The organism is Erythrobacter cryptus DSM 12079 (assembly GCF_000422985.1).
GTDB lineage: Bacteria > Pseudomonadota > Alphaproteobacteria > Sphingomonadales > Sphingomonadaceae > Erythrobacter > Erythrobacter cryptus.
The window spans coordinates 2,493-60,163 of record NZ_KE383967.1 but is presented as its reverse complement, the minus strand read 5'-3'; the positions used below and the strand labels follow the sequence as shown (position 1 = coordinate 60,163).

Below are 57,671 nucleotides of genomic sequence, written 5' to 3'. Positions count from 1 at the left end.
GCGTGGTGGCGATGCTCGCCTGCGCCCGGCTTGGCGCGATCCACTCGGTGGTGTTCGGCGGCTTTTCGCCCGAGGCGCTGGCCGGGCGGATCGGCGATTGCGCCAGCCGCTTCGTCATCACCGCCGATGAGGGCCTGCGCGGGGGCAAGCGGGTGCCGCTCAAGGCCAATGTCGATGCCGCGCTCGCGCATGAGGGGATCGCGGTCGATGGGGTTTTGGTGGTGCGCCACACCGGGGGCGCGATCACCATGGTCGAAGGGCGCGATCACTGGCTCGAGGCCCTTATCAGCGATGCGGATTGCCCCTGCGAAGTGATGGATGCGGAAGACCCGCTGTTCATCCTCTACACCAGCGGCTCCACCGGCAAGCCCAAGGGCGTGCTTCACACCACCGGCGGCTATGGCGTGTGGACGGCGACGACCTTCCACTACATCTTCGATTACCAGCCGGGCGAAGTGTTCTGGTGCACCGCCGATATCGGTTGGGTGACGGGCCATTCCTATGTCGTCTATGGCCCGCTGATGAATGGCGCCACGGTGGTGGTGTTCGAAGGCGTGCCCAATTATCCCGATCACGGGCGCTTCTGGGATGTGGTTGACCGGCACCAGGTCAATATCCTCTACACCGCCCCCACCGCGATCCGCGCGCTGATGCGCGAGGGCGATCATCACGTCACCAGCCGCAGCCGCGCCTCGCTGCGCCTGCTGGGGAGCGTGGGCGAGCCGATCAACCCCGAAGCCTGGCGCTGGTATTTCGACGTGGTGGGCGAGGGCCGTTGCCCGGTGATCGACACCTGGTGGCAGACCGAAACCGGCGGCTGCATGATCACCACGCTGCCCGGCGCGCACGACATGAAGCCGGGGAGCGCCGGCCTGCCCTTCTTTGGCGTGCGCCCGCAGTTGGTCGATAATGAAGGCGGGGTGCTTGAGGGTGCGGCCTCGGGCAACCTGTGCATCACCCACTCATGGCCGGGCCAGGCGCGCACCGTCTATGGCGATCACGCGCGCTTCGAGCAGACCTATTTCAGCACCTACCGCGGCAAATATTTCACCGGGGATGGCTGCCGCCGCGACGAGGATGGCTATTACTGGATCACCGGGCGGGTGGATGACGTGATCAATGTCTCGGGCCACCGCATGGGCACCGCCGAGGTGGAAAGCGCGCTGGTGCTACACCCCAAGGTGGCCGAGGCCGCGGTGGTGGGCTATCCCCACGAGATCAAGGGGCAGGGCATCTATTGCTATGTCACCCTCAACGCGGGCGAGGAGGGGAGCGAGGCGCTGCAAGCCGAGCTCAAGGCACACGTGCGCAAGGAGATCGGCCCGATCGCCACGCCCGATCTCATCCACTTCACCGATGGCCTGCCCAAGACCCGATCGGGCAAGATCATGCGCCGCATCCTGCGCAAGATCGCCGAGAATGATTTCGGCGCGCTTGGTGATACCTCGACGCTGGCCGATCCGGGCCTCGTCGATCGGCTGATCGAAGGGCGATTGAACCGCTAGGCTGCTGGCGCGCCGGGCCGAGGCGCCCGGCGCCACCAGCGCATCAGGCGTCGATCCTGCGGCGGAAGGTTTCGGGCAGGAACACGAGGCCCACGGTCACGGTGATAAGGCAGATCGCCACCGGATACCACAGCCCGGCATAGATGTTGCCGGTGGCCGCCACGATGGCAAAGGCGGTGGTGGGCAGGAACCCGCCGAACCAGCCATTGCCAAGGTGATAGGGCAGGCTCATCGCGGTGTAGCGGATGCGGGCGGGGAACAGCTCCACCAGCAGCGCCGCGATCGGGCCATAGACCATCGTCACCAGCAGCACGAGGAAGGTGAGAACGGCGATCACCTGCCCGGTCCTGATCGCGGCGGGATCGGCGCGCTGGGGATAGCCTGCCGCGGTGAGCGCCGCCTTGACCTCGGCCTCATAGGCGCTGATCGCCTGGCGGCGCGCCTCGGCCGCAAGCCCGGCGGGATCGGGCGCGTCAAGGCGGGTCTTGCCGATCGTGATCGTCGCGCGCGTGCCGGGCGGCGCGGTTACCACCTCGTAGCTGATCCCGCTGCGGGCGAGGAAGGCCCGGGCGATGTCGCAGCTGGTGGCATCAAAGCGGTTGCGGCCGAGCGGATCGAACTGCACCGAACATGCGCCCGCATCGGCGATCACCCGCACCGGGGCGCTGGCCTGCGCGCGGGCAAGCGCCGGGTTGGCCGCCTCGGTCAGCAGGTTGAAGGCGGGAAAATAGCTCGCCGCGGCAAGCGCGCAACCGGCAAGAATGATCGGTTTGCGCCCGGTCCGGTCGGAAAGCCAGCCGAACAGCACGAAGAAGGGGGTGCCGATGGCAAGCGCGATCGCAACGAGGATATTGGCGCTGGCGCTATCGACCATCAGCATTTTTTCGAGGAAGAACAGCGCGTAGAACTGGCCCGTGTACCACACCACTGCCTGACCGGCGACCGCGCCCATCAGCGCCACCACGGCCCAGCGGGCATTGGCCCAACGGCCGAAGGCCTCCGTGATCGGCGCCCTGGAGGCGCTGCCTTCGGCCTTCATCCGCCGGAACACCGGGCTTTCCTCAAGCTGGAGGCGGATCCATAGCGACACCCCGAGCAGCACCGCCGAAAGCAGGAAGGGCAGGCGCCAGCCCCAATCGCGAAAGGCCTCTTCCCCGATCGCCGTGCGCACCGCGATCACCACCAGCAGGGCGGCGAACAGGCCAAGCGTGGCCGTGGTCTGGATGAAACTGGTGTAAAGCCCGCGCCTGCCATCGGGCGCGTGTTCGGCGACATAGGTGGCCGCGCCGCCATATTCGCCCCCCAGCGCCAGCCCCTGCACCAGCCGCAGGGCCACCAGCACCACCGGTGCGGCAATACCGATGCTGGCATAGGAGGGCAGCAGGCCCACGGCAAAGGTGGCAAGGCCCATCAGCCCCATGGTGACGAGGAAGGTGTATTTGCGCCCGACGAGGTCGCCCAGCCGCCCGAACACCAGCGCGCCAAAGGGTCGCACCGCAAAGCCCGCGGCAAAGGCGGCAAGCGCGAAGATGAAGCCGGTGGTCTCGTTCACCCCGGAGAAGAACTGGGCCGAAATGATCGTGGCAAGCAGGCCGTAGAGATAGAAATCATACCATTCGAACACCGTGCCGAGCGAGGAGGCGATGATCACCCGCCTCTCGGTGGCGCGCACCGGCTGTTCTGCGCTCCCGGTCCCGAGCGCCTCTCGTGTCATGGTCTCTCGCTCTCCCGCTGGTGCCCGGCATGATGGCTTGGCTATAGCGCTAACATGCTGCAACGGAAGCGCAATGCGCAAGGCGTTGGGCTAGTCGGCGGGCAGGAACGTGAATCGCCGGCCTGGAGCCTCGAGCACCAGCCGGCCCGCCCCTTGCGTGGTGATGCGGGCCTGCGATCCGCCGAGCGCGGCAAGATCGGCGAAGTTCGGCCCCGGGCAGGCCATGCGGGTGCTCGCCACCGGGCCACTCGTGAGGATCGCGGCGCCGGGCGCGCCTGCATCGAGGCTCCAGCGCGCCTGGCCGCGGTTGCAGTCAAGCTGCAGGATAAGCGCCCCGCCCTCGCGAAAGGCAAGGCTGTGGCGCCGGGCCTGCGCCGGATCGAGCCGGGTGGTGCGGCCCTCGGCCTCTATCATTGCAAGCTGCCAGCGCGTGCCGGCAAGCGGGCTCGCCTCGGGCAGGCTCATGCATCCTGCGAGGAGCGCGGTGAGGGCAAGAAGGATGGCGGCTGGCTTCAGCGCGCGGTTCTCCGGCCCTGTGGCCTCTTCCTGCCATAGGCCGCCGGGCCTGAATGGCAGCCGACTGTCCGTCCTGCCGCTTGCGAAAAAGCCGCCGGAGCGCAAACCCCGGCGGCCTTTCCCGATCTGCGCAAGTGCGATCAGGCTTCGCGCGTGCCGGTCAGCGGCATGGCGCCGAAGGCCCCGGCATTGACCGAACCGGTCAGCGTGTCGCCCTCAATTGTGGCTTCGCATTCGAGCTTCATCGGCATCGGCACGGTCATGTTCATCGTCCACTTGATGGTGTTGCCCGCAATCGTGCCATCGGTGATGTCCATCGAGCCAAGGCTGCCCACCATCGATCCGGTGAAGGTGTCACCATCGGGCACCACGGTAAGCGTGCCGTTCTGGTCGCCCATCGGGCTCTTGACGGTGGTCTTGTAGGTACCTGCAACAGACATGATCCATCTCCTTGGGCTGGGTGCAGGCCATTGGCGACCCGGCACCTTGTCGGCTGCTGTTTACACTCATGTCAGCGCGCTTCAACCGGATTTGGCTGGGCGCGCAGCGATTTTGCCGGGACCTATTCCTGCTCCATCTCGCGCTGCTCGATCGGCAGGCCCAGGCCTTCAAGCTGCGGGCGCACCTTGGCAGCATCGCCCACCACCACCCAGACGAAGCGATCGGCATCGAGATTGGCGCGCGCGGCGGCATCGAGGCTCGCGGCGGTCTGGGCGCGGTAGAGATCGGCGAGCATCTCCTGGTAATTGTCGGGCCGGCCGAACAGCGCATTGCTCTGCAGCGCGCCGAGCACTGCGGCCGAGGTCTCGAAGCGGCCCGGCAGCGCACCCACCTCCGAGGCGATGCTGCGCGCCAGTTCCTCCGCGGTCACGCCCTTCACGGTCAGGAACTCGCGGGTCTCGCGTAGCATCTCGGCCAGGGATTCGCCGGTGCGGTCGGCCTGCACCCCGCCGGCAATGCCATAGACCACCGCCTGCTCGCGCGCCTGAGCGGTGCCGCGCACCCCATAGCTCCAGCCCTTGGTCTCGCGCAGGTTCATGTTGAGCCGCGCGAGGAAATTGCCGCCGAGCGAATTGTTGGCGCTGTTGAAGGCGACGAATTGCGGATCGCCCGCATCGAGCGGCATGATCTGGGTGCCGAGGATGAAGCTCTGCGGCGAATTCGGTCGGTTGACGAGGATGATGCGGCTGCCTTGCGCGGCGGGAAGCGCATCGAAGCGCTTGGTGCCCTTGGGCGTCTTGGGGGCCTTCCAGTCGCCGAAAGCACCCTCCAGCGCGGCGCGGATCTCGGCGAGCGGCCGGTCGGAGACGACGAAGATCTCGGCATTGTCGGGGCGGATCCAGCTGTCCTTGAAGGCGATGAGGTCATCGCGGGTGATGCTGCTCACGCTCGCGACGCTGGGCACGCCGCCATAGGGCGAGGCGCCGAAGATCGCCGGGCTGGCGGTGCGCCGGGCGATCCCTTCGGGCGATCTCATCGCCGCGCGGATCGAGGTGAGGGTCTGGGCGCGCACGCGTTCGATGTCGGCGGGGTTGAAGGCCGGCTCGCGGACGATCTGGCGCAACAGATCGAGGCTGGGGCCGAGATTGGCGCTGAGCGCGGAGAGGGTGAAGGTCGAACGGTCATCCCCGCCGCCCACGCTGATGTTTGCGCCCAGCCGCTCGCTCGCCTCGGCGATCTCCTGGGCGGTGAGGCGCGCGGTGCCCTCGTCGAAAAGGTCGAGCGCCACGCCTTCGAGCCCAGCCTTGCCCGCCGGATCGGCGGCGCTGCCAACGTTAAAGCTCAGTGCCACATAGGTCGCCGGCACCGCGCTGCGGCGGGCATAGGTGATCTTCATCCCGTTTGTGAGCGTGGCGCGCTCGATTTCGGGAAAGTCGAGCGATGCGGTGCCGGCGATCGGCGGCTGGGGCCGCTCAAGCGAGACGGTGATCGTCTCGGCCGCCCGATCGCGCGCGCTGGCCGCGGCGCTGCCCGCTGCGACCGAGGCAGCTTCCTCGTAGTTGCCTTCGCGGGCACCCGGCTCGAGCACCAGGGTGAAGGCCGGGCGCGACAGCCAGCGCGCCATCGCCTGCTTGATCTCCTCGGGGGTCAGCCGGGCGAGCCGATCGAATTGCGTGGCATAGAAGGCGGCATCGCCAGTCAGCACTTCGCCGGTGGCAAGCGTCACCGCCTTGCCGGAAAAGCCGCCGACCTGTTCCAGCCCGCGGATGGTGCGGGCCAACTCGCTGGTCGCCGCGCGGCGCACCTCATCTTCGCTCGGCCCCTCGGCGATGAATTGGGCGACGAGCTCGTTCAGCCGGGCCTCGAGCTGTTCCAGCGGCACGCCAGGCTTGAGGGTCGCTGACACGGTGAACACGCCGACGCGCTGGAACTCGTAATTGCCCGCCGAGACCCTCACGGCCAGCTGCTCGTCGCGCACCAGCACCTTGTCGAGCCGGCTCGAGGCGAGCCCGCCGAGAATGTCACCGCCCGCGCCGAGCGCGACGAGATCGGGGCTGGTGATCCCCGGCACCGGCCAATAGAGGCTGATGCTGGTGGCGGCGACCTGATCCTTCATCACCTTGCGCACCGGGGTATCGAGCACCGGCACATCGGCCGCGGCCGGGACATTCACCGGGCCGCGCCTGATCGGGCCGAAATATTTTTCCGCCAGCACCCGTGCTTCCTCCACCGTGACATCGCCGGCGAGCACCAGGGTGGCGTTGTTGGGGCCATATTTGTCGATGAACCACTGGCGCACATCCGCCATGGTGGCGGCATCGAGATCGGCCATCGAGCCGATGGTCGAGTGCCGATAGGGGTGGCCTTCGGGAAACAGGGTCTCGAGGATTTCGTAAAACACTAGGCCGCCGGGCTGGTTATCGCCCTGACGCTTCTCGTTCTGCACCACGCCGCGCTGGTTATCGAGCTTCTCCTGCGTGACCGCGCCGAGCAGGTAGCCCATCCGGTCGCTCTCCAGCCACAGCGCCCGTTCGAGCGCGGGCTTGGGCACGGTCTGGAAGTAATTGGTGCGATCGAAATTGGTGGTGCCGTTGTAATCGGTCGCCCCCATCTGCGCGAGATATTCGAAATAGTCCTCGGGCGCGTTTTCCGAGCCGTTGAACATCAGGTGTTCAAACAGGTGGGCAAAGCCGGTCTTGCCCTCAGGCTCGTCCTTCGAGCCGACATTGTACCACACCGCCACGCCCACCACCGGGGCCTTATGATCCTCGTGCACGATCACGGTCAGGCCGTTGTCGAGCTGGAAGCGCGCGAAGGGGATCTTTACCTGCGCCACCAGCGAGGGCAGATCGGCGCTCGCCTGGGGCGGGCTCTCGGCGGCGGCGCGGGCCTGGGCCAGCGCCGGCGCAGAGGCAGTGCAAAGGGCAAGGGCAAGCGCCGAGATGCCGGCGGACAGGAAGCGAGAGGTCATCAGGCAGGGCTCCGATCAGCGTGAGCGGGAAGGCGTGGAATCGGGAACGCGCAAGACCGTGCGGCGGTCCCGCGCATGTTGCAAAATATCATCGCGCCAGAAATGCACCGGCTTCAGCCGGTGATCGACAAACAGCTGCATCTGGTCGGTGTAATGCGGGCTTGCTGGCCGGGTGCTGGCCGCGCCAAAGGGCTGGACCGAGCGCGAGGCCACGCGCGCGCCCGGCGCCCATTCCACCCACATGATGAAGCTGTCTCCATGCTTGAGGCGCAGGCGCCCATCCGCATCGACATCCCAGGTGGTGGCGGCGCGCAGCGTGTCCGATCCCCCGTCAAGCGGCAGGTCGCGCCCGCCTAGCCGCAGGCGCAGCACCTCGCCCATAGGCGGATCGAGCCGGCCGAAATGGGCAAGGAGATGGTCGCTTGCCGCCTCCAGCTTTGCGCGCACATCGGGAAAGGGCTTCTGGTTGTAATCGGCCGACATGAAGTCGCGGATCAGGAGCAGCGCCAGGGCATCGCCGCGGCCCTTGCCATCGGCGCTGAAATCCCAATCGAGCAGCAGCTGGCGCGCCTCGGCAAGCCGCCCGCTCACCTTGAGCTGGGCAAGCCCATCCCACAGCCGCGCGACATAGCCTTCGCGCGCATAGCCGGTGTCATACTTGATCGCCTCGAGCGCAGGCCGGTCGAGCACGCTTGCGGCGGAGAGCAGCTGGTAGGCGCGGCGCGAGCGGTTGGTCTGCTTGAGCTCGATGCCGAGCAGCGGCGAGAAGGCCCCGGGGTCAAGATCGCTGCCCGGCCCGGCGGCGGTGAAGGGGGTGTTGTTGGCATTGTAGAGCCAGCCGCTCGCCGGGTTCACGATCCGCGGCAGGGCGGCATAGGGAACCGCGGCCTGCCAGATGAGATCCGAGCGATTGCCCGGCAGCACGCTGCGCCAATCGGCCTTCACCCCCGCGGGCCGGGCGGGGATCGCGGCGTTATAGACATAGGCGATGGTGCCGGTGCGGTCGGCATAGATGAAGTTGGTCGAGGGGATGGCAAGGCGGGCAAGCTGCGCTTCCCATTCGGCAAAGCTCTTCGCCTTGTTGAGCCGGTAATAGGCATCGAGCTGTTCGAGCCGCCCGATCCCGCCATAGCGGATGGCAAAGGCGCCCTTGGCGTTGCGGATCACCGGCCCATGGACCGAGCGCAGCACCTCGCGCCGGATCGGTAGCACCAGCGGGCCGAGCCGCACCGGCAGCGTCACCCACCGGCTTTCGAGCGCGCGCCACTTCCCATCGAGCCGGTAGCGCGTGCCGCTCGCGTCGAGTTCGAGCCGGTAGATGTCGATCATGTCGGGGGTGTTGACCGTGTTGGTCCAGCCCAGATGCTCGTTGTGGCCGAGGAAGGGGAAGGGCGATCCGGGGAAATTGGCGCCCGCAAAATGCCAGCCCTCGCCGCTTTCGACGACGAGTTCATACCAAGCCACCCCGCCGCGCAGCGGCTGGTGCGAATTGGAGATAAGCGTGGTGACCCCGCCGCCCTTTTGCGGCGCCACGGCAAAGGCGTTGGAGCCGAGCAGCGCAGCCTCGTCGCCCAGCGGCAGCGCCGCGGCCCTGGCCGCGCCTTGCGGGGCGGGCGTGGCGGGCTTGGCATCGGGAAGCGGCGGGCGGGGAAAGCCGGGAATGTCCGGCCCGTGCTCGCGGCGCAGGTCTTCGCCCGCCACCAGCGGCCCGATCACCCCTTCAAGCCCGAAGAAGAAGGGTTGGCGCAGGGCAAAGCCCGCGGCCACGTCAACCCCCGCCACCGGGAACAGGTTGGCAAGCTTGATTTCCTGCGGGTGCGTTTCGGCATAGTGGTTGAGGCCGGAAGCATAGGCTTCGAACAGCGCGCGGGTATCGGCGGGGAGCCGGGGATATTCGCGTTCGGCCGTGCCGCGCGCATCGATCAGGTGATAGACATAGTCGATCCGCGCACCCTCTTCGCCCGCGATCGCGCCGTAGCGCCCGCGCGCCATCGCCACCACGTCCTGCAGGGTGAAGAAATCATCCTCGGCATGGGCGATGGCCACGCCAAAGGCGGCATCGACATCCCGCTTGCCATAGATATGCGGCACGCCCCATTCATCGCGAATGATCTCGGCCCGATATTGGCCCTGGGCGGGCACGGCGGCGGGGTGGGCGAAGAACGGTTCCCAGCTTGCCAGCCCTGCCAGCACAAGCAACAGCAACCCCACCAGCGCGATCGCGCCGCGTTTCACCATCGCCATGGTTGATGTCTCTCCCGCAAATTGCGAGGCCCTGCATCGCCCGCGCGCTTGCCGCGGTCAAGGGTCCCAGCCCCGGTTAGCCCTCGCCATCCCCTTGCCGTGATGCGACAGGCTGCCCATGTCCGCTGCGACAGGCATGGGCCATGCAAATTTGTGGATGGCAAACCCTTGTGTTGCTGATGCGCAACACTATCTGACGCACAACATTTCTTTGGAGGGGCGATCCCATGAATCTCGAAAAGTTTACCGACCGGGCCAAGGGCTTTTTGCAAGCGGCGCAGACGCTCGCCATTCGGCTCAACCATCAGCGCATTACCCCCTTGCACATCGCCAAGGCCCTGCTCGAAGACGGCGAGGGCATGGCCGCCGGGCTGATCCAGCGCGCCGGGGGCAATCCTGCTCTCGCGATGACGGCGCTGGATGCGGCCCTGGCCAAGATCCCCGCGGTCACCGGCAGCGGCGCCCAGGCGACCCCCGGGCTCGACAATGATGCGGTGCGCGTGCTCGATCAGGCCGAACAGCTTGCCACCAAGGCAGGTGATGCCTTTGTCACGGTCGAGCGCATCCTTACCGCGCTGGCGTTGGCGCCCGGGGCGGCGGGTGAGGCGATCAAGGCTGCCGGGGTCAATGCGCAGGCGCTCAATGCCGCGATCGAAGCACTGCGCAAGGGCAAGCGCGCCGATAGCGCCAATGCCGAGGCCAATTACGATGCCCTGGCCAAATATGCCCGCGATCTGACCAAGGCGGCGCGCGAGGGCAAGCTTGACCCCGTGATCGGCCGCGACGATGAGATTCGCCGCACCATCCAGATCCTCGCCCGGCGCACCAAGAACAATCCGGTGCTGATCGGCGAGCCGGGCACCGGCAAGACCGCGATCGTCGAGGGCCTGGCGCTGCGCATCGCCAATGGCGATGTGCCCGACAGCCTCAAGGGCCGCACCCTGATGAGCCTCGACATGGGAGCGCTGATTGCCGGGGCGAAATATCGCGGCGAGTTCGAGGAACGGCTCAAGGCGGTGATCGACGAGGTCAAGAACTCCGATGGCCAGATAATCCTGTTCATCGACGAGATGCACACCCTGATCGGGGCAGGCGCCTCGGAAGGTTCGATGGATGCCTCGAACCTCCTGAAGCCCGCGCTTTCGCGCGGCGAATTGCACGTGATCGGCGCAACCACGCTCGATGAATACCAGAAATATGTCGAGAAGGACGCGGCGCTCCAGCGGCGTTTCCAGCCGGTCTATGTCGATGAGCCGAGCGTCGAGGATACGATCAGCATCCTGCGCGGGATCAAGGACAAGTATGAACTGCACCACGGGGTGCGGATCACCGACGGGGCGATTGTCGCGGCGGCCAAGCTATCGGACCGCTATATCCAGAACCGCTTCCTGCCCGACAAGGCGATCGACCTGATGGACGAGGCGGCGAGCCGCATCCGCATGGAGGTGGAAAGCAAGCCCGAGGAAATCGAGGCGCTCGACCGGCGGATCATCCAGCTCAAGATCGAGGAGCAGGCGCTGCAGAAGGAAAGCGATGCCGCCTCCAAGGATCGCCTCGCCGCGCTGCGCGAGGAGCTGGCCAATCTCGAGCAGCAATCGGCCGAACTCACCACCCGCTGGCAGAACGAGCGCGAGAAGATCGCCGCCGAAGGGCGGATCAAGGAAGCGCTCGATGCCGCGCGGCTCGAGCTCGAACAGGCCCAGCGCGATGGCGACCTCGCCCGCGCCGGGGAGCTGACCTATGCCCGCATCCCCGAGCTGGAGCGTCAGCTCGCCGAGGCGCAAAGCCAGTCGGCCAATGCCATGCTGCGCGAGGAAGTCACCGAGGAGGACATCGCCAGCGTCGTCAGCCGCTGGACCGGCATTCCGGTTGACAAGATGATGGCGGGCGAGCGCGAGAAACTGCTCAAGATGGAGGAATATCTGGGACGACGCGTGATCGGCCAATCCCAGGCGATCGAGGCGGTTTCCAAGGCGGTGCGCCGCGCGCGCGCGGGCCTCAAGGATCCCGGCCGGCCACTCGGCTCCTTCCTGTTCCTCGGCCCCACCGGCGTGGGCAAGACCGAGCTGACCAAGGCGCTCGCCGAATTCCTGTTCGATGATGAAAGCGCGATGGTGCGCATCGACATGAGCGAGTTCATGGAAAAGCACGCGGTCGCCCGCCTGATCGGCGCGCCTCCGGGCTATGTCGGTTATGAGGAAGGCGGGGTGCTGACCGAGGCGGTGCGGCGCCGGCCCTATCAGGTGGTGCTGTTCGACGAGGTCGAGAAGGCCCATTCGGATGTCTTCAACGTGCTGCTCCAGGTGCTCGATGATGGTCGGCTGACCGATGGGCAGGGCCGGGTGGTGGACTTTGCAAACACCCTCATCATCCTCACCTCCAACCTCGGCAGCCAGTATCTGGCCAATCTGCCCGATGGAGCGGATGTGGCGAGCGTCGAGAAGGACGTGATGGACGTGGTGCGCGCCCATTTCCGGCCCGAGTTCCTCAACCGGCTCGACGAGATCATCCTGTTTCACCGCCTTGGCCAGGAGCACATGGCCCCGATCGTCGATATCCAGGTGGGCCGGGTGCAGAAGCTGCTCTCCGAGCGCAAGATCACGCTCGAACTCACCGATGCGGCCAAGCGCTGGCTCGGCCGGGTGGGCTATGATCCGGTCTATGGTGCAAGGCCGCTGAAGCGCGCGGTGCAGCGCTATCTGCAAGACCCGCTTGCCGAGATGCTGCTCGCCGGCAAGCTGCCCGATGGCAGCACCGTGGTGATCGACGAGGGCGACGGGCAGCTTACCATGACGGTGCGCTGAGCGCTGTTTGCCCTGCCGGCAAATCGGCTATAGGTGGGCCGATGCACGCCACAGCAGGGAGAGGGCAGGTGAGAGCACAAGGCAGGGCGGCGCGCGCAGCGCTGGTGGGGATGGCAGCGGCAGCGGCGGCTCTTGCCAGTCCGCTCGCCGCCCAGAAGGACGAACGCGCCGCGCCCGAGGTCTATGCCAAGCTGCTCGAATGCCGCAGCATCACCGATGATGGCCAGCGCCTCGCCTGCTTTGATCGCAGCGTGAGCGCGCTGGCCGAGGCCGAGGCGGCCAAGGACGTGCGGATCGTCAGCCGTGAGGATGTCAAGCGCACCCGGCGCAGCCTGTTCGGCTTTGTCGCCTCGGGCTTCGGGCTGTTCGGGGATGACGGCGAGGATGAGATCGAGCAGGAGGAGATCAAGGAGATCACCGCCACCATCGTCGGTGTTTCGGGCGGCACCGGGGGCTATGTCTTCCGCCTCGATGATGGATCGGTCTGGGCGCAAAACGACAACACCTTCCTCAACCGCCCGGCTGCAGGCAAGACTATCGTGATCCGCCGCGCCGCGCTCGGCAGCTACATGGCCAAGATCGACGGCGGGGTGGGCTTCCGGATCAAGCGCCGCAGCTAGGCTGCCGCGTCGCCATGGGCACGTCCCTTGCCGAGCTTGCGGCGATCCACGCGCGCATGGAGCGCGGCGATGTGGCGGGCGCGCAGGCCGCGATCGCGGCGGTTGTCATGGCCGAGCCCGGCCATGGCCCGGCCTGGCATCTTGCCGGGGTGATCCGGCGCCGCGCGGGCGATCATGCCGGGGCGGTTACGGCCTTCACTCGCGCCCGCGCGCTGGGGGTAGCAAGCGCCGAGCTGCTCAACAGCCTCGCGCTGTGCCACGAGGACTTGGGCGCGCTCGATGCGGCCGAGGCGGTGTTGGCCGAGGCCATCGCCGCTGATCCGGCCTATCTGCCGGCACAGCTCAACGCTGCGCGTTTGGCCCAGGCGCGGGGTCGCGTTGGCGAGGCCGAGGCGCGCCTGCGCCAGGTGCTCGCCCGGAACCCCCGTGCGCTCGGTGCCAGCAACCAGCTCGCCGCACTGCTCGCCGAGGAGGGCGATGCCGCGGCGGCGGCCGCACAATACCGCGCAAGTCTGGCGATCGCGCCTGACAATCTGGCCGCCACCATTCGTCTTGCGCTGACCCTGCGCGAGGATGGCAAGGCCGAGGCCGCGCTTGCCCATCTGCGCGCCTGCGAGAGCCGCTTTGGCCGGTCGCCCGAATTCGTCGATGCGCTCGCTGGTGCGCTGATCGAATGCGGCGCGGTGGCCGAGGCCGAGGCGCGGCTCGAGCGGCTGGTGAGCGAGGCCCCCGCCTATTTCCCCGCCCACCGCGCGCTGGCGCGGCTGGCGCGCGAATATGGCACCGGCAAGGATCCCTATCGCAGCTACCGCGCGCTGCTCGCACAGTGGCCCGCCGAGCGGGCGATCTGGCAGAACTGGCTGGCGCTGATGCTCGATCACCGCGATCATGCGGGCGTGGTCGCCGCGGCCGGGGAGGCGCGAGGGCAGCTTGGGGATGCGGCCGAGATCGATTTCTACGAGGCCGTGGCCCGCGGCGAGCTGGGTGAGGGGGATGCGGCCGAGGCGCTGTTTGCGCGCGCGGCGCCGCAATTTTCCGGCCACGGCCCGTTCCTCGGGGCGCGGGCGCGCAACGCGCTGCGCCGCGGTGAGCCGCGGCAGGCCGAGGCGCTGGCGCAGGAGGCCGGAGCGCGCGATCCGGCCGATCAGTTCGCGCTCGCCTATCTCAGCCTTGCCTGGCGGGTGCTGGGCGATCCGCGCGAGGCCTGGCTGCACGATTACGAAACGCAGGTGCAGCAGCGCCCCATTCCGTGGCTGGCCGAGCCGGGCGCGCTCGAGGAATTGTGCTGCGTGCTGCGCGGCCTGCACCGCGCTGCCAGCCATCCGCCCGATCAGAGCCTGCGCGGCGGCACCCAGACCGAGGGCGCGCTGTTCCGCCGCTCGCACCCGGTGCTGCGGCGGCTGCGGGCGGCGATCCTCGAGGAAGTGGCGGCGCACGTCGCGCGGATGCCCGCCGATCCCGATCATCCCCATTACCGCCGCCGCGCCGCAGGTGTGCGCCTTGCCGGATCGTGGTCGGTGCGGCTGACAGGGGCGGGCTTTCACATCGCCCATATCCATCAGGCCGGCTGGATCAGCTCGGCGCTGCACCTGGTCGTGCCCCCGCCCGATCCGGCCGATCCGCCCCACGCCGGGGCGCTGGTGCTGGGTGAGCCGCCTGCCGAACTGGGCCTCGATCTGCCACCGCGCCGGATCGTCGCGCCGGTCGCAGGCGCGCTGGTGCTGTTTCCCTCCTCAATGTGGCACGGCACCGTGGCCTTTGCCGGTGGGCATGAGCGTCTGACGGTGGCCTTCGACGCGGTGCCCGTGGGCTAGGCCGGTCTGCGCCGCAGCGGCCTTTGCCGGGCGCTGTAATCGCCTCGCACAAAAGAAAAACGGCGGGCCGAGGCCCGCCGTTTCCCTTTGACCAAGGTCAGACTTCTTAGAACTTCACGCGCGCCTGGAGGGTGAAGTTCCGACCGACGGCGTAGTCGTCGTAGAAGTTGATGTTGGTGTTGGCCTGCTCGAAGTAGCCGGTCGCGGTCTGCGGCGGATACTTGTCGAGCAGGTTGTTGACGATCCCGGTGATCTCGATGTTGTCGGACGCCTGCCAACGCAGCGAGAGGTTGACGAGGTTGAGATCGGGGATCCGGCCGCTGTCCGGGAAGAACCCTTCAAGCTCGGCGCCCGGGAAGTTCTGGCGGCCGCCCTTGTCCCAGACATAGCGGACCTGGCCGGTGAACTTCTCGTTGCGCCAGCCCACGGTCAGGGTGTTCGACCATTCCGGGGTCACCCCGCCGATGCCCGAGAACACGGTGTCCACGAACTCGGTGGTGCCGATCCGGAAGGTGTCGACATAGGTCAGCACGTCGTTGATGAAAACCATGCCGCCGAAGGCATCGAAGCTGGCGTCGAGACCAACGTCCACACCGCGGGTGACGAGCGGGGTGGGCGAGTTGGTTCGCCCGGTCGCCACCGATTCGATCTGACCGGTGACCGAGCTGCGCACAATGCGCTGGCACGCGGTCGGATCGTTCGCCTGATAGCACTGGCTGATGTAGAAGCCGGCGCCCAGGCCCGCGACGCGGTTGGTCAGCTCGATGTCGTAGTAGTCGGCGGTGAAGGCCAGCCGCACACCGGCGATCGGCGGCGGGGTGAGCACGATACCGGCGGTCCAGGTTTCAGCCTTTTCCTCGCGCAGGGTCGGGTCGCCGAAGGCGAAGGCCTGAACCTGCGAGTTTTCCTGCTGGAAGCCGGTGAAGTTGAAGCCCGGAGCGGTGGCCTGGCACACGGCCAGGATCGCCGGGGTGCGCGCCGCGGTGTCGTTGCAGGGGTCGACATAGGACGGGAAGCCCTGGTCGCCGTTCTGGAACAGTTCGAACACGTTGGGCGCGCGCGCCGCCTTGTTGTAGGACGCGCGGATGCGGGCCCACGAGACCGGGTTGAGTTCGGCTTCGGCCTTCCAGTTGAACAACCCGCCAATGGTCGAGTAGTCCGAATAGCGGGCACCCGCACCGACCGAGAAGAAGTCGAGGATCGGTGCACGGATTTCGCCGTAGACTTCCTTGACCTCGATCTGGCCCGAGATCGAACCTTGCGCGTTGAAGCCGATGATGTCGCCGGTGCGCTTGGCATCATCCACCTGGGTCTTGCCGGTGTCCTTGCGGTATTCGGCACCCACCGCGATCCCAAGCGGGCCGCCCGGAAGTTCGAACAGGCTGCCGGTGAGGTTGGTGGCAAGGCGAAGCTGTTCAAAGCTTTCGGTATCGGTGGTGGTCAGCGCGACGAAGCTCAGCATCGCCGGGGTCAGCGTGTTCGGACCGAAGATGTTGATCGGCACGCAGCCCGGGCCCGAGCCGGTCGGGCAGCCATTGAGACCCTGGGTCACCGCCGAGCGGCGGATGTTGCCCTGGTTCTGGATGCGGTTGTCCACGCGACCGAAGCTGCCGACCAGGTTGGCCGACCACTTGTCATCGAAATCATGCTCGAGAATCAGGCGGATGTTCTTCGAATCCGTGCTGAAATCACCGATGCGCGCGCCGGTTTCGCTGAACCGGCGGTTGATGATGAAGGACGCGTTCGGGTTCGGGCGGCTGTTGAGCGCAATGCGCAGATCCGCCGGGATCAGCGGGCTGTTGGCCGGCACGACGATGTTGGTCGCCGGGGTCGGCGCCAGCGCCACCTGCTGGTTGGCGTTGGTGTAGGAGCTGAACAGCTTCAGCCGGGTCTTGTCGCTGAACTCGTAGCGACCGACCGCGGTCAGGGTGAGGCGGTCGAACGGCGTGATCAGGTAGTTGACCGGGCCGAAATTGTAGCGGTTCGAACCAATCGAGCGCAGCGGGATGTTGCAGTTGCCCGACGCGGCGCGCGGAATCAGCCGGCCCTGGTCGTCAAAGGCAAGGTTGCCGGTGTTGTACGGGGTGGTGTTGGCCACACCGTCGCAATTGGTGTCATAGGTGCCGGCACCGAACTGGCTGGGCAGCAGCGTTCCGAGGTTCTGGAACGGATTGGCCGAGTTGTTGGCGATCCAGCCCCAGGGCGGCGTCGCCGAGCCACCGCCGGCAGCCGGGATATAGCCGGCCGGGATTTTCGCCGGATCGTCGATCACGCGGATCGGGCCGCCGACGCCGACATCGACATTGGGATCGAAATAGAGCGCGCCCGAAACCCGCGAATAGGGATAACGGCCCTGGAACACGCCATCACGATCGGTCCACGAACCGAAGAAGGTGAAGTTGCCGCGACCATCGGCGAAGTTGCCGCCCATGGTGCCGTTGATGGTGTAGGTCTGGAAGGCCCCATCCTCGGAGAAGTTCTGCAGGCCGACGAACTCGACGCCTTCATAGTCTTCCTTGAGGATGAAGTTGATGACGCCGCCGATGGCGTCCGAACCATAGACCGCCGAGGCGCCGCCGGTCACCACTTCGACGCGCTGGATCAGACCAACCGGGATCTGGTTGATGTCGATCACGCCGGTGGTGGTCGAAGCGGGCAGACGCTCGCCATCGACAAGGATCAGGGTCCGCGCCGGGCCAAGGCCGCGCAGGTCGAGGGTGGCGAAGTTTTCGCCGCCCGCGTTGTTCGACACGCGGGTGTTGCCCGGGATCACCTGCGGCAGCTGGTTGAGCAGGGTTTCAAGCGTGGTGGTGCCGGTCAGTTCGATCTGCTCGGCGCTCACCACGGTGACGGGGCTGGCGCTCTCGAGATTCGGGCGGGCGATGCGCGAACCGGTCACGACGATGGCGCGGGCTTCCTCGGCGGATGCCGCTTCCTCGCTCATGTCCTGATCTTGCGCGAAGGCCGGCGTCGCCGCCAGCACGAGGCCAAGGGCAACGGGTGCCGCGCCGGCCTTCAGGATCGAAATCTTTCTCATGCTTGTTTGGTCCCCTAGTTGTCCGGCGTGAGCCGGTCCAATTTTGGCTTTGGAGCGCTCGTGAGTCAGCCCGGGAACACCCGGACCTCGACGCTGGGCACGAAATGCGCCATTTGCCGCGAGTGCCGCAAACAAAAACCACGCCAAGAGCCCCGTTTGCGGAAATTCTGTGTCAATGTTGCAACATCGCGTAGCCGCCGCGCATCGCCGCGGGGTTGCGATGCGCGCTTGACCTCATTGCGGGCACTGCTAACGCTTACGCAAACGTCAACCACGTGCGGGAGAGCGATTCATGACCACAGCCTATATTGTCGAAGCCGTGCGCACCGCCGGCGGGCGGCGCGGCGGGCGGCTGGCCGGGGTGCATCCGGTCGATCTCTTGGCGAAGTCGCTCGATGCCATCGTCGCGCGTTCGGGGATCGATCCGGCGGCGATCGATGATGTTGTCACCGGCTGTGTCAGCCAGGCGGGCGAGCAGGCGATGCAGGTGGGCCGCATGGGGGTGCTCGCCTCTAAGCTGCTGCCGCAATCGACCCCGGCCGTGACCATCGACCGCCAGTGCGGCTCGAGCCAGCAGGCGATCCATTTCGCGGCCCAGGCGGTGATGAGCGGCACCCAGGACGTGGTGATCGCCAGCGGGGTTGAGAGCATGACCCGCGTGCCGATGGGCTCAAACGTCACGCTCCACATGAAGGAAGGCCTCTACAGCAAGGCGGCCGGCATCGAGGCGAAGTTTCCCGGCATCAACTTCAGCCAGTTCATGGGCGCCGAGATGATCGTCAAGAAGCACGGCTTCACCAAGGACGAGCTCGATGCCTTCGCCTATGAGAGCCACAGGAAGGCGATCGCCGCCACCGAGGCCGGGGCCTTCGAGCGCGAGATCGTTCCGGTCGAGATCGAAACCCCCGATGGCCCGGCGCTCCACACCGTCGATGAAGGCATCCGCTTCGATGCCAGCCTCGAGGGGATTGCCGGGGTCAAGCTGCTTTCGCCCGATGGGGCGCTGACCGCGGCGACCTCGAGCCAGATCTGTGATGGCTCCTCGGCGGTGCTGGTGGTGAGCGAGGCCGCGCTCAAGACCCACGGCCTCACCCCGCTGGCGCGCATCCACAATCTCACCGTCACCGCCGGCGATCCGGTGATCATGCTCGAAGAACCGCTGTTCGCCACCGACCGCGCGCTCGCGCGGGCGGGCATGAAGATCGACGATATTGACCTGTTCGAGGTCAACGAGGCCTTCGCCAGCGTGCCGCTTGCCTGGCTCAAGCACACCGGCGCCGATCCGGCCCGGCTCAATGTCCACGGCGGCGCGATCGCGCTCGGCCACCCGCTCGGCGCCTCGGGCACCAAGCTCATGGCCACGCTCGTCCATGCGCTCAAGCGGCACGGGAAGAAATACGGCCTGCAGACGATGTGCGAAGGCGGCGGGGTCGCCAATGTCACCATCGTCGAGGCGCTCTAGGCTCCTGACCATCTGAGAGGAAGAACCATGGAAATTTCTGCCAATACCCCCGCGGTTGTCACTGGCGGGGCCTCGGGTCTCGGTGCGGCCACCGCCCGCGCGCTCGCGGCCAAAGGCGCGAAGGTAGCGATCTTCGACATGAACGAAGACAAGGGCAACGCGGTGGCCGCCGAGATCGGCGGGGTGTTTTGCAAGGTCAACGTCACCAGCGATGCCGATGTGGACGCCGGCTTTGCCAAGGCGCGCGAGGCCCACGGGCAGGAGCGCATCCTTGTCAACTGCGCCGGCATCGGCAACGCGATCAAGACCGCCAGCCGCTCCAAGGAGGACGGTTCGATCAAGCACTTCCCGATCTCGGCCTTCGACTTCGTGATCCAGGTCAACCTTATTGGCACCTTCCGCTGCATCGCCAAGTCGGCCGCGGGGATGCTGACCCTCGATCCGCTGAGCGGCGAGGGTGATCGCGGGGTGATCATCAACACCGCCAGCGTCGCGGCCGAGGACGGGCAGATGGGGCAGGCGGCCTATTCGGCCTCCAAGGCCGGGGTGGTCGGCATGACCTTGCCGATCGCGCGCGATCTTGCCTCCGAAGGGATCCGGGTGAACACCATTCTGCCGGGCATCTTCGATACCCCGCTGCTCGCCGCTGCGCCGCAGAATGTGCGCGATGCGCTGGCTGCCTCGGTGCCTTTCCCCAAGCGGCTCGGTATGCCCGAAGAATATGCGAAGCTTGCCCTGTGCATGATCGAGACCGGCTATTTCAACGGCGAGGACGTGCGCCTCGACGGCGCGATCCGCATGGCCCCGCGCTGAGCGCAGCCGCAAGGGGCAGCAAAGCCTCTGCAAGGCGAGCAGAAAGGCCTTCCCGCCCCGACGCGGCGGGAAGGCCTTTTGTGTTCGGGGCATGGCGCACGCCGTCTGCGCCTGACTGTCAGAATTGCCATTGCGCGGGCGCTTGTCTTCCCGTGGCTTCGCGTGTCTGATGCAGCCCAGACAGGCCCTGGACAATCGCCGGGCAGGGAGAGCAAGCGCATGAAGGACTACACCCAGATCATTCTCACCAAGGCCGATGGCATTGCCACCATCACGCTCAATCGGCCCGACAAGATGAACGCCTTTACCCGCACCATGGGCGAGGAGATCATCGCGGCGATGGACGATATCGACGCCGATGATGCCGTGCGCGCGGTGATCTTTACCGGCAGCGGCGAGCGGGCCTTTTGTGCCGGTGCCGATCTCACCCCCGAGGGCGGGGGCCAAGTGTTTGCCAGCGGCGAGGAGGTCGAAAGCCTCTCCGACCCCCGGGTGCGCGATGGCGGCGGGCTCCTCACCCTGCGGCTGTTTGAAAGCACAAAGCCGCTGATCGCCGCCTGCAATGGCGTTGCCGTGGGGGTGGGGGCGACGATGCAGCTGGCGATGGACATTCGCCTTGCCGCCTCGCACGCGCGCTACGGCTTTGTCTTTGCCCGGCGCGGAATCGTGCCCGAGGCCGCCTCGAGCTGGTTCCTGCCGCGCATCGTCGGCATCAGCCAGGCCCTCGAGTGGTGCTACACCGGGCGCATCTTCGATGCCGAGGAAGCCCGCGCCGGGGGCCTGGTGCGCTCGGTCCACGCGCCCGAGGATCTGCTCCATGCCGCGCACACGCTCGCGCGCGAGATTGCCGACAACACCTCGGCGATTTCGGTCGCGCTGACCCGGGCGATGATGTGGCGGCTTGCGAGCGCCGATCACCCGATGGAGGCGCACAAGATCGATTCGCGCGCGATCTACCGCCTCAGCCGCAGCGCCGATGCCCGCGAAGGGATCGCCAGCTTCCTCGAGAAGCGCAGGCCCGTTTATCCCGGCAAGGTCAGCACCGACATGCCCGATTTCTACCCCTGGTGGGACGAGCGGCCCTATGCCTGAGCGCGGCGGAGAGCTGGAAAGCTTCCTGCCCTATCAGCTCTCGGTCACCTCGAATGCGGTGAGCAGCCTGATCGCCACCCGCTATCGCCGCCGCTTCGGGCTGAAGATCCCGGAATGGCGGGTGATGGCGGTGCTGGGCGATGGCGGGCGGATGACCCAGCGCGCGCTGACCGCGGCGACGGTGATGGACAAGGTCGCGGTCAACCGCGCGGTCAAGGTGCTCGAGGAGCGCGGGCTGGTGGCGCGCCTGCCCAATCCCGAGGATGGGCGTTCGCACCTGCTCGCGCTCACCGAGGAGGGCCGGGCGATCCATGCCGAGGTGATGCCGCTCGCCCGTGCCACCGAGCGCGAGCTTCTGGCCGGCCTCTCGGTCGAGGAGGAGGCCGCGCTGCGCCGCCTGCTGGCGCAGCTCCGCGCGCGCGCCGGCATGCTTGCCGGGGCCGCCGCTCTGCCGCCGGAGGCCTGAGCGCGCGACGGAGCAGGGCGGGAAGGAGCCTCGCCGCGCGCCCTCAGCCCGGCTTGTTGATGAGGTTGTCCGAGATCGAACAGGCCGCCGGCCCCAGGATCACCACAAACAGCGTGGGCAGGATGAACAGGATCAACGGGATGGTCATGATCGCGGGCAGGCGCGCGGCCTTTTCCTCGGCGCGCATCATGCGCTCGTTGCGGAACTCGGCCGACAGCACTCTCAGCGCGCTGGCCAGCGGGGTGCCGTAGCGCTCGGTCTGGATCATGGTGGTCACCACGCCCTTCACCGCCTCGAGATTGACCCGGTAGGCCAGATTGTTGAAGGCCATGCGCCGCTCGTTCAGGAAGGACAGCTCGATCGCGGTGAGCGCAAATTCATCGCCCAGCTCGGGATAGGCGCGGCCCAGTTCCTTGGCGACGCGGTTGAAGGCAGCATCCACGGTGAGGCCCGCCTCGGCGCAGATCACCAGGAGGTCGAGCGCATCTGGCAGGCCCTTCTGGATCTCCTTGGTGCGCTTGGTCGCCTTGTTCGAAAGATAGATCTCCGGTCCCTTGTAGGCGAGGAACACCGATCCGGCGAAGACGCCGAGCCGCATGAACGGGCCCCAATCGGGCCAGAACTCGACGACATAGATCAACAGGCCCATGATCCCGCCGATCACCAGCGGCAGGATGGCACGGGCGCCGATGATAAGCACCGCCAGTTCCTTGTTGCGATAGCCGGCATGAGCGAGCTTCTGCTGGATCGCCTTGATCTGGCTTTCCTGCAGCACGTTGAGCTTGCCGAGGCTGTCCTTGACCTTGTCGGTGGTCTCGGTGCGGCGCACGAGGCTGGTGCGCTTCTTGCTCGCGGCGGTAACGATCCCGGCCTTCAATTGCTCGCGCCGCGCCTCGAGCGCCTTGACGCGTTTGGCCATGGGATCGCGGATGGTGATTGCGGCATAGATCGCCAGCATCACCGCAAAGGCGGCAAGGCCGGCAAGGAAGGTGCCGACAAGGATGACGTCAAAGCCGAGGAGCTTCGGGCCGGCGGGTTGATCGATCATGGTCTGGTCTCCCCCGGGTCTAGATCTCGAAACTGACCATCTTGGCCATGATGAAGGCGCCGATCGCCATCCACACCCCCGCGCCGAGGCCCGCCACGATCAGCCGATCATCGGAGAAGAAGCCCCCCATGTATTCGGGGTTGATGTACATGATCGCCCCGAACACCAGGAATGGCAGCGAGCCGACGATATAGGCCGAGGCCTTGGATTCCGAGCTCATCGCCCGGATCTTGAGCTTCATCTGCGCGCGCTTGCGCAGCACGTCGGCAAGGTTGGAGAGCGTCTCGGCAAGGTTGCCTCCGGTCTCGCGCTGGATTGCGAGGGTGATGGTGAAGAAGTTGAACTCGGCAATGCCGAGCTTGTCGGCGGTGTCCTGGAGCGCATCCTCCATGGTCTTGCCGACCTTGATCCGGTCGATCACGGTCTTGAACTCATAGCCCACCGGGCCCGGCACTTCCTGGGCCACCACCGCCAACGTCTCGGTCACCGGCAGGCCCGACCGCAGGCCGCGCACCAACAGCTCGATCCCGTCCGGGAACTTGGAGACGAATTCGTTGGTGCGCTTGCCGATGAGATAGCCCACCACTAGGTGCGGCAGGCCCGCGCCGACCATCAGGCCGATGCCGAGCGAGAGCAGCAGCGCCTTGGTGGCGATGAACATCAGCACCGCCACCGCCAGCGCAAGGCCGATCGAGGCGTAGATATATTGCGTCACCGTCCAGTCCTTGCCGGTGCGGGTAAGGCGCAGCTGGAGCGCCTCGAGCCGCGAGCCCGAGCCGGCGATCTTGTAGGCCTTGGGCCGGCGCGCGGCGACGGCGCGCTTGAACTGGGCATCAACCTTGGCATCGACGCTTTCCGAGTGGCGGTAGCGCAGCGCCTGCAGCCGCCGCTTTTGCGCCTTGGCCGCGCCCGAGCCGGTCACCAGCAGATAGGCGATGACCAGCACGGAGAAGATCACCAAGGTGGTGAGCAGGGTCTGGAAGAAGTCCATGCCGTTACGTCCTGCCTTGCTGTGCCGTCATGCGGCGCGTCACGTACTGGTCTGGCGCCGGCGGGGCGGGGCGCCTCGATGGCTTGCCCCCCGCGCGGCGCTGCCTCATTCGGCTGCCTCGGGCTCGCTCTTGGGCTTCTTGGCCAGCAGCGCCTTGAAGTCGAAGCCGCCGAGCAGCGATTTCTTCTCGCTTCCTGCGCCTGCAACCGGCTTGTCCTCGCTCACCCCCATCACCCTTTCGGCGATCTGGCGGATCACCGCGCTGGCCTTGCTCGAGCGGTTGGCATCAACGAAGACCTGCCCCAGTTTGGCCGCATTGGTGGCGGCCTTGAGATCATAGGGGATGAGGAAATCGAGCTTGCGCTCGATCGAGGCCTCGAAATCCGCCCGGCTGATCTCGGCGAGCGACGGCTGCACCTTGTTGGCCACCACCATCGGGTGGGCATGGCCGGCGTTGGTCTTGAGCCAGGACAGGAGGCGAATGGTGTCCCGCGCCGAGGCCAGCGTCAGCTCGCAGGTGAGGATCACCAGGTTCACATCGGCCAGCAGCTGCGGGAAGTTGATCAGCATGTTGCGCGGCAGATCGATCACCGTCATCTCGAAGGCCTGACGGAACTCGTCCTCGAGCTGCACGAAGGCCGATCCGTCGGTCATCAGCGGCTGGTTGATCGGGGCCTCGGCCGAGAGGATCGAGAGGTTGTCCCCGGCGCGCACCATGGCGCGTTCGATGAACAGCGGGTCGATGCGGCTCGGGTTCTCGATCGCATCGGTGAGCCCGCGGCCCGGCTCGAGATCGAGCGCCAGCGCCCCGGTGCCGAAATGGACGTCGAGATCGAACAGCGCGGTCGGGGCCTTGTGCTGCTCGGCGAACAGCCAGGCGAGCGAGGTGGCGAGCATCGAGGCGCCCACCCCGCCGCGGGTGCCCACCACCGCGGTGGAAATGTGGCGCTTGGCCGCATCGGGATCGCCCGCCTTGGGGTTCATGAACACCGCCAGCGCCTGGCTCAGCGCATCGTGCACCTGCTGGGCCGAAAGCGGCTTGAGCAGGTAGTCATGGATGCCGCTGGCCAGAAGGTCGCGGTAGAGCCGCACGTCGTTGACCTGGCCGATCGCGATCACCACCGTGCCTGGCTCGCACACCTCGGCGAGCGCGTTGATGTCGTTGAGCGGATCGCCGCTTTCCGACAGGTCGACCACCAGGATCGCCGGCGAGGCAGTGACCGAGAGCGACTGCACGGCGTTGCGCAAGCCGCCCTTGTAGCACTTCTCCGGCTGCCAGCCGAGTTCGATCACCACCGGACGGATGACGTCGAGCGCGTTGTCGTCGCAGATGAAGGCCGCAAAGGGATCGCGGTTGCCGGGCAGGCCCGATTTCCAGGGTGCATTCATGGCTCAGTTACCTCCTCCGCCGCCGCCGGCGCCACCACCGCCGCCGGCGCCGCTGTCCATCAAGCCGCCCTTGCCGGTCGGCTCCATTTCACGATAGGTCGAGATCGCCTTGTTTGAGGTGGTGATCAGGGTCTCGCTCGAGCCCTTCTTGCCTTCGAGCAGATCCTGCGGATCGGCCACCATCGCGGCAAGGTTGCTGTTGATCGCACAGCCATAATTGGGGCTGATGCCGTTGGTGTATTTCATGTCCGAACGTGCCGACCAGTCGGGGCAGCCGGGCACGCTGGCGCTGGCACGGGTGATGACGACGCGCGCCTGGCCCGGCTGGAGATAGCCGCTGGTGACCGGCGCGGTCTCGGCGACCATGAGCCCATAGCGTCCCGCCAGCTCGCGCACCGCATTGGTGACCGCCGGGTTCTGCGACGGGTTCTCCACCGCGATGCGGTCGCCATACTGCAGGTTCAAGGTCTCGAACCAGCCGTTGAGGCGCTGCTGTTCGGAGATCGGCAGGCCGCTCGGGCTGGTGTTGACATCGAGGGTGAAGTTGGTGCGCTCCACCACCGGCTGCTTGACGCTGTAGAGCGAGGTGTTGGTCGGCATCCCGCCGCAGCCTGCCAGGGCAAGCCCCAGAGAGAGCGCGAGCGCCAGCCTTGTGGCGGTGGCCGGAGGCCGGGCCAGCGACGTGTTTCGTGCAACAGGCATGATACTCACCTTTCTCTCGTTAGAGGCTGAAGCCCGGGGCCGCGGCCGGGGCCTTGGCCTCGCGCTTGTCCTTGCGCGGCTTGCGCTCGGCGCGGCGCGGCTGTTCCGGTTGGGTGGGAACGATCCCGGCGGGATCGATCTCGCTCACGCGCGGCGCGGGTGCCTCGGCGGGCGAGGCGGTGGGGCCTGGCCGCTGTTCGCCGACAGTGCCGGCATTCTCCTGGAAGCCGAGCAGCTGTTCGAACTCGTTGGCCGAACGATAGCCATCGGTCGGCAGCTTGATGTCCTTGGCATCGACCGGCTTGACCAGATAGGGGGTGACGATGATCACCAGCTCGGTTTCGCCGCGGCGGAACTCGCGGCTGCGGAACAGGTTGCCGAGGATTGGCACGTCACCAAGGCCCGGAGCCTTGTCGAGCAGGTTCTGCGAATTGGCGCTCATCAGCCCGGCGATCATGAAGCTCTGGCCCGAACCCAGCTCGACCGTGGTCTCGGTGCGCCGGGTGGTGAGCGCGGGCACCTGGAAGCCGTTGAGCGTGATTGCCCCCTGGGTCGAAAGCTCGGAGACCTCGGGCCGCACCCGCATCGAGATGCGCCCGTTGGAGAGCACCGTGGGGGTATAGGCGAGGCTGACGCCGAACTGGCGGTATTCCACCGTCACCTGGCCGAGCCCCTGCGAGACCGGGATCGGAAACTCGCCGCCGGCGAGGAACGTCGCGGTCTCGCCCGAAAGCGCGGTGAGGTTGGGCTCGGAAATGGTGGTGACAAGCCCCAGCCGCTCGGACAGGTCAAGCGTGCCGGCAAGGTCGATCCCGAACAGGCGCCCGAGCCCGGCAAGGGTGGTGCCTCCGGCCGTGGTAACCACCGAGGTGCCCTGGCCACCGATCGTGACATTGGTGCCCACCGGCCCGCCGGGGGTGTATTGCGGCAGCGCCCCGCGCCCGGTGCCGATCCCGATCTGGAACCCGTTGGTGGAATCGGCCGTGGTCAGGTTGGCGCCGATCTCGCGCACCAGCGAGCGGCTCACCTCGGCAAACTTGACCTGGAGGTTGACCTGCAGCGGCGTTGCCGTCTTGAGGCGGCTGATGACATTGGTTTCCTTGCCGAGGAAGGCCTGCACCAGTCGCTCGGCCTCGGCGGCATCCTCGGGCGCGGCCACCGTGCCGGTCAGCAGCACGGTATTGGTGCCCATGGTGGCAACGTTGACCTTGGCATCAGGCATGGCCAGCGCCAGCATCTGATCGAGGCTGCCGATGTTCGAGCCGACCCGGATATTGGCCGAGAAGATCACGTCGCCGCGATCATTGCTTGCATAGATCGTGGTCTCGCCACCGGCCTTGCCGAAGACATAGAGCTGGCGCTGCGATTTCACCTGGACATCGGCGATCTCGTCATTGGCGACGAAGACATCGGCCATGCTGCCCGGCACGGTCACCAGCTCGCCCTTGCCGATCGACAGCACGATCTCCTGCGACGGGCTGACGATCGCCTGGGCGGTGGCGGTGGCTGCGGGCATGGCCGCCATCGGCACCGCGGCGAGCGCGGCCAGCAGCAGCCGGGACTTGTACGTGCGTGTCATCGAATGGCCCCCCTTTGGCGTGCCATGAGCCGCCTTGGTCGAAAGCGGACGAAGGATGGAGTTGATCGGCATCATCGCCTTGGCCCTTAATTGATCACGGTGGCGTGGGCGGCGGGCATGGTCGCCCCGGCGCGCTTGAGGCCCTGCGACTGGCCGCTGAGGATCGCCCCGCCGGCGGTCTTGCCGCTCACCGGAACCTCGGTGGTCTCCTTGCCGCGGGTGACGCGCACGCTCGGCCCGGTATAGACCGGGGTGCTCGGAGCGCCCCCGGCCGGGGCTGCCGCCGGCGCCGCACTCGCCGGGGCCGGAGCTGCGGGCTTGCTCGGCACGGTCGAGCGCTGGAAGCGCGAGACATCGCCGCCGGTGCTGTAGCTGGTGCCCTTGTCCATCGGTCGGCCCATCGCGGCCTTGAGCAGCTTTTCCTCCTGCTCGGGCGTGGCGTTGTCGGGGATCTTGACGTCGCCCGAGGCAATCGCGCGCTCGAGCTCGGCCTCGCTGTCGGCGATCGAGCGCAGCACCAGGCTGATCGTGCCGATGGTGCGGGCCACCGCGATCTTTTCGGCGATCTTGGGCGTCACTTCGAGCGTGACGTTGCTCGAGGTGGCGACCACGGTCTTGCCGTTTTCATCGGTGGTGGTCTCGGTGCGCTGATCGGTGGCGAGCACGCGCAGGTTGCGCAGCACCGTCTCGGCGGTCTTGAGCGAGGGGCCATCGCCCTCACCCTGGACTTCCTGGGTGAGCACCAGGTCAACATGGTCGCCCGGGAAGATGAAGCCGGCAACCCCGGTATCCTCGGACACCGGAATGGTCACCGCCCGCATCCCCGGCCCGAGCGCGGCGGCAAGAAAGCCGCGGTCGCCCGGTGCCACCAGCGAGCCCTGCGTCACCGGCTCGCCCGCGGTGATCGGATAGCGCACCACCGTGCCGAGCAGCTTGTTGAGATCGGATTCGCCTTCGAGGAAATAGGCATCCTGCACCAGCTCCTTGGGCCAGGGCTGGAAGCCCAGCGCATCGGCGGTGATGATCGTGCCCACCGGCAGCGCCCGCTTGGCCACCAGCACCTTGGGGCCGGTCGGCACCGCAGCCGCCTCGGCGGCGGGGGCGGCCTGGCCGCTCAGCATGGTGCGCGCGGCAAAGGCCGTCCCGATCGCGACGATCAGCGCGCCGAGCAGCAGAACCAGTTTCTTCCTATCCATGGCCGAATAGCCCCCTTGTCAAAGCCCTGCGGTTGGTTAGCGGGCAGGTATGGTTGCGTTGGTTAAGTCCGGACTGGTTAAGATCGGGTTTTCAGGCGGCAGGCTCAGGCATAGAGGCCCTGAAGCGCGGCCTCGGGTAGGTAATTGGCCGCCAGCACCCACAGCGCGCCGAAGGAAATCGCCACGCCATAGGGGATGGCGAGGCGATGCTTCTGCCGCCGCGCCACGTGCCAGGCGCCCATGACGATGGTGAGCACCCCCCCGGCAATCGCCATCACCAGGAGGAGCTGGACGAACTGGTAGGGCGGCACCCACAAGGCGAGCGCGGTGAGCAGCTTGACATCCCCGCCGCCCATCATCCGCAGGGCAAACAGCCCGGCAAAGACGGCAAAGGCCGCCAGCGCCACCCCCAGCTGCAGCGCCACATCGGGCCACAGCGCCAGCCCGCTTGCCCACCAGAACAGCGGTGCGCCGAGCGCGATCGCGCCATTGAGCCAATTGTCGATCTGCCGCCGGGTAAGGTCGGTGAAGGCCGCCACGACCAGCGCGATTGCCAAGGCCGCCAGCAGAACGTAGGAAAGGGTAGTCATCGCCATCGTGCCCCTCGAAAGCCAGCCCCGCGCCGTGCCGGGCTGTCCATGATTGGGACACGTGCTACAGATCATGGCTTACCAAATAGTAACCACGTTGCCCCCCTGCCCGAGATGCCTTGCCCCATGACCGGCCCTGTTTCTGCACAGAGCCCGGGCCCGGCGATTGATCGGCGCGCCATTCCCCCAGCGGCGCGCGAGAGTCGCTGGCGGGCGGAAGATGGCCATCCCATCCGCCGGATCGACTGGCCGGGGGCCGCTGATGGCACGCCGCGCGGATCGATCCTGTTCTTGCCCGGGCGCGGCGATTTCTACGAAAAATATCTGGAGACGCTCGAGGAATGGCACCGGGCGGGCTGGCGCGTCACCGCATCCGATTGGCGCGGGCAGGCCGGATCGGGGCGCTTCGGACGCGACGCGGTGACCGGGCATATCGCCGACTTTGCCATCTGGATCGATGATCTTGCCGCGCTGTGGGCGCAGTGGGTGGCCGAAACCCCACCGCCGCACGTGCTTGCCGCCCATTCGATGGGCGGGCACCTGGTGCTGCGGGCGCTGGTCGAGCGCCGCCTTGCGCCCGATGCGGTGGTGCTGAGCGCCCCGATGATCGGAGTCAACGGCCCGCCGCTGCCGCTCGGCGTGCTCCACGCCGCGGCCCGGGTGATGTGCGCGTTGGGCGATCCGCTGCGGCCGGCGTGGAAGTGGAGCGAGAAGCCGGGCGAGCTGCCCGCCGGACGCCAGCAGCTCCTCACCCACGATCCCGAGCGCTATGCCGACGAGGAATGGTGGCGCGCGGCGCGCAGCGAGCTGGTGATGGGCCCGGCCAGCTGGCGCTGGGTTGAACGCGCCTATGCCTCATGGCGCAGGCTTGAGGCGCCCGGCGCGCTCGAGCAAGTTTCCACCCCGGTGCTGATCATCTCGACCGCGGCCGATCGTCTGGTGAGCCACCGCGCCAATCTGGCCGCGGCTGCACGCCTGCCGCGCGGCGAGATCATGGCGCTTGGGCCGGAGGCGGCGCACGAGGTGCTGCGCGAGGCCGATCCGGTGCGCAGCGCGGTGATGGCGCGCATCGCAGACTTTCTCGACCGGGTCGCCCCCAAGCGGCAGGGATCGGCATGATCCACGATTTTGCCATCATCGGCGCCGGCATGGCCGGGGCGAGCCTCGCGGCCGAACTTGCCCCCCATGCCCGGGTGCTGCTGCTCGAGGCCGAGGCGGCGCCGGGTTACCATGCCACCGGGCGCTCGGCCGCCTTCTGGGAAGAGACCTATGGCGGGCCAGGGGTGGTGCCGCTCACCCGCGCTTCGGGGCCTTACTTGGCCGAACACGGCTTTCTCACCATCCGCGGGGCGCTCTATCTCGGCCGGGCCGAGGATCGCGCTGCGCTTGCCGCGCATCGGCAGACCTTCACCGCAGCGGGGGTGGAGATTGTCCCCTGCGAAGGCAAAGCGCTCAGCGCCATGGTGCCGCTGCTGCGCCCCGAATGGTGCCTGGGGCTGCACCAGCCGGCCTGCGCCGATATCGACGTGGCGGGTCTGCACCAGCACTATCTCGCCCGCGCCCGCCAGCACGGTGCGCAGCTTGCCTGCCGCGCCGAGGTGACGGGTCTGCGCCGGTCCGGCGGGGTGTGGCAGATTGCCACAGCGCGGGGCGAGAACTTTGCCGCCGCTGCCATCGTCAATGCCGCCGGGGCCTGGGCCGATGAGGTGGCGGTGCGCGCCGGAGCATCCCCGATCGGCCTTGCCCCGCTGCGTCGCACCGTGGTCGTGCTGCGGGTCGATCCGCCCGCGCCCGCCGATCTGCCGCTGGTGCTCGACATCAATGGTGGCTTCTATTTCAAGCCCGATGCCGGCCGGCTGTGGCTTTCGCCGCATGACGAGATTCCTTCCGCACCCTGCGATGCCGCGCCCGAGGAGCTCGACGTGGCAGTGGCGATCGACCGCTTCGAGAAGGTCACGCAATGGCGCATCGCCGCGGTTGAGCGGCGCTGGGCGGGCCTGCGCAGTTTTGCGCCCGATCGGCTGCCGGCCTATGGCCCCGATCCCGAGGTGCCGGGCTTCATCTGGTTTGCCGGGCAAGGCGGCTTTGGCATCCAGACCGCACCCGCCGCGGCGCGCCTCACTGCCCAGGGGCTGCTTGGCCTTGGGCCTGATGCGATGACCGCTGCGCTCGACCGCGAAGCCTATGCCCCGGCACGGCTGCTCCTTCAGCCGGGGAAACAAGGCCTTGCACTCTAGCCAAGCGGCTTTGCTTCTGGCAGGTCAGCGGGCACAGCCAACAAACAGGAAGGGGGACGCGCGATGGCGCACAAGTTCGAAATCTACAAGGACAAGGCCGGTGAATATCGGGTGCGGTTCAAGTACAATTCTGAAGTGATGTTCGCCACCGAAGGCTATGCCAGCAAGGCGAGCGCCATGAACGCGATCGAATCGATCAAGAAGAACGGGCCTGAGGCCCCGGTCGAAGACAACACCTGAAGCGGCCAGCGCCGGGAAGGCGGGGGCAGGGCACCTGCCGGCCTCCGCAATCGCGCCTCACCGCGCGACTGCCGCGCGCGCTGCAGCTGCGCTGGCAAGCGCATCGACGCGCTCGTTCTCGGCATGGCCATCATGCCCCTTGACCCAGTGCCAGGTGATGCGGTGCGGGCGCGCCGCGTCGATCAGCGCGCGCCACAAATCGGCATTCTTCACCGGCTTCTTCGCGGCATTCACCCAGCCATTGCGCTGCCAGGCGTGAACCCATTTTTCGATACCGTCGAGCAGGTAACGGCTGTCGGAATAAAGATCGACCGCGCAGGGCTCGCGCAGGGCCTCGAGCCCGCGGATTGCCGCCGTCAGCTCCATGCGGTTGTTGGTGGTCTCGGCCTCGCCGCCCGAAAGCTCCTTCTCGTGCCGGCCCATGCGCAGCAGCACCCCCCAGCCGCCCGGGCCGGGATTGCCCTTGCACGCCCCGTCGGTGAAGATCTCGACCCGTTTCATCGCTTGCGCGCCTAGGCCCAGCCGCGCCGCCTAGGCAAGCGCGGCGGCGCCATGAGCCTCGTAAAAGCGCCAGCGGCGCACGAACTGCATCGGATCCTTGCGCGCGACCAGCGCATCATCGGGGGTGTCGAGCCAGTCCTCGGCACGGCTGGCGACAAAGCGCAGACAGGCGCCCTTGGCAATCTGTGGCAGCAGCGCGCGCTCATCGGGGGCAAGGGGGCGCACGCTTTCATAGCCCGCGATCAGCGCCGTGCTGCAGGCGGGAAGGAAGCGATCCTCGGCATCGAAGCACCAGGCCGCGTGGGTGACGGCGAGGTCAAGCGCCATCGGCCCGGTGCAGGCGAAATAGAAATCAATGAGGCCCGTTACCTTGTCGCCCAGCATCAGCACATTGTCGGGAAACAGATCGGTGTGGGTCTGCGACTGGGGCAGGTGGGACAGATCGAGGGCCGCGGCGGCGCGCGCCGGGGCCAGCATGGCGGGCAGATCGGGATCGATCCGCGCCAGCGCCGCCGCCCCGCAGGCCTCGAGCGTGGCGGCATTGGCGGCAAAGCCGAGCGCATTGGCGCGGCGCATCGGGAAATCGCGCGCGGCAAGGTGCATCCGCGCCAGCACTTCCCCCACCGCGGCGGCCTGAGCCGGAGTGGGCCGGGTTGGCGAGACCCCGGGCAGGAACTCGATCAACGCCGCAGCCTTGCCCCGTTCCATGCGGAAGGCGGCGCCGCTGCGATCATGAATGGTGCGCGGCACCGGGCAGCCCCTCGCCGCAAGATGATCGAGTAGGCCGAGGAAATAGGGCAGATCGGCATAATCGATCCGCCGTTCATATAGCGTGAGGATGAAGCGCGTGCCGGTGCCGGGTGCGCCGGTGGTCTCGATCAGCCAATTGGAATTGGATACGCCCTCGGCAATGCCCTTGGCCGAAACCAGCGCCCCCACCTCATATTCGCCGATCAGTCGGGCGAGGTCTTCCGCGCCCAGATGGGTATAGACCGCCATGCGCCCCCGCCTGTTTGGCCTATTCGGTCAGCTGGCGCGGCAGCTTGAACACCATCTTTTCTTCTGCCGCGGTGATGGTCTTCTCGCGGATCGGGCGGTAGCGGCCGAGCGTTGTAACCACCTCGCGCACCAGGATCTCTGGCGCCGAGGCCCCGGCGGTAAGCCCAAGGGTTTCAACCCCTTCGAGCCAAGCAAAGTCGATCTCCTCGGCCCGCTGGATCAGTTTGGCCGGGGTGCCGAGCCTTTCGGAAACCTCAACCAGGCGCAGCGAATTGGAGGAATTGGGCGCGCCGATCACCAGCACCAGATCGCAATCCTGCGCCAGTTCCTTGACCGCCGCCTGGCGGTTGGAGGTGGCATAGCAGATATCCTCGGCGCGCGGGCCGACGATGTTGGGATAGCGCCATTCGAGCGCCTGGATCACCTCGCGCGTGTCGTCCACCGACAGCGTGGTCTGGGTGAGATAGGCAAGGTCCTCGTCGGCATCGAAGGGCAGCTTTTCAACGTCCTCGATGGTCTCGACCAGAGTCATCTGACCCGGCGCGACCTGGCCCATGGTGCCGATCACTTCGGGGTGGCCGGCATGGCCGATGAAGATGATGTGCCGGCCCTTCTCGATCTGGCGTTCGGCCTGGCGATGGACCTTGGAGACCAGCGGGCAGGTGGCATCGACATAGAGCAGGTTGCGCCGCCGTGCCTCGGCCGGAACCGATTTGGGCACGCCGTGGGCGCTGAACACCACCGGGGCATCATCGGGCACCTCGTCGAGCTCCTCGACGAAGATCGCTCCCTTGGCCTTCAGCCCCTCGACCACATATTTGTTGTGGACGATCTCGTGGCGCACATAGACCGGCGAACCATAGCGCTCGAGCGCTTTCTCGACGATCTCGATCGCCCGGTCCACCCCGGCGCAAAAGCCGCGCGGGGCGGCGATCAGCAGGTTGAGCGGTGGCCGCGCGGCGATCGGGTCGCCCTCGGCGGGTGCTGCGGGCGCGGCAGGCGTAGCGGGAAAGGGCGCGTTCATCGCTCACCCCCTAGCGCTTTCCGGCGCGCCTCGCTAGGGCGTGTATGGGATCGCCGCGGCCACCTGGCCGCAGCGGGCCGTAAGATCGTGATCAGCTAAGGACGGGTTTTCGATGATGCTTCGCGCGCGCCCCATAATGGCCCTGTCGGCTGCGGCCTGCGCCACAGCGGCGCTCAGCGCCTGCGCGAGCGAGGGCGAGTTGGTGATCAATGAAGGGCTGGGCGTCACCAGCGTGCTCTCGCTGTGCCCGGCGATTGGCATTCCCGACTACACCGGCGATATCACCACCTTTCGCGATCCGGCTGACCGTTCGGTCGCCAGCCTTGATGTCAGCGCGGCGATGACCAACCTCAGGGCGCAATGCAACGAGACCGGTGATCGCATCTATTCCGAGGCGAGCTTCACCGTGAATGCCCGCCGCACCGACACGCGCGGTGCGCGCACGGTGAGCCTCCCTTATTTCGTCACCGTGCTGCGCGGCGGCAGCGCGGTGGTCTCCAAGCGCATCGGCACCGTGACCCTCACCTTTGCCGACGGGCAGGAGCGCGCCAGCGCCACCGCCAAGGCCGGTGCCTTCGTCAACCGCGCCGATGCCACCCTGCCGCCCGACATCCGCGAGAAGATCACCAAGAAGCGACGACCTGGTGATCCCGACGCGGCGCTCGATCCGCTGGCTGACCCCGAAGTCAAGGCGGCGATCGCCCGCAGCCGCTTTGAGGTGCTGGTGGGCTTCCAGCTGACCGAGGAACAGCTAGCCTACAACGTGACGCGCTGAAGGCTCTCCCAAAGCCCGATCCGCCTCATCGCTCACGGCAGGCTGGCCCCGCCACCGCCGCCCTATGTGCTGCCCGGTCGGGCTTGACCGCGGGCAGTGCTTGCTTTCTTGCACGCGCGCACGCTTGCGCCCATCGCACGAGACCCACATGACCAAGACCCTCTATGCCGCCCACGCGGCGCTTATCGAAACCGTGCTTGGCGAGCTGATCGCCGAGGGCACTCTGCCTGCGGGCACCAGCCTTGCCCCCGTGACGATCGAGCCGCCGCGCGATCCTGCCCATGGCGATCTTGCCACCAATGCCGCGATGGTGCTGGCCAAGGGTGCGGGGCTGGCCCCGCGCGCGCTGGCCGAAACGATCGTCACCCGGCTGGCCGCGCAGCCCTCGATCACCAGCGCCGAAATCGCCGGGCCGGGCTTCATCAACTTGCGCCTTTCCCCCGAGGTGTGGCGTGATGAACTCAAGGCCATCCACACGCTCGGGGCCGATTACGGGCGCTCGGGCCTCGGCGCGGGTACCACGGTCAATGTCGAATATGTCTCGGCCAATCCCACCGGGCCGATGCACATGGGCCATTGCCGCGGCGCGGTGGTGGGCGATGCCCTTGCGGGCCTGCTCGAATTTGCCGGGCACAAGGTGATCCGCGAATATTACATCAATGATGCCGGGGCGCAGGTCGATGTCCTCGCCCGCTCGGTGCACCTGCGCTACCGCGAAGCGCTGGGCGAGGCGATCGGCGAGATCCCCTCAGGCCTCTATCCCGGCGATTATTTGAAGCCGGTGGGCGCGGCGCTCGCCGCCGAGTTCGGGACGCGCTATGCCGCCGCGCCCGAGAGCGAATGGCTCGGCCTGTTTCGCAGCCGCGCCGTGGCGGCGATGATGGAGATGATCCGCGCCGACCTGGCCACGCTTGGCATCGTCCATGATGTCTTTTCCTCCGAGGCCGAGCTTCAGGCATCGGGCAAGGTCGATGCGGCCGAGGCCTGGCTGCGCGCGCATGACCTTGTCTATGACGGGATGCTCGAGGCGCCCAAGGGCAAGGCTCCGCCCGAGGACTGGGAGCCGACGGTGCTGCCGCTGTTCCGCTCCACCCGCTTCGGCGATGATCAGGATCGCCCGATCAAGAAATCGAACGGCGCCTGGACCTATTTCGGCGCCGATCTGGCCTATCATTTCGAGAAGGCCCAGCGCGCCGACGCGCTGGTCGATATCTGGGGGGCTGACCATGCCGGCACGGTCAAGCGGATCAAGGCCGCGGTCGCCGCGCTCACCAGTGCCGACGGGGCAAGCCCCAAGCCCTTCGAGATCAAGCTCGTGCAGATGGTGCAGCTGCTGAAGGGCGGGCAGCCGTTCAAGATGTCGAAGCGGGCGGGCAATTTCGTCACCCTTGCCGATGTGGTCGAGATGGTCGGCAAGGATGTGGTGCGCTTCACCATGCTCACCCGCAAGCCCGATGCGCAGATGGATTTCGATTTCGACAAGGTGGTCGAGGCCTCGAAGGACAATCCGGTGTTCTATGTGCAATATGCCCATGCCCGGATTTCATCGACCCTGCGCAAGGCGGCCGAGGCGGGCCATGCCCCTGCGGCTCATGCGCTCGAACGGCTGGGGGCCGAGGAGCTGGCGCTCATCGCCCGCGCGGCGCAGTTCCCGCGCGAGATCGAAATGGCCGCCCGCGCCCGCGAGCCGCACCGGATCGCCTTCTACCTCTATGATCTGGCAGCCGATTTCCACGCCTATTGGAACCTCGGCAATGACCGGCCGGAAAAGCGCTTCATCCTGGAACAGGACGCTGCGCTCACCGCGGCAAGGCTTTATCTCGCCGCGGCAATCGGGCAAGTGATCCGCAACGGCCTTGGCGTTCTGGGCGTTACGGCGGTGGAGAGCATGTAGCGGCCTGCGCCTTGGCGCGGCACGGGGGACAGGCATGATCGAGGCAGAATACGAGGAACTGGAGCCAGACGAGGGTGCGCTTGGCCTTGCCGATACCGACAGCCTGCCCTGGCTCGAATCCGGCGCCGAGGATGAGGAGCCGGGCGGGCTCGATCCGGGGCAGGTGATGCTGTTCCTTGCTGCGCTGGTGCTGCTCTTGGGCGCGGCGGTGGGCGCGGTGTGGTATTTTACCAGCAGGGCCGAGGGCGGGCAGGGCGTGCCCGAGGGCGGCGTGATCGCGGCGCCCGAAGGCCCGGTCAAGGAACGGCCCGAAGATCCGGGCGGCAAGCAGTTCGCCGGCACCGGCAATGTCGCCCCGGTGGTGAGCGAGGGTGGCTCGCGCCCGGCGGTGGTGGCAGCGCCGCCTGCCGCTGCTTCTGCGACCTCAGCGCCTGCTGCCGCGCCGGCACCTGCCGCCTCTGCCGCGGCCGGGGCTGCGGCGCCCGCCACCACAGCGGCGGGCGATGCCGGCGGGGTGGCGGTACAGCTTGCCGCCTACAGCAACCGCGCCCGCGCCGAGCAGGGCTGGGGCGATCTGGCGCGCCGCACCGATGCCCTTGCCGGGGTGCGCCACCGGGTGGTCGAGGCCAAGGTCGATAGCGGCACGGTCTATCGCCTCCAGGCGCTCGCCCCCAATCGCGCCGAGGCCGAAAAGCTGTGCAGCGCGCTCAAGGCCGATGGCCTTGCCTGTCAGATCAAGTAGCCCAGCCCATCGGCGCCAGCTGTCACCTTATCCCCGCTCGTGATCGCCTGCCGGGCTTGCCGGCGGCGGGCAAGCCTGCGAACCTCATGGCATGATTCCGGCGATCTTCGGCCTGTCCGGCCCCGTTCTGACGGATGAGGAACGCGCCTTCTTCCGCGCTGCCGATCCGGCAGGCTACATCCTGTTCGCGCGCAATTGCATCGCGCCCGAGCAACTGCGGGCGCTGACCGACGATCTGCGCAGCCTTCACGGGCGCGAGCAGCTGCTGATCGCGATCGATCAGGAAGGCGGCAGGGTGGCGCGCCTGCGCCCGCCGCATTGGGCGGCCTATCCACCAGGCGCGGCGTTCGATCGGCTCTATGCCCTGGCGCCGGCCAGCGCGATCGAAGCGGCGCGCGCCAACGCCACGGCGATGGCGCTTGAGCTTTCAGCGATGGGGATCACGGTCGATTTCCACCCCCCGCTCGATCTGCGCGTGCCCGGGGCCCACGAGGTGATCGGCGATCGCGCGCTCGGCAGCAGCCCGATGCAGGTGGCAGCGCTGGGCCGAGCGATTCTCGAAGGGCTGGCCGCGGGCGGGGTGACGGGCTGCATCAAGCACCTGCCCGGCCATGGCCGCAGCACGGTGGACAGCCACGAGGCCCTGCCCGTGGTGAGCGCCGCGCCCGAGGTGCTGGAAGATGACCTTGCTCCTTTCGCGCGCCTCAGCCACGCGCTCATCGGCATGACCGGGCACCTCGTCTTCACCGCCTGGGACGGGGAGAACCCGGCCACGCTCTCGCCCTTCGTCATCAAGCACATCATCCGCGAGCGGATCGGCTTTGACGGCCTCCTCCTCAGCGATGATATCGACATGAAGGCGCTGGGCGGCACGATTGCCGAGCGCGCCCGGCGCGCCCACGATGCGGGCTGCGACATCATCCTCAATTGCTGGGCGCGGCTTGATGACATGGAGGCGATCTGCGCGGCGCTGCCCACCATGTCCGCGGCCACCGCCGAGAGGCTTGCGCGTGCGCTTGCCCCCACCCGCATCGCCCCGGGGCTGGCGGCCGAGGCGCGCGAGCTCATCGCCATTCGCGATCGCCTGCTGGCGTTGGTGGAGAGCGCCGCGTGAGCGAGGCCGAGGCTCCCTTCATGCTCGCCGGCGCCGCGCCGCGCGAGAAGGATGATGCGCTCTATCTCGAGCTCGGCGCCTGGGAAGGCCCGCTCGATCTGCTGCTCGACCTTGCCCGGCGGCAGAAGGTTGACCTCAGGCAGATCTCGATCCTCGCGCTGGTCGATCAATATCTCGGCTATATCGAGCGTGCCGGGGCGCTGAAGCTGGAACTGGCCGCCGATTACCTGGTGATGGCGGCCTGGCTCGCCTATCTCAAATCCGCGCTGCTGCTGCCCAAGGCCGAGCAGGAAGACCCGAGCCCCGAAGAACTGGCGCTGCGGCTGCAATTGCGGCTCCAGCGCCTCGGGGCGATGCGCGAGGCGGCCGCGCGGCTGATGGCGCGCGACCGCATCGGACGCGATGTGTTCCTTCGCGGCGCGCCCGAGGGCCTGCGCACCGATCGCCGGATCGTCTGGCGCTCGGACCTGTTCAGCCTGATCCAGGCCTATGGCCAGGTCAAGGCGCGCACCGCGCCGCGGGTCTATTACGTCGCCGCGCGCCCGGTGATGACGCTCGAAAGCGCGCTCGAGCGGGTCTCGGCCATGCTCGGGGTGACGCTCGAATGGATGGAGATCCGCGATTTCCTCCCGCCTCATGCCTCGCCGGAACTGAGGCGCTCGGCGCTGGCCTCGAGCTTTGTCGCCGCGCTCGAACTGGCCAAGCGCGGGCGCGCCGAGATCGCGCAGGAGGAGGCCTTCGCCCCCTTGCGCATCCGCCGGCTGCGGGACAGCGCGGCATGAGCGCAGAGCCCTCCGCGCTCGAACGCGCGCTCGAGGCGACGCTCTTTGCCGCCGAGGAGCCGCTCAGCCCGGCCGCGCTGGCCGCCCATCTGGGCGATGTCGGCGAAGGCGCGGTGCGCGAAGCGCTCGCGGCGCTGGCGGCGCATTACCGCGTGCGCGGGGTGCACCTCGTCGAGCGCGGCGGGCGCTGGCATTTCGAGACCGCGCCCGATCTTGCCCACCTGTTGCGGCGCGAGCAGGAGCAGGTGCGGCGCCTGTCGCGCGCGGCCACCGAGGTGCTGGCGATCATTGCCTATCACGAGCCGGTGAGCCGGGCCGAGATCGAATCGATCCGCGGGGTGCAGACCAGCGCCGGCACGCTCGACGTGCTGATGGAAGCCGGCTGGGTGCGCCCGGTGGGCCGGCGCGAGGTGCCGGGCCGTCCGGTGATCTATGCCACGACCCCTGAATTCCTCGACCATTTCGGCCTTGCCAGCCGCCGCGATCTGCCCGGGATCGACGAGCTGCGCACCGCCGGGTTGCTCGATCCGGTCGATGCGGCGATGGAGGCCGCGCTGGGCGGGGAAGGCCGCTTCGGCCCCGACGAGCCAGAGGCGGACGCGGCTGCGGGCGAGGGCGAGGAGGATTAGCGCCGCGCCGCCTGCGCCGATCGTCGATCGCGGGTGGCATCGCGCCGCCAAGGCGCCTATATGCAAGGCCCCCCCAAGAGTGAAAGTTGCGCCCCATGAATATCGGCATCTGGCAAATCCTCATCATCGCGCTGGTCGTGCTCGTGCTGTTCGGGCGCGGGCGCATTTCGGAAATGATGGGCGATTTCGGCAAGGGTATCGCCAGCTTCAAGAAGGGCATGAACGAAGGCGAGGAGGTGGCGCCCAAGCCCCGGATCGAGCCGCCCGCTGCCGCCCCCACCGCGGCTGAGCCCGAGATGGCGGACAAACGCGATTCGACCGGCGCCTGAGCGTCTGAAGGAGGCGGCCCTGCCGCACCCAAGCCATGTTCGATATCGGCGCTGCTGAACTGCTGGTCATCATCATCGTTGCGGTGATCGTGATCGGGCCGAAAGACCTGCCGCTGGCGATGCGCACCGCCGGGCGCTGGATCGGCCGGATGCGGCGCATCTCGGCCCATTTCCGCGCCGGGGTCGATGCCATGGTGCGCGAGGCCGAGCTTGAGGAGATGGAAAAGCGCTGGAAGGCGCAGAACGAGGAGATCATGCGCCGCTCCGCCGCGCTGACCGAGGCCGAGGCGGGCGCCCCGGTGATGACCGGGCCACCCCCGATCGACAAGGCGCCCGCGGCGCCTGCGCCCGGTGATGCGTCTGCCAGCGCGGCTCCGGCGCCGGCGGCTCCGCCTGCGCCGACGCCCCCATCGCCCGCGCCAACGCCGAGGGACAGCGGCGATGTTTGAGATCAAGGATCTCGACGAGACCCGCGCGCCCTTGATTGATCACCTGATCGAGCTGCGCACCCGCATCATCCGCTCGCTCCTGGCGCTGGCGGTGGGCTTTGGCGTGTGCCTCTATTTCGCCGATGAGATCCTCGGCTTTCTGGTCTGGCCGCTCAAGCAGGCCTTTCCGGAAGGGCAGGGCCAGTTAATCTTCACCCGCCTGCCCGAGGTGTTCTTTGTCGAGCTCAAGGTGGCGCTGTTCGCGGGCTTCATGGTCAGCTTCCCGGTGATTGCCAACCAGCTCTGGGCCTTTGTCGCCCCGGGGCTCTATGCCCGCGAGAAGCGCGCCTTCCTGCCCTTTCTCATCGCCACCCCGGTACTGTTCACCGCCGGGGCCGCGCTGGCCTATTTCGTGGTGATGCCCACCGCCTTCCGCTTTTTCCTCGGCTTCGGGGGTGAGGCCGGGGGGCTGACGGTCGAGGCCCTGCCGAGTGCCGGGGACTATCTCGGCCTCGTCATGCAGTTCATCCTCGCCTTCGGGCTTACCTTCCTCCTGCCGGTGCTGCTGCTGCTGCTCCACCGTGCCGGGATCATCACCCGCGCGCAGATGGCAGGCGCGCGGCGCTATGTGATCGTGGCGATCTTCGCCCTTGCCGCGGTGGTGACCCCGCCCGATCCCGGCTCGCAGATCATCCTTGCGGTGCCGCTTCTGCTGCTGTTCGAGGCCTCGCTGCTGCTGATGCGCCTTCAGGAAAAGGCGGTCGAGGCGGATCGGGCCGCCCGCGCCGCCGAGACCGCGCCGGCAGGCGAGGGCGCCGGCGAGGGCGCGGCGGCCGAGTAGTTACTCGCCGCGCACCTTGACCCCGCCGATCCACACGCCGAGCACGCGGGTGGCGCGGATCTCGTCCACCGCGGCGAGCAGGGGATCGCGATCGACAAGGATGAAATCGGCCCGCTCGCCCGGGATCAGGCGGCCAAAGCGCCCCTCGGCAAAACCGGCAAAGGCGGCATCGGCGGTGAAGGCGGCAAGCGCCTGTTCGCGGCTTACCGCCTGCTGCGGGAACCACCCGCCGAAGGGCTCGCCTTCCGCATCGGTGCGGCTGATCGCAGCGGCGATCCCGGCCCAGGGGTCAGCCGGCTCGACCGGCGCGTCCGAGCCAAAGGCAAGCCTGCCCCTGGCGGCCAGCACGCTGCGCCAGGCATAGGCGCCCCCCAGCCGCCCCGGCCCCAGCCGCGCCTCGGCCATGGTGCGGTCAGAAGTCTGGTGGAGCGGCTGCATCGAGGCGATCACCCCGTGTGCCCCGAGGCGCGGAAGGTCAGCGACATCAATCACCTGGGCATGTTCGATCCGCCAGCGCCGATCGCCCGCATAGGTCTCGGAAAGCTCCTCGATCGCTCCCAGCACCTCGCCATTGGCGGCATCGCCGATCGCGTGGACAGCGGTCTGGAAACCCGCCATCGCCGCCCGGCTCATCAGGTTGCGCAGCTGTGCCGGGGTGAGCAGGGCAAGGCCGCGCGCGGCAGGCTCGTCGGCATAGGGGGTCTTGAGCAGCGCCCCGCGCGAGCCAAGCGCGCCATCGACGAACAGCTTGATCCCGCCCATGCGCAGCCGATCATCATAGAGCCAGCCGGTCGGCTCGGCCCCGGCGGCCAGCTCGAGCGTGTCGAAATCGCGGGCATAGGCCATGATGCGCAAGCGCAGCCGCCCGGCATCCCCGGCGCGGCGATAGGTGCTCCAGTCAGCCAGCGTCGTGCCCATGTCGGCCACCGCGGTGACCCCGCGCGCGAGCAATGCGTCCTGCGCGGCGGCAAAGGCAAGGTCGCGCTCCTGCGGGCGGGGCTGGGGCACCACCTTGCTCACAAGCTGGATGGCATTGTCGATGAACACGCCTGCTGGCGCGCCGCTCGCATCGCGCACGATCCGCCCGCCTGCCGGATCGGGGGTCTTGGCGGTGATCCCGGCGGCGGCGATCGCCATGCTGTTGGCCCAGTTGGCGTGGTTGTCAGCCCGTTCGAGCCAGACCGGGCGATCGGGCACCACGGCGTCGAGTTCGACCGCGGTGGGAAAGCGCCCCAGCCCCCATTTCTCCTGGTTCCAGCCGCGCCCGAGGATCCACGGACGCGCGGGGTTGGCCTCGGCAAAGGCCTTGATCCGCGCCAGCGCTTCCTCAAGCGAGGAGGTGTCCGAAAGGTCGAGCGTGAGCGCGGCAAAGCCGATGTCCATCACGTGGACATGCGCATCGATCATGCCCGGCAGCAGCACCCGGCCCTGCCCGTCGATGCGGTAATCGGTGCGCGGGCGCTTGTCCCCGCGCGCGAGCACCGCAAGGATGCGCCCCTCGTCATCATAGACAAGGCCGGTAAAGCGCCGCACCTTGCCTTCGGCATCGATGGTGATGCCATCGACATTGTCCACCAGGGTATCGGCGGCGGCGGGGCTGGCGAGCGCGAGGGCGCCGGCAGCGGCGGCAAGGGCAACAAGCGGGCGGAACAAGATGGGCAGCATGGCGATCCTCGGGGCAGGGCAGCAGGTGCGCTGCGGCTTTTGCGCTGCTGCCTAGAGCCTTGCTGCGCGCTTGCCAATCATCGCGGTCACGCACAGCGCGTTCCTGCAGCACGATTGGCGTACGCGGATGATTGCCCTTGGCCCGCCAAGCCTCTAAGCGCGCCAGCATCATGGCAACGCGCTTCGCTTCTTCCAGCCCCAAGGGTGCCGCCGCTTCGCCGGCTGACCTCACGCTCGCGCATGTCCGGGCCGCCGCGGCGCGGATCAAGGGGGCGGTGGTCAACACCCCGATGATGCATTCGATCACCCTGTCGGAGATCACCGGCGCGGACATCTGGCTGAAGTTCGAGAACCTGCAGTTCACCGCCGCCTACAAGGAGCGCGGCGCGCTCAACGCCCTCTTGCTGCTGAGCGAGGAGCAGCGCGCGCGCGGGGTGATCGCGGCCTCGGCGGGCAACCATTCGCAGGGTCTGTCCTACCACGGCACCCGGCTGGGGGTGCCGGTGACGATCGTCATGCCGCGCACCACGCCGACGGTGAAGGTGATGCAGACCGAAAGCGTCGGGGGCAAGGTGGTGCTCGAGGGCGAGACCTTCGATGAGGCCTATGCCCATGCCCGCCGGCTCGAGGCCGAGCTGGGCCTCACCTTCGTCCACCCTTTTGACGATCCCGATGTTGCTGCCGGCGCCGGCACGGTGGCGCTCGAGATGCTTGAGGTGAAGCCCGATCTTGATTGCATCGTCACCCCCATCGGCGGGGGCGGGCTGATCTCGGGCATGGCCACCGTGGCCAAGGCGATCAATCCCGCGATCGAGGTGGTGGGCGTGCAGGCGGGGCTGTTTCCCAGCATGTTCGATCGCATCAAGGGCGCGCAGCTGCCCTGCGGCGGCGACACCCTGGCCGAGGGTATCGCGGTCAAGCAGCCCGGCGCCTTCACCGCGCAGGTGGTGGCCGAAAGGGTCGATGACATCCTGCTCGTCGATGAACCCGCGCTCGAACAGGCCGTGGCGCTGCTGTTGCAGATCGAGAAGACCGTGGTCGAAGGCGCGGGCGCGGCCGGGCTGGCCGCGGTGCTCTCCAATCCCGAACGCTTTGCCGGCAAGTCGATCGGCCTTGCCCTGTGCGGCGGCAATATCGACACCCGCCTCTTGGCCAATGTGCTGCTGCGCGATCTGGCCCGGCAGGGGCGGCTCGCTCGCCTCAGGATCACGCTGCAGGATCGCCCCGGCGCGCTGTTCAAGGTCATGCGCCTGTTTGACGAGCACAATGTCAACATCATCGAGATCTATCACCAGCGCATCTTCACCACCCTGCCGGCCAAGGGGCTGATCACCGACATCGAATGCGAGGCGCGCGATGCCGAGCAGGTCGAGCGGCTGGTGGCCGGCCTCAGGGCCAAGGGCTATTCGGTCCAGCTGGTCGAACTGGGCTAGGGGCGGGCGCACGCTTGCAGGTAGCGGGGCGATTTGCGCCCCGATTTGCACCAACTCCGATGATACGTCCCTGCGCCGCCTTGCGGGTCTGGGCAAAATTCGGCGCAATTCATGGTTAAGGGACTTTTACCGCGGGGCCGGTGCAGGCATAAGAATTTCTTAACGCCACGAGCGCGCGATTCATCGGCAGAAAAGGACAGGCCCCACCCGTGACGGCACCGATCCGCTTCCCCCGGTTCTTCGTGACCAGCCCGGCGCCGTGCCCCTATCTGCCGGGGCGCAGCGAACGCAAGGTGTTCACCGAACTCAAGGGCCCCCACGCCGACCAGCTCAACGAGGCGCTGGGGCGCATCGGCTTTCGCCGCAGCCAGACGGTCGCCTACCGTCCGTCCTGCCTCGATTGTCAGGCCTGCGTGTCGGTGCGGGTGGTGGCCGACAAGTTCCGCCCTTCCGCCTCGCAACGGCGCGAGATCCGGCGCAACGCCGATCTGGTGGTGAGCGAATGCCGCCCCTGGGCGACCGACGAGCAGTTCACCCTGCTCGCCCGCTATCTCGGCCAGCGCCACCCCGATGGCGGCATGGCGGCGATGGACGAGCTCGATTATGCCGACATGATCGAGCATACCCCGGTCACCACCGTGGTCACCGAATATCGCGAACCGCGCGCCGATGGGCGGCCCGGGCGGCTGGTGGGCGCCTGCCTCACCGACCGCCAGAGCGACGGGCTGTCGATGATCTATTCCTTCTATGAGCCCGATCATCCCACCCGCAGCGGGCTTGGCAGTTACATCATCCTCGATCACATCCGCCGCGCCGCAGCCGAGGGTCTGCCCTATGTCTATCTCGGCTATTGGGTCGATGGCAGCCCGCGGATGCAGTACAAGGTGCGTTACCGCCCGCTCGAACGGCTCACCCGTGACGGCTGGCTCCTGATGGACCCCGATGAACAGCACCGCCTGATCGCCGCTGCCACCCGGCCGCGGCAGAGCGAGGAGACGGCTTTCGCAGGTGCGCGGGGCAAGGATGGCCAGCCTGTCAAGTTTCCGACCAGCTGATATCCGCTGCCCGGTCTTTCTCGCTCTCGCCATTGCTGCAGGACTGGCCCCCACCCCGGCTGAGGCGGCCCAGGCGGGCGCTCTGGCGGCCCAGAGCGCCGATGCGCCCGCGTCCGTGCCCCCCGAGGCGCCCGGCGAGGGCGCGGATGATGCCGCGCCCGAACCCGCGCCCGTGCCCGACACGCTCGAGGCGCTGATCCCGCCCGAGGCGCTCGCCGATCCGGAAGGCTGGGCCGCGCGCGCCGTTTCCGGCGTGGCCGGGGCGGATGCCGTGCCCGAGGCGGCGCCGGACGGTGCCGATCCGCTCGCCGGAGTTGTGCCCCCGCCGCCTGCGGGGCTTGAAGGCGCGGTCGATGCCGCCTTTGCCGATTTCGCTCTCGATCTGCCCGAGCCGCTGCCGCCCGATCCCGAGGCCGACCAGCAAGCCCGGGCGGTGCTCGCCGCCCCGGTGCTCGAGGCCCTGCCCGAACTTGCCGAGGCGCAGATCGGCCCAGCACTGGTGCTTGGCCTGCCGGCGGCCGAAAGCTTCCCCGAGCGCGCCGAGTTCATCACCCGCTTCCGCGCGCTCTCGCGGCTCGAGGCGCTCGATGACAAGGCCGATGCCGCCCCGCAGATCGCCGCCCGAGCGCGGGCCGATGAGGAACTGCTGGGCGATCTCCTGCGCACCTATGGCTATTATGATGGCGCGGTGATCCGCCAGCTTTCGGGCGGGCGGCGCGACGGGGATGCGGGCGGCGTGGATAGCGCCGCGGCCGAGGAGCCGCAGGTGCGGTTCGATGTTATTCCGGGCACGCGCTACCGCTTTGGCCGGATCGATCTGGGCGGGCTTGGCACGCTCGCCGAGCCCGATGCCAGCCGCTTGCGCGCGGCCTTTGCGATCCAGCCGGGCGATCCGCTTCATGCCGACCGGATCCTCGAGCGCGAGCTCGAGCTGCGGGTGGCGCTGGGCGAAAGCGGCTATCCCTTCGCGGCGCTGGCCGAGCCTGAACTCACGATCGATCACGCCCGGGCCGAGGGCGATCTTGTGCTGCCCGTCAGCCCGGGGGGCAAATATGTCTTTGGCCCGGTGGAAAGCGGCGATCCGGGCTTCCTTCCAAGTCGCCACCTTGAGCGCATTGCCCGCTTCCGCCCCGGCGAGGTCTTCCGCCAGAGCATGGCCACCGATCTGCGCCGCGCGATCATCGCCACCGGGCTGGTCTCGAGCGTCACCGTCACCCCGCGCGAGAGCTGCCCGCCCCAAGGCGACCAGCCGGGCGAGGTGGCGCTCGATGTCGCGCTCGAGCGCGCGCCGCTGCGCACCATCGCCGGGGCGATCGGCTATGGCACCGAGGATGGTTTCAAGCTTGAGGGGCGCTGGGAGCATCGCAACCTCTTTCCGCCCGAGGGCGCGCTGCGGCTGCGCGGCATCTTGGGCACGCGCGAGGCGCTCGCCAGCATCGGGGTGCGGCGCAACAATTTTCGCGGCCGCGATCAGGTGCTGAGCGCCGATCTCTATGCCAGCGACATCACCACGCTCGCGGTCGATTCGCGCGGGTTCGGCCTGCGCGGCGCCTTCGAGAAGGTCTCCAACCTCTTGTTCCAGAAGCCGGTGAGCTTCCAGCTCGGCGGCGAACTGATCTCTACCGACGAGCGCAATCGGCGGGTGCGCATCGCCCCGGGCGCGCCCGAGCCGCGCCGCACCTTCCTCATCGGCGGGCTGTTCGGTAGCCTCACGCTCGATGCCAGCGACAATCTGCTCGATCCCACCACCGGCTATCGCGCCACGCTGTTCCTCGCGCCCGAAGTCTCGCGCTCGCAAGGGCAAGACCGGGCCTATCTGCGCGCCCAGGCCGATGCGGCCTATTACCATTCGTTCGGCGGCACGGTGCTGGCCGCAAGGGTGCGGGCGGCGACCATCGAGGGCGCGGCGGCGGCCGATATTGCCCCCTCGCGGCGGCTCTATGCCGGGGGCGGCGGCTCGGTGCGTGGCTATGGCTTCCAGGGCGTGGGCCCGCGCGACAGCCTCGGCAATCCGATCGGCGGGGCCTCGCTCGTCGAGGCCGCCGCCGAGGCGCGGATCGACACTCCGCTGTTCGGCGGCGCGCTCGAGGTCGTGCCCTTCATCGATGCGGGCACGGTGGCGCGCGGGGCGACCCCCGATTTCGGCGAGATCCGCGCCGGGGCGGGGATCGGCATCCGCTACAAGACCAGCTTCGGCCCGGTGCGGGTTGACGTTGCCACCCCGCTCAACCCCACCCGCTTTGACAGCCCGGTGGTGGTCTATGTCAGCCTCGGGCAGGCGTTCTGATGGCGGGTGAGGCGCACAGCAGTGCCCCGCAGTCACCCGCCGCCCGGCAGGGGCAAGCGCGGGTGTGGGCAAGGCGCCTCGGCTGGGCGCTGGCGCTGGTGCTGGCGCCGCTGCTGCTCCTCGGCGCCTTCCTTTCGACGCCGATCGGCAAGCGGGTAATCGCCGATCAGATCGCCGCGGCCGCCCCGGCCTCGGGCCTCAGGTTCACCGTCGGGCGGATCGAGGGGGATGTCTTCGGCAAGGCGGTGCTGCGCCGGGTGACGGTGCGCGATCCCAAGGGCGTGTTCCTCACCATCCCCGAGGTGCAGCTCGACTGGCGCCCGCTCGCCTGGTTGTGGAGCGGGCTTGATGTCCGCGAACTCACCGCGCGCCGCGCCCGGCTCACCCGCCTGCCCGAGCTTCTGCCCGGCGATCCCGATGCGCCGCTGCTGCCCGATTTCGATATCAGGCTCGATCGCCTGACGATCGAGGACATGGTGATCGCCCGCGGCCTTGCCACGCAGCGGGAGGAGCGCGCCAATCTGTCTGCCAAGGTCGATATCCGCCAGGGCCGCGCGCTGATCGATGCCTCGGCGCGGCTGGGCGCTGCGGACCGGGTGCGGCTTCTGATCGATGCCGAGCCCGATGGCGACCGCTTCGATATCGAGGGCGATTATCGCGCCCCGGCGGGCGGGGTGCTGGCGGGCCTTGCCGGCCTCAGCAATGGCTATGAGGCGCGGATCGTCGGCGATGGCACGTGGCAGCGCTGGCGCGGGGCGGCGCTGGCGCGGCGCATGGCTCCAGCGGGTGGGGCGGTACGCGCAGGCACGCGCGGGGAGCGGGTCCTCGCCGAGCAGGCGCGGGAGCAGCGCATGAGGGCGGTACGCGCAGGCACGCGCGGGGAGCGGGTGGCGGCCTTCACCATCAGCAATGATGCCGGCGTTTATGGCGTGCTCGGCCAGATCAATGCGCCGCTTGGGCCCGAGACGCTGGCCGGGCGCGCGCTGGGCAAGGCCACCGCGCTCGCCGCCAGCTTCACCCTTGCGAAGAGCGTGATCGAGGGACGCGCGGCGCTGGTCTCGCGCGGGCTCGATGGGCGCGCCGCAGGGGTGGTTGACCTTGCCGACAAGCGGGTGAGGGGCGCGCGGGTGCAGCTGGCGCTGCGCGATCCGGCGCTGCTTGGCCCCGACCTCCTGCTTGATCGCGCGCGGCTCGCGGCCAACCTTGCCGGGCCCTTTGCCGATCTTGCGATCAAGCACGAGATCGCGCTTGCCCGGCTCGAGACGGCGGGCTTTCGCGCCGCGGGGCTGAGCCAGGAAGGCAGCGCCCGGCTTACCCAAGGGGTGCTCAGCCTGCCGCTGGTGATGCGCGTCGAGCAGGTGACCACCGGCCTTGCGCTGGCCGATCCGCGGCTGGTCAAGGGCAGGCTCGGCGGGCGGCTGACCTATGATCTTGCCCGCCAGCGGCTCGCCATTGATGGCGCGCGGCTGACCTTCCCCGGACTCGATGCCCGCTTCGCGCTGCGCGGCGATGTCGGCGCCGGGGCCTATGCCCTTGCCGGGCCGGTCAGCGCGCGCGGCCTTAGGTTCGATGGGCTTGGCGAGGTCAATGCCACGGCCAATATCCTTGCCAGCTTCGGGTCGGCAGCGCCTTGGCGCCTTGCCGCGAAGCTCGATGGCAGCCTCAGCCGCATCACCAATGCCACCCTTGTCGAGCTTGCGGGCGAACGCATCCGCCTTGCGGGCGCGCTGCAACTGGGCGCGGGCGCGCCTATCGTGCTCGATAATGCCGTGATCAGCGCGCCCCGGCTCAATGCCCGCATTACCAGCCGGGTGGTGAGTGCCGGGGGAGGGGCGCGCACCGTGCTCACCGGAAGCGGGCGCCAGGCGCGCTATGGCCCCTTCAGCCTCGATGCCGAGATCGCCGCCGATGGCCCACGCGGGGTGCTGGTGCTCGCCGATCCCTATCCCGCCGCGAGGCTCAAGGACGTGCGCATCGCGCTCGCGCCGCGGGCAGAGGGCTTCGGCCTCGATGTCGCGGGCCAATCGCTGCTCGGGCCGTTCGATGGCGCGCTGGCTCTGGTGCTCGAAGCCGATGCGCCCACATGGATCGTGATCGATCGGCTCGATGTCGAGCGGACCCGCCTTGCCGGCGCGGTGGTGCTGGGCCCGGGCGGGCCTTCGGGCGATCTCAGCCTTTCGGGCGGGGGCATCACCGGCACCGCCAGGCTGCGGCCCGAGGGCGCCGGGGCGACCGGCTTCGTGCTCGATCTGGCCGCGCGCAACGCCGCCTTCGGCGGGGCCGTCCCGATCAGCCTTGCCCGCGCCGAGCTCAAGGCCAGCGGGCGGCTGGGCGAGGGGACGAGCAGGATCGCCGCCGAGCTTTCCGGCAGCGGGCTGGCCTATGGTGCCGTGCGGCTCGCGAATGTCTCGGCCAAGGCCCAAATCGAGGATGGCCGCGGCGCGGTGCGCGGCACCATCTCCGGGCGGCGCACCGATCGCTTTGCGCTCAATTTCGATGCCGCACTCGCCCCGGGGCGGATCGCTGCGGCGCTGCGGGGGGATTATGCCGGCATGGCGATCACCATGCCGCGCCGCGCGGTGCTCACCGCGGCGGAAGGCGGCGGCTGGCAGCTCGCGCCAAGCCAGATCGGCTTTGGCGGGGGCTTTGCCCTCATCGAAGGTGCGCTGGGGGGCGAGGAGACCCGGCTCACGCTCAAGCTGGCACAGATGCCGCTGCGGCTATTCGACCTTGCTGGAGCCGATCTTGGCCTTGGCGGGCGCCTGTCGGGGGTGATCGATTATCGCCAGGCGCTCCGCGCGCCGCCTGAAGGCCGGGCGCGCATCCAGATCGAACGTTTCAGCCGCGCCGGGCTGGTGCTCTCCTCAAGGCCGGTCAATGTGCTCGGCGTAATTGAGCTTGGGGCCGATCGCCTCACCGCCGCCGGGCGCCTGCTCGAGGGCGAGGCGCGACTTGGCGATGTGGCCTTGCGGATCGCCGGTCTCGGGCGCGAGGGGGCGCTCGGCGAGCGGCTGATGCGCGGGCGGCTCGATGCCCGGCTCGCCTATGAGGGCGCGGCCGAGGCGCTCTGGCGCCTTGCTGCGATCGAGGCCTTCGACCTGTCCGGCCCGGTAAGCCTCGCCGCGCGCGCCACCGGCACGCTTGCTGACCCGCGCATCATCGGCACCGCGCGCAGCAGCAATCTGGTGCTGGCCAGCGCGCTCACCGGCACCCGGATCGAGAAGATCGCGCTCGCCGGGCGCTTTTCCGGCTCACGGCTCGAGCTTGTGCGCTTTGCCGGGACGACCGCGGGGGGCGGGGCGATCAGCGGCAGCGGCACGATCGATCTGGCGCGCATGGGCCAGGGCCGCGGGCCGCAGCTCGATCTGCGCGCCGCGGCCAAGGGCGCGCGCCTGCTCAACGCCAATGGGCTCGATGCCACGCTCACCGGCCCCTTGCGGATCGTCTCGGATGGGCTTGGCGGCACCATCGCCGGGCGCGTCAGGGTGGAGCGCGCGCGCTGGGCGCTGGGGGTGGCGGGCGAGGACATGGCCCTGCCGGTGATCGCCACGCGCGAGATCAACCGCGCCGATGGCCTAGCCCCGGCGCGCAGCCAGGCCTCGGCGCGGGGCGCGGCCTGGCGCTATCTCGTCAATGCGTCCGGGCCGGGCCGGATCGAGGTCGATGGCATGGGGCTGGAGAGCGAATGGGGGATCGACATTGCCCTGCGCGGCACGGTGGACGATCCGCGCATCGGTGGCACCGCGCGGCTGGTGCGCGGCGACTATACCTTTGCCGGCACCCGCTTTGAACTCACCCGCGGGCGGATCCTGTTCGATACCGGCGAGCCGATCAACCCGCGGCTCGACATCGCCGCCGAGGCGACGCGCAGCGGCACCAACGTCGCCATCGCCATCACCGGCAACGCGCTCTCTCCGGCAATCGCCTTTTCGAGCGAGCCGGCCCTGCCCGAGGAGGAGATCCTCGCCCGGCTGCTGTTCGGTGGCTCGGTCACCTCGCTTTCGGCCACCGATGCGGTGCAGCTCGCCGCGGCGCTGGCGGCGCTTCAAAGCGGGGGCGCCGGGCTCGATCCGATCGGTCAACTGCGCCGTTCGATCGGGCTCGATCAGCTGCGCATCGTCAACGCCGACCCGCTCACCGGGCGGCAGACCGGGATCGCCATCGGCAAGAACATCACCCGCAACATCTATGTCGAACTCGTCACCGATGGGCGCGGCTACAGCGCCACCGAGGTCGAATACCGCATCACCAGCTGGCTTTCGCTGCTGGGCACGGTTTCGACCATCGGGCGCGATTCGGTGCTGGTGCAGGCCTCGCGCGACTATTGAACCGCGCCGCGGTAGAGCGCGGCCTCGGCGGCGCGGCGGCGCACGAGGCCGGGCAGCACCTTGCCCCCGGCGCGGTTCCAGCGGGCAAATTCGGCCGCCGCGCCCTGATGATCGCCGGCCTTGTGCCGTCGCGTCAGCGTCGCCCGGGCGATGGCGCCGGTGTTGTAGTGGAAGCTCACCAGGGCATCGAACTGGTTCTGGCTGGTCGGCGCATCGCCGAGCGCGGCGGCAACCTCGGCGGCATAGCGGACAAGATCCTCATCGAGCCGCTGGTCGTATTGCGCCCGGGTCCACACCGTGCCCCTGGTGATGCGCCCGCCGTTGAAGCGGTCAGGCCCGGTTGCGCCCCAGCCGATCGTCCAGGGTTCGCCCCCGGTACCGGGATCGGGATAGGCTTCCACAAGGCCGTCGGCGCGCAGCCGCGCCAGCCCCTCGAAGCGCTTGATGAGAGCAAGGCCTTCAGGGCCGATGCGGGTGGGCCGGGATGGCGCGGGCGGCGGTGCCGGTGGGACAGGGGCGGGCGGGGGCGGTGCAGGTTCGGAAGGGGGTGCGGGTTCAGCGGGGCGGCGGTGTTCTTCATCGCCGGCAAGGCCAAGAATGCGCCAGAGCACGCCAAGGGCAGAGCGGGGGGGAGAGCCGGGCATGGACGACCTCACGATCACGGGTAGGAGGGAGCGGCAGGCCCAGCAAGCCAGAAAGTCGCCAAGTAGGAAATGCCCCGCATCGCTTTGGCAGGGCCGGGGCGCGCCGCCGGAGCCGCGCGCCCCTTGCAGGAGGCCCGGATCGGCGCCCTTCGCGCAAAAGCGAGCGCGCCCCCGCCGCGGCGATCATCGCCGCAGGGCGGAGGCGCGCGTGGGCCGGGGGCCCGTCAGTTGCTGGCGGCAGCGATGATCACCCCGCGCGCCTCGTCCCAGCGGCCATCGCGCTTGGCCTCGAGGCGCTTCAGCATGTCGACCGGGCTTTCATAGGCCGAGATGTTGGAATAGCGCTTGGCCGCCTGGGCAAGCTGCTTCTCCCGGCGTGCCTTTTCGCGCTCATCGCCATCGAAGGCGCCGAAGGCCGCCGGCTTGATCACTCCGATCGCATCCTCGATCATCCCGCGCTGTTCGAAATCGCGCGCCAGCAGATAGCGGATGTCATCATTTGAAGGCACGAGGGTGAAGGCTTCGACCATGCGGTTCTGCGCCTCGAGGCTGGGCATGACCTTCTGATCGAGGAAGGTCTGGAACAGCGCCACCCGCGGCTCGACCGCGATGGCCGAAGTGGCGATCGCCTCGCGCAGCGGTTCGCGCGCCGTCTCCCATTCCTCCTCGCTGCTCTGGGGGGTGAGCAGCCCGGCACGGGCAATGCCGAGATGGGTGAGGCCGATGGTGTCACCGGGATAGAGCGCCAGCAGGCGCGTGGCGGTCTCGAGCGCATCCTGGTGCTTGTGGGCGAGGTTTTCCAGCTGAACCTGGATCTGCAGACCCATGCGGTTGTCGGGCTCGGCCGCGCGGATCTTGCGCGTTGCCGAGACGATCTGCGAGAGCGCCGCATAGTCGAAGCCCGAATAGAGCCGGATTTGGTAGCGCATCAGCTCGCTTTCGACCGGCGTGAGTTCGCGCACCGGGATCGCGGCCTCGTCAATCGGCTTGAGCGAGAGGCGCACGGCCTTGAATTCGCTCCGATACTTGCGCAGTTCGCGGTTCAAGGCATCAAGATCGCCGAAGGCCTCGCGCGCCGCCTGGTCATAAGGCGTGCCATTGGCCACGGCGTTGAGATAGGCCTTGAGCTGCGCGCCGCGCTCGGGCCGGGTGGCCGCCAAGTGGGTGAGCAGCCAACCCTCGGCATAGAGCGCCCCGATCTGGTCGCGGACATCGGCATAGGACTTGGCGGTCAGCAACTTCTCGACATGGATCCAGTCGCCGCTGCGGATCGCGTCCATGCGGAAATAGGGGGCATGGCCGATCTCCACCACATTGGGCTCCGGGAAGGCCATGGTGCCGTAATATTCGGCAAAGCCCTCCGAATACCAGCTGGGGTAATTGGCATTGAAATACTGATACATGTAGTGGTGGAGATATTCGTGCTGGCGCACTTCCGGGCCCCAGGTCAGGCTCTGGCGGCTGGCCTTGAAGGCCGAACCCTGCCCGGTGCGCAACACGTTGCGGAAGGTGACAAGGAAGGGGCCCTGCCGGGTGCTGCTGTAATAGCCGCCCACGCCATAGGATTCGTAAGGGAAGGTGTTGTTCACCTCGTCCATGTCGGCGACCTCGAAGATCACCACCTTGAGCGGGCTGGACGCGCGCTGGTTGCCAGTGAGCGCGCGCACCAGTTTGTCGAAGGTCTGGAGCCGGCCCACGGTCTGGCGCAATTCCTGCGGCGGGGCTTCGCTGTAATAGATGAAGTTCTCGGTCTCGGCGACGCGCCAGCCAGCCTGTGCGGGCGCGGCAAGGGCAAAGAGGCAGGCAAGCGCGCTCAGGAATGCGGCAAGGCTCAAGCGGGTCATGATGGCACCTGTGGCATGGAAAAACAGGCTCGCGCGCCCGGCCACCCCCATTGGTGAGCGACAACCGCTTGCACGAACTGCACAAATCTAGGCGATTCGCCGGGGCATGACAAGAGTTCTTGACTGACAAGAATGTTTGGCAGTAAAGAGTTCTTGTCAGCCTGGCCGACTCGCTCCCGCGGGGGCAGCCCTGGCCAGGCCAGCAGCAATGAGACCAGCCATCGCCGGGCCCTTGTCCCGGGAAAGGACCGAGGTGGAAAACCGTGTGAAGCAGCACCGCGAGGCACGCGGCTGGAGCCAGGGCGAACTTGCCCGCCGGCTCGGCGTGTCGCGCCAGACGGTCAATGCGGTGGAAACCGACAAGTATGATCCCTCGCTGCCGCTGGCGCTGCGCATGGCGCGGCTGTTCGGCGTGAGCGTGCCCGAACTTTTCATCGATCACTGGGAGCCCGAAGCATGACGAGCAAGACCGATACCCCCCGTTCCATCCCCTGGCTGCGCAAGCTGGTGATCCCGGGGCTGGCCGGCGCCGTGGCGGGCTTTGCCGCCAGCTACGTGCTGTTCAGCACGATCGACGGGCCGCTGGTGGGCGGCCTTGGCACCTCGCAGACCATCGCCGCGGTGGTGGGGATGCTCTATGGTCTCATCGCCCTTGCGGTGCTGTTCGGCGCGCTCAGCCCGAAGATGGGCGCGCGCTTTCTCAATGTCGAGGACGCCGATGAACTGCGCGAGCAGCGCCGCGCGCTGATCCTTTCCGGGGTGGCGATGGCGCTGTGGGGCGTGGCACTGATCGCGCTGGCGCTGGCCGCGCCCGATGGCCCGGTGCCGCAGCAGGTGGCGCTCGTGATCGGGATCGTCGGCCTTGCCGGCGGGGTGGTGGTGGCGATCCGCCTCAACCCGCTGCTCGACGAGCTGATGCGTGCGGTCAATCTCGAGACCGGGGCTTTGAGCTATCACCTGGTGCTGCTGCTGGTGGGCGGCTGGGCGCTGTTGGCGCACCTTGGCTATGTCGCCGGCCCACAGCCGATCGACCTGCTCTCGGCCTTCTATGTGCTGGTGCTGCTGGCGAGCTTCGTTGTGGCCGGCAAGCGCGGGATGATCCGCCTGCAATAGGCCTGGAGAAGGGGGGGACGTCGCCCGGGCGCAAGCTGTGCCAGGCCGGTCGGCCGCGGCGCGTATCTTGCCCAGGCGCTTGCCTCATGCGGCCAGACTTGCGCTCCCCGCCGCCATCAGCCCAGACTTGTAACGGCGCATGGTGCAAAGGCCGGGCGTTGAGGCTCGGTTGACCTGGCCTCGCACTCACGGCGCCCGGTTACGTCCCGGTTACGTCCCGGTTACGTCCCGGTTACATGGGGCCAAGGCCAAAGCTGAGCCGCGTCTGGTTGATTGTGCGCTTGCACTCGTCAGTGATGCGGATGAGATAGACTGCGGCGGGCTTGAGCTGGGCAAAGCGCTCGTCCCGATAAGCGGCGCTGATCTTGTCGGCGAGCATGGCCGCGGTGATCTTGTTTTCGATCATGCATTGGGTGCGGCCCACCTTCACCAGTGCAGCGTTGAGATCATCATCGGCAAAGACGAGATTGAGGCTGTCATTGAGGCCCTGGGCGTAGGCGGCTTGAGCCTCTGGGCTGAGTTGCAGCCATTGGGCGCGGTTGTTGACGAAGCCATTGGCAGCCGCCGGCACGGCGCTGACAGCGAAGAACATGCTGGCGATCAGAACACAAAGTCGCACGGGGTCCTCTTTGTTTCATGGATTGCCACGGGTGGCTGGTGGATCGGATCGGCTGAACCGTCACTGAAATCAACCGGGCTGCGTCCAGGATCAGCCGGGGCGCAGCTTTGGGCAAGAGGGGCTGCAGCGCATCAGGAAAAAAGAAGCGGGCCGCATCGCTGCGGCCCGCTCCCCATTCAGGCTTGCGGTGAGGCTCAGAACTTGAAGCCGGCCCCGACAGCGCCGCCGACCGAGTTGTCGGAGAAGCCGAAGTTGGCCCCGAGGGTCACACCGGTGTCGGTGACATACTGGGCGCGGATCGCACCGCCCCATTCGCCCTCGAACACACCAACGCCGCCGCTGATGCCGCCTTCGCCGTTGGAAAGGTTGAGCGGCGCAGCATTCATCGCGAAGGCCATGGCAACGCCCTGGTAGGCCTTGTCGGTGCGGTTGAACAGGCGGTCGATGTCCTGCGTGACGCGGGCATCGAGAGCAGCCAGTGCGAGGTTGGTCGCGTTGAGCTGACGCCCGGTCACCGCATCGGTCGAGGTCGCCGACAGCGTGGCATCGGTCAGGCCGGTGATCTTCCCGTTGTTCGACGGGTTGATCAGCACGTTGCCGGCGCGGATCTGACCGGTGGTGGTGCTGATGTTGCCGGCCGCGGTGGTGTAGTTGCCCACCACGCTCAGAGCCCCGCCGATCGAGGTCGCGCCCGCGATCGAGGCAGCGCCGCCAACGGTAAGGTTGGCGCCCACCGAGGTGTCACCGGTCGAAACCAGCGCCGCACCGGTGATGGTGGCACCGCTGGTGATGTTGCCGGTGCTGGTGATCGCGCCGGTGTTGGCGATGCCATTGGTCGAAGTCAGACCGGTCACGGCAAGGGTGCCGCCGATCGAGGTCGCACCAGCGATCGAGGCCGTGCCGCCAACGGTGAGGTTGGTGCCCACCGAGGTCGAACCGGTCGAGACCAAGCTTGCGCCGGTGACGGTGCCACCGCTGGTGATGTTGCCCGAGCTGGTGATCGTGCCGGTGTTGGCAATGCCGTTGGTGGTGGTGAGGCCGGCCACCGCCAGCGTCCCGCCGACCGACGCATTGCCGGTGGTGGTCAGCGTCGCGGTGCTGATGTTGCCGGTGTTGGTGATGTTGCCGGTGTTGGTGATGCCGTTGGTGGTGGT

47 protein-coding genes (1 of these 47 only partly in view) are annotated in these 57,671 nt (G+C 68.0%); 26 read left to right on the top strand and 21 right to left on the bottom strand.

Features of this window, described 5'->3' with window-relative positions; genetic code table 11:
- On the top strand, positions 1-1,505 hold the 3' portion of the coding sequence (gene acs / locus G524_RS0114095) for an acetate--CoA ligase (RefSeq protein WP_027444266.1). The gene continues 421 nt to the left of window position 1, outside the view; 1,505 of the gene's 1,926 nt are visible here — the last part of the coding sequence; its start codon lies off the left edge, out of view; the stop codon is at positions 1,503-1,505.
- 43 nt (positions 1,506-1,548) lie between these two features.
- On the opposite strand, the gene G524_RS0114090 is transcribed toward acs, so the two are convergent.
- From G524_RS0114090 to G524_RS16100, 5 genes are all read right to left on the bottom strand, one after another.
- Positions 1,549-3,219, bottom strand: a complete 1,671-nt coding sequence (locus tag G524_RS0114090) for an MFS transporter (RefSeq protein ID WP_036858070.1) — start codon at positions 3,217-3,219, stop codon at positions 1,549-1,551.
- A gap of 90 nt (positions 3,220-3,309) precedes the next feature.
- On the bottom strand, positions 3,310-3,684 hold the full coding sequence (locus tag G524_RS0114085; protein WP_027444264.1) for an META domain-containing protein: 375 nt from the start codon (positions 3,682-3,684) through the stop codon (positions 3,310-3,312).
- A 191-nt stretch (positions 3,685-3,875) separates the two neighbouring features.
- On the bottom strand, positions 3,876-4,175 hold the full coding sequence (locus G524_RS0114080) for a lipocalin/fatty acid-binding family protein (RefSeq protein WP_027444263.1): 300 nt from the start codon (positions 4,173-4,175) through the stop codon (positions 3,876-3,878).
- Positions 4,176-4,297: 122 nt separating this feature from the next.
- On the bottom strand, positions 4,298-7,147 hold the full coding sequence (locus tag G524_RS0114075; RefSeq protein ID WP_027444262.1) for a M16 family metallopeptidase: 2,850 nt from the start codon (positions 7,145-7,147) through the stop codon (positions 4,298-4,300).
- Between the two features lie 15 nt (positions 7,148-7,162).
- Entirely contained in the window at positions 7,163-9,391 is a 2,229-nt protein-coding gene (locus G524_RS16100; protein WP_051221307.1) for an acylase, read from the bottom strand.
- Positions 9,392-9,618: 227 nt separating this feature from the next.
- Between G524_RS16100 and clpB the strand changes: the two genes are divergently transcribed.
- The 3 genes from clpB to G524_RS16435 all read left to right on the top strand — a co-directional run bounded on the left by clpB (position 9,619) and on the right by G524_RS16435 (position 14,629).
- Positions 9,619-12,195 carry an ATP-dependent chaperone ClpB gene (gene clpB / locus G524_RS0114065; RefSeq protein ID WP_027444261.1) on the top strand — a complete coding sequence of 859 codons (2,577 nt, stop codon included), beginning with the start codon at positions 9,619-9,621 and terminating at the stop codon, positions 12,193-12,195.
- 68 nt (positions 12,196-12,263) lie between these two features.
- On the top strand, positions 12,264-12,815 hold the full coding sequence (locus tag G524_RS0114060; RefSeq protein ID WP_156894113.1) for a hypothetical protein: 552 nt from the start codon (positions 12,264-12,266) through the stop codon (positions 12,813-12,815).
- 14 nt (positions 12,816-12,829) lie between these two features.
- Positions 12,830-14,629, top strand: a complete 1,800-nt coding sequence (locus tag G524_RS16435) for a tetratricopeptide repeat protein (RefSeq protein ID WP_051221306.1) — start codon at positions 12,830-12,832, stop codon at positions 14,627-14,629.
- Positions 14,630-14,735: 106 nt separating this feature from the next.
- Here the strand turns inward: G524_RS16435 and G524_RS0114050 are convergent, their stop codons facing one another.
- Positions 14,736-17,666, bottom strand: coding sequence for a TonB-dependent receptor plug domain-containing protein (locus G524_RS0114050; RefSeq protein ID WP_027444259.1), 2,931 nt, complete (start codon positions 17,664-17,666; stop codon positions 14,736-14,738).
- A gap of 292 nt (positions 17,667-17,958) precedes the next feature.
- Here G524_RS0114050 and G524_RS0114045 point away from each other — a divergent pair, with 292 nt between their 5' ends.
- The 4 genes from G524_RS0114045 (at position 17,959) to G524_RS0114030 (ending at position 21,499) form a co-directional block, all read left to right on the top strand.
- Positions 17,959-19,128 carry an acetyl-CoA C-acetyltransferase gene (locus G524_RS0114045; protein ID WP_027444258.1) on the top strand — a complete coding sequence of 390 codons (1,170 nt, stop codon included), beginning with the start codon at positions 17,959-17,961 and terminating at the stop codon, positions 19,126-19,128.
- 27 nt (positions 19,129-19,155) lie between these two features.
- Positions 19,156-19,941 (top strand): SDR family NAD(P)-dependent oxidoreductase, encoded by a 786-nt coding sequence (locus G524_RS0114040; protein ID WP_027444257.1) that lies wholly within the window; start codon positions 19,156-19,158, stop codon positions 19,939-19,941.
- Positions 19,942-20,160: 219 nt separating this feature from the next.
- Positions 20,161-21,033 (top strand): crotonase/enoyl-CoA hydratase family protein, encoded by an 873-nt coding sequence (locus G524_RS0114035; RefSeq protein ID WP_027444256.1) that lies wholly within the window; start codon positions 20,161-20,163, stop codon positions 21,031-21,033.
- On the top strand, positions 21,026-21,499 hold the full coding sequence (locus G524_RS0114030) for a MarR family winged helix-turn-helix transcriptional regulator (RefSeq protein ID WP_027444255.1): 474 nt from the start codon (positions 21,026-21,028) through the stop codon (positions 21,497-21,499). Before G524_RS0114035 ends, G524_RS0114030 begins: the two co-directional genes overlap by 8 nt.
- Positions 21,500-21,542: 43 nt before the next feature.
- On the opposite strand, the gene G524_RS0114025 is transcribed toward G524_RS0114030, so the two are convergent.
- The 7 genes from G524_RS0114025 to G524_RS0113995 all read right to left on the bottom strand — a co-directional run bounded on the left by G524_RS0114025 (position 21,543) and on the right by G524_RS0113995 (position 29,000).
- Positions 21,543-22,547: a type II secretion system F family protein gene (locus tag G524_RS0114025; RefSeq protein ID WP_027444254.1), complete on the bottom strand. Its 1,005-nt coding sequence runs from the start codon at positions 22,545-22,547 to the stop codon at positions 21,543-21,545.
- 19 nt (positions 22,548-22,566) lie between these two features.
- Positions 22,567-23,538, bottom strand: a complete 972-nt coding sequence (locus tag G524_RS0114020) for a type II secretion system F family protein (protein ID WP_027444253.1) — start codon at positions 23,536-23,538, stop codon at positions 22,567-22,569.
- 105 nt (positions 23,539-23,643) lie between these two features.
- Positions 23,644-24,927 (bottom strand): pilus assembly protein CpaE, encoded by a 1,284-nt coding sequence (locus G524_RS0114015; RefSeq protein ID WP_027444252.1) that lies wholly within the window; start codon positions 24,925-24,927, stop codon positions 23,644-23,646.
- Positions 24,928-24,930: 3 nt separating this feature from the next.
- Positions 24,931-25,629, bottom strand: a complete 699-nt coding sequence (locus tag G524_RS0114010; RefSeq protein ID WP_027444251.1) for a CpaD family pilus assembly protein — start codon at positions 25,627-25,629, stop codon at positions 24,931-24,933.
- 19 nt (positions 25,630-25,648) lie between these two features.
- The gene (locus G524_RS0114005; RefSeq protein ID WP_036858094.1) at positions 25,649-27,208 is read right to left on the bottom strand and encodes a type II and III secretion system protein family protein; all 1,560 of its coding nucleotides are present in this window, start codon (positions 27,206-27,208) and stop codon (positions 25,649-25,651) included.
- 86 nt (positions 27,209-27,294) lie between these two features.
- The gene (gene cpaB, locus G524_RS0114000; protein ID WP_027444249.1) at positions 27,295-28,404 is read right to left on the bottom strand and encodes a Flp pilus assembly protein CpaB; all 1,110 of its coding nucleotides are present in this window, start codon (positions 28,402-28,404) and stop codon (positions 27,295-27,297) included.
- Between the two features lie 104 nt (positions 28,405-28,508).
- Positions 28,509-29,000, bottom strand: coding sequence for an A24 family peptidase (locus tag G524_RS0113995; RefSeq protein ID WP_027444248.1), 492 nt, complete (start codon positions 28,998-29,000; stop codon positions 28,509-28,511).
- A 120-nt stretch (positions 29,001-29,120) separates the two neighbouring features.
- Here G524_RS0113995 and G524_RS0113990 point away from each other — a divergent pair, with 120 nt between their 5' ends.
- The 3 genes from G524_RS0113990 (at position 29,121) to G524_RS16760 (ending at position 31,471) form a co-directional block, all read left to right on the top strand.
- The gene (locus G524_RS0113990; protein WP_027444247.1) at positions 29,121-30,113 is read left to right on the top strand and encodes an alpha/beta fold hydrolase; all 993 of its coding nucleotides are present in this window, start codon (positions 29,121-29,123) and stop codon (positions 30,111-30,113) included.
- Complete coding sequence (locus G524_RS0113985; protein WP_027444246.1) at positions 30,110-31,231, top strand: NAD(P)/FAD-dependent oxidoreductase; 1,122 nt, start codon at positions 30,110-30,112, stop codon at positions 31,229-31,231. Before G524_RS0113990 ends, G524_RS0113985 begins: the two co-directional genes overlap by 4 nt.
- A gap of 63 nt (positions 31,232-31,294) precedes the next feature.
- Positions 31,295-31,471, top strand: coding sequence for a YegP family protein (locus G524_RS16760; protein ID WP_084625203.1), 177 nt, complete (start codon positions 31,295-31,297; stop codon positions 31,469-31,471).
- Positions 31,472-31,528: 57 nt separating this feature from the next.
- On the opposite strand, the gene rnhA is transcribed toward G524_RS16760, so the two are convergent.
- Genes rnhA through ispH form a run of 3 tightly spaced genes read right to left on the bottom strand, consistent with a single transcriptional unit; the run spans position 31,529 to position 33,995 of the window.
- Positions 31,529-31,972 carry a ribonuclease HI gene (gene rnhA / locus G524_RS0113975; protein ID WP_027444245.1) on the bottom strand — a complete coding sequence of 148 codons (444 nt, stop codon included), beginning with the start codon at positions 31,970-31,972 and terminating at the stop codon, positions 31,529-31,531.
- 30 nt (positions 31,973-32,002) lie between these two features.
- On the bottom strand, positions 32,003-32,971 hold the full coding sequence (gene thrB / locus G524_RS0113970; protein ID WP_027444244.1) for a homoserine kinase: 969 nt from the start codon (positions 32,969-32,971) through the stop codon (positions 32,003-32,005).
- A 19-nt stretch (positions 32,972-32,990) separates the two neighbouring features.
- Positions 32,991-33,995, bottom strand: coding sequence for a 4-hydroxy-3-methylbut-2-enyl diphosphate reductase (gene ispH / locus G524_RS0113965; RefSeq protein ID WP_027444243.1), 1,005 nt, complete (start codon positions 33,993-33,995; stop codon positions 32,991-32,993).
- Between the two features lie 112 nt (positions 33,996-34,107).
- Between ispH and G524_RS0113960 the strand changes: the two genes are divergently transcribed.
- The 9 genes from G524_RS0113960 (at position 34,108) to tatC (ending at position 41,529) form a co-directional block, all read left to right on the top strand.
- Positions 34,108-34,770 (top strand): hypothetical protein, encoded by a 663-nt coding sequence (locus tag G524_RS0113960; RefSeq protein ID WP_027444242.1) that lies wholly within the window; start codon positions 34,108-34,110, stop codon positions 34,768-34,770.
- A gap of 148 nt (positions 34,771-34,918) precedes the next feature.
- Positions 34,919-36,664, top strand: coding sequence for an arginine--tRNA ligase (gene argS, locus G524_RS0113955; protein WP_027444241.1), 1,746 nt, complete (start codon positions 34,919-34,921; stop codon positions 36,662-36,664).
- 34 nt (positions 36,665-36,698) lie between these two features.
- On the top strand, positions 36,699-37,406 hold the full coding sequence (locus G524_RS0113950; protein ID WP_027444240.1) for an SPOR domain-containing protein: 708 nt from the start codon (positions 36,699-36,701) through the stop codon (positions 37,404-37,406).
- A gap of 91 nt (positions 37,407-37,497) precedes the next feature.
- A complete protein-coding gene (nagZ, locus tag G524_RS0113945; protein ID WP_027444239.1) occupies positions 37,498-38,520 on the top strand; it encodes a beta-N-acetylhexosaminidase in 1,023 nt (340 codons plus the stop codon).
- A 20-nt stretch (positions 38,521-38,540) separates the two neighbouring features.
- Positions 38,541-39,302 carry a segregation and condensation protein A gene (locus tag G524_RS16090; RefSeq protein WP_051221319.1) on the top strand — a complete coding sequence of 254 codons (762 nt, stop codon included), beginning with the start codon at positions 38,541-38,543 and terminating at the stop codon, positions 39,300-39,302.
- Positions 39,299-39,931 carry an SMC-Scp complex subunit ScpB gene (gene scpB / locus G524_RS16085; protein ID WP_036858067.1) on the top strand — a complete coding sequence of 211 codons (633 nt, stop codon included), beginning with the start codon at positions 39,299-39,301 and terminating at the stop codon, positions 39,929-39,931. Before G524_RS16090 ends, scpB begins: the two co-directional genes overlap by 4 nt.
- A 95-nt stretch (positions 39,932-40,026) precedes the next feature.
- The gene (gene tatA, locus G524_RS0113930) at positions 40,027-40,260 is read left to right on the top strand and encodes a twin-arginine translocase TatA/TatE family subunit (protein WP_027444238.1); all 234 of its coding nucleotides are present in this window, start codon (positions 40,027-40,029) and stop codon (positions 40,258-40,260) included.
- A gap of 35 nt (positions 40,261-40,295) precedes the next feature.
- Positions 40,296-40,709, top strand: a complete 414-nt coding sequence (gene tatB / locus G524_RS16080; protein WP_051221305.1) for a Sec-independent protein translocase protein TatB — start codon at positions 40,296-40,298, stop codon at positions 40,707-40,709.
- Positions 40,702-41,529 (top strand): twin-arginine translocase subunit TatC, encoded by an 828-nt coding sequence (gene tatC / locus G524_RS0113920; RefSeq protein ID WP_027444237.1) that lies wholly within the window; start codon positions 40,702-40,704, stop codon positions 41,527-41,529. The genes tatB and tatC overlap by 8 nt, the downstream gene beginning before the upstream one ends.
- Here the strand turns inward: tatC and G524_RS0113915 are convergent, their stop codons facing one another.
- Complete coding sequence (locus G524_RS0113915) at positions 41,530-43,194, bottom strand: amidohydrolase (protein WP_027444236.1); 1,665 nt, start codon at positions 43,192-43,194, stop codon at positions 41,530-41,532.
- Between the two features lie 170 nt (positions 43,195-43,364).
- Here G524_RS0113915 and G524_RS0113910 point away from each other — a divergent pair, with 170 nt between their 5' ends.
- The 4 genes from G524_RS0113910 to G524_RS0113895 all read left to right on the top strand — a co-directional run bounded on the left by G524_RS0113910 (position 43,365) and on the right by G524_RS0113895 (position 52,297).
- Positions 43,365-44,627, top strand: coding sequence for a threonine ammonia-lyase (locus tag G524_RS0113910; RefSeq protein ID WP_027444235.1), 1,263 nt, complete (start codon positions 43,365-43,367; stop codon positions 44,625-44,627).
- Positions 44,628-44,836: 209 nt separating this feature from the next.
- On the top strand, positions 44,837-45,682 hold the full coding sequence (locus tag G524_RS0113905; RefSeq protein WP_027444234.1) for an arginyltransferase: 846 nt from the start codon (positions 44,837-44,839) through the stop codon (positions 45,680-45,682).
- Positions 45,651-47,969 (top strand): BamA/TamA family outer membrane protein, encoded by a 2,319-nt coding sequence (locus G524_RS0113900; RefSeq protein ID WP_084625202.1) that lies wholly within the window; start codon positions 45,651-45,653, stop codon positions 47,967-47,969. Before G524_RS0113905 ends, G524_RS0113900 begins: the two co-directional genes overlap by 32 nt.
- Entirely contained in the window at positions 47,969-52,297 is a 4,329-nt protein-coding gene (locus tag G524_RS0113895; protein WP_027444232.1) for a translocation/assembly module TamB domain-containing protein, read from the top strand. Before G524_RS0113900 ends, G524_RS0113895 begins: the two co-directional genes overlap by 1 nt.
- On the opposite strand, the gene G524_RS16075 is transcribed toward G524_RS0113895, so the two are convergent.
- Positions 52,291-52,941, bottom strand: coding sequence for a lysozyme (locus tag G524_RS16075; protein ID WP_084625201.1), 651 nt, complete (start codon positions 52,939-52,941; stop codon positions 52,291-52,293). The genes G524_RS0113895 and G524_RS16075 overlap by 7 nt on opposite strands.
- Before the next feature lie 224 nt (positions 52,942-53,165).
- Positions 53,166-54,785, bottom strand: a complete 1,620-nt coding sequence (locus G524_RS0113885; RefSeq protein WP_156894112.1) for a hypothetical protein — start codon at positions 54,783-54,785, stop codon at positions 53,166-53,168.
- A gap of 253 nt (positions 54,786-55,038) precedes the next feature.
- On the opposite strand from G524_RS0113885, the gene G524_RS0113880 reads away from it, so the two are divergent.
- Entirely contained in the window at positions 55,039-55,245 is a 207-nt protein-coding gene (locus G524_RS0113880; protein ID WP_027444230.1) for a helix-turn-helix transcriptional regulator, read from the top strand.
- Positions 55,242-55,898 (top strand): hypothetical protein, encoded by a 657-nt coding sequence (locus tag G524_RS0113875; RefSeq protein ID WP_027444229.1) that lies wholly within the window; start codon positions 55,242-55,244, stop codon positions 55,896-55,898. The genes G524_RS0113880 and G524_RS0113875 overlap by 4 nt, the downstream gene beginning before the upstream one ends.
- Positions 55,899-56,130: 232 nt before the next feature.
- On the opposite strand, the gene G524_RS0113870 is transcribed toward G524_RS0113875, so the two are convergent.
- Complete coding sequence (locus G524_RS0113870) at positions 56,131-56,517, bottom strand: hypothetical protein (RefSeq protein WP_156894111.1); 387 nt, start codon at positions 56,515-56,517, stop codon at positions 56,131-56,133.
- Positions 56,518-56,711: 194 nt separating this feature from the next.
- On the bottom strand, positions 56,712-57,671 hold a 960-nt coding region (locus G524_RS16430), incomplete at its 5' end, for a beta strand repeat-containing protein (protein WP_027444227.1).

Bases quoted from the DNA above. Each gene is read 5' to 3' on its own strand.
- G524_RS0114090 (WP_036858070.1), bottom strand. From the start codon at position 3,219: ATGACACGAGAGGCGCTCGGGACCGGGAGCGCAGAACAGCCGGTGCGC.
- G524_RS0114085 (WP_027444264.1), bottom strand. From the start codon at position 3,684: ATGAGCCTGCCCGAGGCGAGCCCGCTTGCCGGCACGCGCTGGCAGCTT.
- G524_RS0114080 (WP_027444263.1), bottom strand. From the start codon at position 4,175: ATGTCTGTTGCAGGTACCTACAAGACCACCGTCAAGAGCCCGATGGGC.
- G524_RS0114075 (WP_027444262.1), bottom strand. From the start codon at position 7,147: ATGACCTCTCGCTTCCTGTCCGCCGGCATCTCGGCGCTTGCCCTTGCC.
- G524_RS16100 (WP_051221307.1), bottom strand. From the start codon at position 9,391: ATGGCGATGGTGAAACGCGGCGCGATCGCGCTGGTGGGGTTGCTGTTG.
- clpB (WP_027444261.1), top strand. From the start codon at position 9,619: ATGAATCTCGAAAAGTTTACCGACCGGGCCAAGGGCTTTTTGCAAGCG.
- G524_RS16435 (WP_051221306.1), top strand. From the start codon at position 12,830: ATGGGCACGTCCCTTGCCGAGCTTGCGGCGATCCACGCGCGCATGGAG.
- G524_RS0114050 (WP_027444259.1), bottom strand. From the start codon at position 17,666: ATGAGAAAGATTTCGATCCTGAAGGCCGGCGCGGCACCCGTTGCCCTT.
- G524_RS0114045 (WP_027444258.1), top strand. From the start codon at position 17,959: ATGACCACAGCCTATATTGTCGAAGCCGTGCGCACCGCCGGCGGGCGG.
- G524_RS0114040 (WP_027444257.1), top strand. From the start codon at position 19,156: ATGGAAATTTCTGCCAATACCCCCGCGGTTGTCACTGGCGGGGCCTCG.
- G524_RS0114035 (WP_027444256.1), top strand. From the start codon at position 20,161: ATGAAGGACTACACCCAGATCATTCTCACCAAGGCCGATGGCATTGCC.
- G524_RS0114030 (WP_027444255.1), top strand. From the start codon at position 21,026: ATGCCTGAGCGCGGCGGAGAGCTGGAAAGCTTCCTGCCCTATCAGCTC.
- G524_RS0114025 (WP_027444254.1), bottom strand. From the start codon at position 22,547: ATGATCGATCAACCCGCCGGCCCGAAGCTCCTCGGCTTTGACGTCATC.
- G524_RS0114020 (WP_027444253.1), bottom strand. From the start codon at position 23,538: ATGGACTTCTTCCAGACCCTGCTCACCACCTTGGTGATCTTCTCCGTG.
- G524_RS0114015 (WP_027444252.1), bottom strand. From the start codon at position 24,927: ATGAATGCACCCTGGAAATCGGGCCTGCCCGGCAACCGCGATCCCTTT.
- G524_RS0114010 (WP_027444251.1), bottom strand. From the start codon at position 25,629: ATGCCTGTTGCACGAAACACGTCGCTGGCCCGGCCTCCGGCCACCGCC.
- G524_RS0114005 (WP_036858094.1), bottom strand. From the start codon at position 27,208: ATGACACGCACGTACAAGTCCCGGCTGCTGCTGGCCGCGCTCGCCGCG.
- cpaB (WP_027444249.1), bottom strand. From the start codon at position 28,404: ATGGATAGGAAGAAACTGGTTCTGCTGCTCGGCGCGCTGATCGTCGCG.
- G524_RS0113995 (WP_027444248.1), bottom strand. From the start codon at position 29,000: ATGGCGATGACTACCCTTTCCTACGTTCTGCTGGCGGCCTTGGCAATC.
- G524_RS0113990 (WP_027444247.1), top strand. From the start codon at position 29,121: ATGACCGGCCCTGTTTCTGCACAGAGCCCGGGCCCGGCGATTGATCGG.
- G524_RS0113985 (WP_027444246.1), top strand. From the start codon at position 30,110: ATGATCCACGATTTTGCCATCATCGGCGCCGGCATGGCCGGGGCGAGC.
- G524_RS16760 (WP_084625203.1), top strand. From the start codon at position 31,295: ATGGCGCACAAGTTCGAAATCTACAAGGACAAGGCCGGTGAATATCGG.
- rnhA (WP_027444245.1), bottom strand. From the start codon at position 31,972: ATGAAACGGGTCGAGATCTTCACCGACGGGGCGTGCAAGGGCAATCCC.
- thrB (WP_027444244.1), bottom strand. From the start codon at position 32,971: ATGGCGGTCTATACCCATCTGGGCGCGGAAGACCTCGCCCGACTGATC.
- ispH (WP_027444243.1), bottom strand. From the start codon at position 33,995: ATGAACGCGCCCTTTCCCGCTACGCCTGCCGCGCCCGCAGCACCCGCC.
- G524_RS0113960 (WP_027444242.1), top strand. From the start codon at position 34,108: ATGATGCTTCGCGCGCGCCCCATAATGGCCCTGTCGGCTGCGGCCTGC.
- argS (WP_027444241.1), top strand. From the start codon at position 34,919: ATGACCAAGACCCTCTATGCCGCCCACGCGGCGCTTATCGAAACCGTG.
- G524_RS0113950 (WP_027444240.1), top strand. From the start codon at position 36,699: ATGATCGAGGCAGAATACGAGGAACTGGAGCCAGACGAGGGTGCGCTT.
- nagZ (WP_027444239.1), top strand. From the start codon at position 37,498: ATGATTCCGGCGATCTTCGGCCTGTCCGGCCCCGTTCTGACGGATGAG.
- G524_RS16090 (WP_051221319.1), top strand. From the start codon at position 38,541: ATGCTCGCCGGCGCCGCGCCGCGCGAGAAGGATGATGCGCTCTATCTC.
- scpB (WP_036858067.1), top strand. From the start codon at position 39,299: ATGAGCGCAGAGCCCTCCGCGCTCGAACGCGCGCTCGAGGCGACGCTC.
- tatA (WP_027444238.1), top strand. From the start codon at position 40,027: ATGAATATCGGCATCTGGCAAATCCTCATCATCGCGCTGGTCGTGCTC.
- tatB (WP_051221305.1), top strand. From the start codon at position 40,296: ATGTTCGATATCGGCGCTGCTGAACTGCTGGTCATCATCATCGTTGCG.
- tatC (WP_027444237.1), top strand. From the start codon at position 40,702: ATGTTTGAGATCAAGGATCTCGACGAGACCCGCGCGCCCTTGATTGAT.
- G524_RS0113915 (WP_027444236.1), bottom strand. From the start codon at position 43,194: ATGCTGCCCATCTTGTTCCGCCCGCTTGTTGCCCTTGCCGCCGCTGCC.
- G524_RS0113910 (WP_027444235.1), top strand. From the start codon at position 43,365: ATGGCAACGCGCTTCGCTTCTTCCAGCCCCAAGGGTGCCGCCGCTTCG.
- G524_RS0113900 (WP_084625202.1), top strand. From the start codon at position 45,651: ATGGCCAGCCTGTCAAGTTTCCGACCAGCTGATATCCGCTGCCCGGTC.
- G524_RS0113895 (WP_027444232.1), top strand. From the start codon at position 47,969: ATGGCGGGTGAGGCGCACAGCAGTGCCCCGCAGTCACCCGCCGCCCGG.
- G524_RS16075 (WP_084625201.1), bottom strand. From the start codon at position 52,941: ATGCCCGGCTCTCCCCCCCGCTCTGCCCTTGGCGTGCTCTGGCGCATT.
- G524_RS0113885 (WP_156894112.1), bottom strand. From the start codon at position 54,785: ATGACCCGCTTGAGCCTTGCCGCATTCCTGAGCGCGCTTGCCTGCCTC.
- G524_RS0113875 (WP_027444229.1), top strand. From the start codon at position 55,242: ATGACGAGCAAGACCGATACCCCCCGTTCCATCCCCTGGCTGCGCAAG.